Origin of the sequence: Rathayibacter sp. YIM 133350, from assembly GCF_037404875.1 — a bacterium.
GTDB lineage: Bacteria > Actinomycetota > Actinomycetes > Actinomycetales > Microbacteriaceae > Orlajensenia.
In genome coordinates, this window is record NZ_JBBELO010000035.1 from 1 (window position 1) to 57,671 (window position 57,671).

A 57,671-nucleotide genomic window follows, 5' to 3' on the forward strand; every position below is an offset into this window, starting at 1 on the left:
CACAGCGCCCTCGGCGGCAAACCACCCATCAGTCGACTGTCACCAACCTGATGGCCGAGTACATCTAGGCGAGCGATCGCCTGCGGAAAATGTGAGATGGTGGCGCGCAGTCGAGCATTGCGCGACACTTTATGCACCCGTGCTCTAGGTGTGGTGACTCCCGTTTCAGTGAATGAAACGGGTTCAGATATCACGTCGGAGAGTTTGGGCGAGCTTCGGCGCTCATCGTCGCGACAGTGGTGGAAGGCCGGGAGATGGCGGACGATCGCAGCATGGTTGCGCGGGTTGTATTGACCCTGGACTGCTGCTTGGAGTCGTCCGATCCGGTCTCATTGGCTGCCCTATCCGCAGCTACCGGACTTCCCAAATCGACAGTGTGGCGTATCGCCGAGAACCTGACAAGCAAGGGTCTCTTGGCCAGGACTGCTGCGGGATACCAAGGCGGGGTGGGTCTGGTTGCTCGAGGTGATCAAGCCGCACGGCAATGGTCGCTCCGGGCGAACACAGTTCCTGAGCTCGTCGAACTGCACAAGCTGTCCGGAGCTGCGGTATGGGCTGTCGACGTGCGGAACTTCCCGGACTGGACCGTCGTTGGGTCCATTTACGACACATCCGCTGTTCGGAATAGGTACTCGGATGACTGGCGACACGATCCCACGGACGCCTCGATCATGGCATCAGCCCTCGGCCACGTGGGTCTAGCCGATCATCCCGACCGAGTCGAGAATCTGCTCCGTCGCGGAATACCTCGACTAACGCCGAACACCGAGACCAATCCGCAGCGCGTTCTCACCATCCTTCACCGGGCACGCCAGGACCGCGAGCTCATCGAACACGGTGGCGTGTGGCGTGGATGGTCCTGCATCGCCGTCCCGATAACAGATCATCGGCATGCGACGGTTGGTGTGTTGGGTGTCGTCGACCGGACGACGCGATTCGCCCCGAAGAGGCTTTCCCTTCTGGCGCATGCTTCTGCCGGTCGCCTCAGGGGGCAGTGGTCGCGAAGCGGAACGTAGCCCGACCGCGTCCGGAATCAAACTCGCGCCCGCCTGGGGGGCTTCTCCGGGCTGCGAACTGAACGCTGAAGAGATGCGTGACTCGGGCATGCTCCCGGCCTACCGGAATCGACGCGAGACCGGGCTAGTGCCGGCCGGTGGCGTAGACGTCGACGCAGATGACCCCCTGATTACCATCCTGGTCGGCGATCACGGTAAGCGCCGGAGCGTCGCTCTCATCGGCAATACTTTCGCCCGCAGCCACGGCGGCGCTGATGCGCGCCTCGGCTGCTTCGCGCGCCACGTAGACCTCGATGTGAAAGCGCTGCCCTGCCGGCACCGGTTCAGCGGCATCGCCGAACCAGAGATTCGGCACCCGGCCCGAGGCGTCCCTGATCTCATCACTCGGCGAGCCGCGTCCCTGACTCTCAGCGTTCCCGGTCAGGAGCGCCGCCCAGACGGGGGCGATGCTCGCCGACCGCGCCGTGTCGAGGCCGAGCTCGATGTGGCTCACGGAGGACGGATCGGCGACGAGTCGGAACTCGGCGGCGATCTCGGTGATGCGCCGGGCCAGGCCGATGTCCTGTAGCGTCGGGAACATCTCTCTCAGCCCCTGTGCCTGCGTGGAATGCTCATCGTGAAGCAGGTGCCCTCGCCCTCGGTGCTCTCAACGTCGAGCGTGCCGCCGTGTGCGATCACGATGGCCTTAGTGATGCTGAGCCCGAGTCCGACTCCCTGCACCGCCTGACGGGTCGCCGTCGACGACCGGAAGAACCGCGTGAACAGGCGGTCGACCTCGGCGGCCGGGATGCCCATGCCGGTGTCGTCGAAACGGATGCGCGCCCGCTCCCCCGACTCATCGAGACTCACCCGCACGGTTCCGCCCGACGGGGTGAACTTCACCGCGTTCGACAGGAGGTTGTCGCAGGCCTGGCCGAGCCGCATCGCATCGCCATACACCACGAGTTCCGACGGCGGGAGGTCGGCGGCGAGGGTGACCCCCCGGCCTTTAGCGCCCGGCGTGGCCGACTCCAACGAGGCCTCGACGATGGCACGCAGGTCGACCTCACGTCGTTCGAGGGGGAACTTGCCCGATTCGACCTGCGCCGTGAACAGCAGGTCGCCGACGAGCGAGAGGAGGCGGTTCGCATTGCGCTCCGCGACACCGAGGTATTGCAGTTGCTCCGCCGTCAACGGCGCTTCATCGTCGTCGCGGATGAGCTCGAGGTATCCGAGGATCGAACTGAGCGGCGTGCGCAGCTCGTGCGAGATCATGCCGACGAACTCGTCCTTCAGGCGTGCCACCTCGTGCGCCTGGGTGACGTCGGTTCCGACGAAGATGAAGCCGACGTGCTCGCCGGTCTCGTCGAGCCGTTCCGAGCCCGAGAGCTGAACCGGCACTCGATCTCCATCCGCGCGAACGAGCGACCACTCCGCGTTCGAGCCCCACGTGCGCTGGGCGGCTGCGACGAGCCCGGCGAACTCCTCGTGATCGGTGACCGGATCCACGCCCGCCTTGAAGCTGGCGGCACGGCTGCGCAGCATCTCGGAATCGAGGAAGTCGGTGATGTACTTCTTGTCCTCCGCGTCGGCTGCTGAGACGCCCAGCATACGCTCGGCTCCCGGGTTCCACGCGATGATGAGGCCGCGCAGATCGGTGACGATCACGGCCTCGAAGACGACGGCATCCCACACGCTGCGGTTGAACGCCTCGGCCTGGCGCAGCGTCACTGCGGCCTCTTCGAGGAGCGCTCCATTGCGTTCGGCCTCGAGCAACCGCTCGGCACGCTCCTCGGAGAGCTCGTGTGCGGCCGCCAGTTGCACCCGTGCCCGGTGTGCCAGATCGTTCACGATGCCCGCGACCGCCAGGTAGACCAGGGGCGCGAAGAAGCCGCGCAAAACCTGGCCGTCGTCCCACGCGGCCGTACCGCAGAGATACGGGAAGAACAGCACGACGCTCGTCGCGATTGCCGCGATAGCGATGTGGCGTCGACCCTCGAGCGAGGCGATCCAGATGACCGGAAGGATGATGAGCGCGCCGAACATCGAGGCGGCGCCGCCGGTTCCCACGCGGAAGAAGCCGAAGCCCACCAGGGTGAGCAGGGGCAGCAGGAAGACCCACTCCGACGGAACCCGCGTCTGGGGCAGCAACGAGAGGGCCGTGGTCGCGGCCACGCACGCGATTCCGATGCCGGCCCAGAGCGCATCCGTGATCTGGAGGTTCGGGATGAGGGTGATGGCGAGCAGTGCCGCGAGAAGGCCGATGAACGAGGGCAACTCCCGTAGGAAGTAGTTGCGCGAGCTGACCGACAGGCTCTGCAACCAGGTCACGGCGCTCACGGTGCGTCCTGACGGGCCCAGCCATCGGCGAGTTCGGCGAGTCGCTGGCCGAGTTGTCTCGGGCTGAACGGCTTCACGATGTACTCGTCGGCCCCGGCCGCGATGCCGGCGTCGAGCGCCGCCGCGTCCACGCTGGCCGACACGATCACGACGCGCGGATGCTGCCCCGCGGCGCGGGCCTGCTTCATCACTTCGAGCCCGGTCAGCTCCGGCATCGAGACGTCGAGCAGTGCGACCTCGATCTCCCCGGTGAGGATGGCATCGAGGGCCTGCCGACCATTCGAAACGGATGCCGCGACCTCGAAGCCCGCGCGCCGCGCCGCGATCTCGAGCAGCACGCGGAGGTCGGCGTCGTCGTCGGCGATCAGGGCGCGCAGCGGGGCCACGGTCATCGAGCTCCTTGAGTACTCAGGTCTGCGACGATCCGGCGTACCTGTTCCCCCGTGAAGGGCTTCGGCAGAACCGCGTCGGCCTGCGGGTAGTCGTGCGTGTCGAGCACCGAGGTGATCACGAGGGCGGCCTCTGGGGCACGCAGTCGCATCCGCTCGGCGACTGCCCAGCCGTCGGGCGGCGGCATGAGCAGGTCGATCACGATGATCTGCGGCGAGCGCCCCGCAAGCGCGTCCTCGGCGGCCGCTCCACTCTCTGCGGCGATCACCTCGCAGCCGGCGCGCTCGAACTGCGTGCGGAGCAGCGCGCGCTGATCGTCGCTGTCGTCGATGACGAGCACCAACGCACGGGATACCTGGGTCACAGGAAGAACACCTGCCTCACGATGACGAGCACGACGACGATCGCCAATGCGAGCAGCGCCTGCGGCACCAGCCGCCACTCCGACCTCCGATTATCGTCGATCTCCGCCTGCAGGCTGTCACGATTCAACTCGCTCATCCCATCACCCGTCCGGTCTTCTCGGTCTTGTCCCAGACCATCGCGGCCCCGCGGGCCTCCTTGATGTACGAGTCCACCGTGATCGCGCACAGCAGCGGCCCGTAGCCCACGAGGTAGACCAGGAGCGGGCTCAGGAAGCGACCGGCCTTCGTGTCGTCGATGCGCTTGGCCGCCCAGGCGGCGAGCATGGAGACCGAGATCCAGCCGTAGGTCGCCAGCGTGAACGCGACCAGGCCCTGCTCGGTGAACTTGAGTCCGAACCAACTCGGGATGACGCGCTCGACGAGGCCCGGGAACAACGCGGTGAACATCACGAAGATCGACAGCAGCCCCGGAAAGAGGACGGCCTCACGCCAACTCGATCGGCCGGTGGCTGGATCCAACTGCACCGCGAGCAGGATCGTATACACGTAGGTGCAGGTGGCGGTGATCCAGAGCACCCGGAACACCAGCAGCGAGAGCGGCGAGTTCAGCAGGAACAAACCGATCAGGCCGGCCGTGGACACGACCATGATGACGGGCAGCAGAAAGGTGCTGAACCAGAACAAGCCGAACGAGGTGCTGCCGAGACGGTGCTCCTTGGACGGTCGGAACCAGAGGTGCCGATACCGGGCGGTCAGCTGCACGTTGCCGCGGGCCCAGCGCAGGCGTTGCTTCCAGAGCGCGCCGATCTTGTGGGGTTCCTCGGCCAGCACGACGGCGTAGGGCTCGAAGACGACGCGACGCCCGGCGAGCTGGGTCTTGAAGGTGGTGACCGTGTCTTCGGCGAGCGAGCTCGTGTCGATGGCTCCGCCGATCGCCTCGAGGTTCGTGCGCGAGTGCAGCTGCGCACCGCCGGCCAGGCAGGCCAGCGCCCCGAGCACGTTCTGCGCACGCCGGCTGCCCATCTGGGAGAGCACGTACTCGAAGGCGACGAACCGGCTGAGGTAGTTCTTGTCACGGCTTCCCTCGGCGATGTACGCCGTCACCGCGCCGACCCGTTCGTCCGCGAGGTGCCGCGTCATGCGGCGCAGCGAGTCGGGCAGGTAGATCACGTCGGCATCCATGATGAGCAGGGCCTGCATCCAGTCGTCCTGCAGCACGTGACGGATGCCGTGGTTCAGGGTGTGCGCCTTGCCCTCGCCCCCGCGCTCCCTTCTCAGGTGGAAGACAGCTCCGGGGTACTGCACGGCCTTGGCTCGCACGACGTCGGGGGTGTCATCGGTCGAGGCGTCGTCGACGACGTAGATGCGCAACGCACCATCGGGGTACTCCAGGCCCATGAGGCGATCGATGGAGGCTCCGATGACCGCGCCCTCGTTCCACGCGGGCACGATCACGGCCACGTTCGGCAGATACGGTGCGGCGTCGCGGTAGTGGTTGCGCACCGCATGGAACGGCACGAGCAGGAACTGGTACGCCATCGTCAGCACGGGAACGATCCCCAGGAGCACCAGGAAGACCAGTACCCCGGCCACACCCCACTGCACGCCGCCCCACGCCTCGGCGCTCACGGTGAACCTCGGCCCTCGGCCGCAGCATCGAGGATCTCGACGACGCGCCGGTAGCGGCCGACGTCGGTCGAGACGTGGCTGTCGGTGGACGCGACGACCCGTGCGCCGGCGGCCCGGGCTGCGAGAACGACGCGCGCACCGGGGCACGCCCACTTCTCGTTCACCTCGATGAGGGTGCCGGTGCTCGCGGCCTCCCCCGCCCAGCGGGCGAGCAGGTCGTCGCTGAGGTCGTCTTCGTGCAGCCCCATCTTCGGCAGGATGGAGAAGGGATGCGCCAGTTGTGCCGCCGGCGCTCGATGCATCGCGCCGATCATGGCCTCCACGAGCATCTCGGCCGCGGCGGAAGGCGTCAGCCCGGCCGCGAGCTCGGCCCGCGCGCGGTCCGGCGTCCACGGCCCGTCCGGCCCCGGGAACTGGTGGTCGGCGATCACGATCGCCTCCACGCCGCCCGGCCCCACGACGAGGTCCTCGGGCACGTCGAGGGTTCCCGCAGCATCCAGGATCTTCGCCTCGACCCCCGTGTGGATGACGAGGCCGTCGGGCACCCGCTCCGCCGCGACGGCAGCGACGAACTCCGGCACCCAGCGCGTGGCTACCCGCACGTGGTCGATCAGGCGCAGTTCATGCAGGCCGGCATCATGGGCTGCACGGATGTTCTCGGCCAGCGTGCTCACGGCATCGTCCGAGAACTGCGAGTGCACGTGCCAGTCGCCGCGCAGCTCAGCGTGCCCGCCCGGCAGGGCCTCCCCCGCCCGCTCCCGCTCGGTGTTCACGGCGTCTCCAACACCTCGTCGACGGGCAGGAAGACGTCTTCGAGGTAGCGCACGTTGGCCACCTCGGCGAAGGGCACCTCGCGGGGAATCTCACGGCCGAGCGCCACGTCGACCGCGAGGGAGGGCATGTCGACGCCTGACGCGATGGTCAACGGCATCGCCCCCGAGAATCGCGGGTTGATCTCGAGCAGGGCGGGCTCGCCGTCGATGCTGTAGCGCAGCTGCACGTTGGCCACGCCCACGATGCCCGCCGCGCGAGCGCAGGCGGCCGCCGCGGCTTCGAGTTCCTCGCGGTGCACCGTGCGACCGGCAACGGCGACCCCCGAGTCGACGCGGGCGCGCAGCCGCGGTACGGCGGCGACCACGTGCCCATCGGATGCCACGATCACGTCGACCGAGAACTCCTCGCCGGGCAGGTTCTCCTGGATGATCTGCGTCTCGTCGGGCGCCGCGGCTTCCAGTTCGGCACGCGTGTGCACGAGGTGCACCCCGCGCGAGCCGGCGCCACTGCGCGGCTTGACGATGACGGGGAAGGTCCAGTCGTGCGCGATTCCGCCCGGCGTCAGCAGTTCCGTGTGGGGAACCCGGGCGTGCGGAGCGCAGGCCTGCACGAGGCGCCACTTGTCGAGGGCGGTCTCGAGCGCTTCCCCGCTGGCCGCGGCGAGCACCGCTCCGAGCTCGTCCCGTCGTCGCGCGAGCGGCGGCAGCTCGGCATCCACCGTCGAGACGACGACGTCGATGCCATCGGTCGCGACCAGGTCGATGACCGCGTCGACGAACTCGGGCGCACGCCCGGCCGGGATGATGCGTCGCCGTTCGGCTGCGACGAGATAGAGGCCGCTCGCCCAGCCGTCCATGTCGGCGGCGAACACGTCGAGATCCTCTCGGCGCAGCAACGAGCGGATGACCGCCACCCCCGCCGGGCCTCCGGCTCCGGTCACCAGTACCTTGTGCGTGTCAGCCACCCTGTCGTCTCCCGTCACTGGTTCGATCTCTCCCGGCCTCGATCCGCCGGCCGCGCGCCCGCTGCGCGTTCACAGTTCCTGCCCGACGCTCGTGATGCGGGACTGGCCCACGGCATCCGAAACCGGCGCCCCCACACCCGAACTGTCGCGCACGATCTCGAGCGGCTCGCTGAGGGTGCCGGTGCCGAAGCGCGACCAGTATCGCGCGGTGGCGAGCACGAAATCGGGTTCGAGGTAGTTCCGGATGCCCCACTGCGAGGCGAAGCACTTCAGCAGGGCCAGCTTGGTGTCGGTGAAGCCCTCGATGCTCACGAACCGGCTCGGACGGAAGTCGACGGTCGACGAGGGGCTCTGGTAGCACGCGACGGTCGCGACGTTGCGGGTCGCTATGAGCGAGGCCTCGTGCACCGCTCGATGATCCTGATGGCGGTCGTTGCGGCTGTGGGTGTAGACGATGGCCGGCGAGACCTCAGCGACCACCCGCTCGATGATGCCGACCGTCGGGTCGGCGTTCGGGATGCGGGTGTCCTCGAGGTCTTCGAGGAAGAGGCGCGCGCCGATGAGTTCCGCCGCCGCGAGCGACTCCCCTTGGCGGTCATCGACCGCCCCGCCCCGCGCACCACGCGAGAGCGTCAGGATGACCACGGGGTCGCCCGCTGCCGCATGCGCAGCGAGACTGCCGCCCACACCGATCTCGACGTCGTCGGGATGGGCACCGATCGCGAGTACGGTTCGCCTCTGTCTCCGGGCCACGGCGGCTCGGAACTCGGCAGCGAGCCGGTGCACGGTGTCTACGAGGACGGCCGACGGCACCGGCTTGGTGAGGAATTCGTTGGCGCGCTCGCGGAGCGCCCGCACCGCATAGTCGACGGATGCGTGCGCCGTCATGACGATCACCGGCAGCGCGCCATCCCTGCGCCGGGCCCAGTCGAGGATGTCGAGCCCGCTGGCACCCGGCAGCTCGACGTCGGTGACGATGACATCCGGCGCGAACTGAACGATCGCCTCCATCGCACCGACGCCGCTCGGCAGCACGCGAACCTCGCACGCGCCACGCCTGGTCAGGATGGTCTGCGTGTACAGGGCAACATCGTCGTCATCTTCGATGACGAGAACTCGGTAGGGCGACTCAGCCATGGCACCACATCACCACCACTCTATGCAGAGTGCCGCCGCGCCACAGACGTAATCCGCCGCGCCGCGCGGGGTGGCATTCCGCGGCGCGCCACCCGGATCCCTCAAGGTGGCGGACGAGTGAGCTCAGCCGCCGGTCAGCACGCCGGTCCGGCGAGCCGCCGCGACCGCGCGTCCCCGCGTCGGTGCATCGAGCTTGCGCAGCACCGCGGCGATGTGGTGCTCGACCGTGCGCGGGGAGAGCACAAGACGGTCGGCGATGTCGGCCGTCGAAAGGCCCTCGGCCAGAAGCCCGAGCACGTCGAGTTCCCGCGCGGTGAGCTGGGCCGGGTTGGTGCGGCTGGCGCCACGAGGCCGCCGCGGAAGCGGCAGCCCGCGATCGCGACGCGTGCGCAGCATGGCCTCGACGGCGGCCGTCGCCCCGAGCGCTTCGAGCGCCCGGACGGCGGACTGCGCGACCTCGACGTCGGCGTCGAACGCACAGGCGTAGGCAGCCCACAGGGGCGCGCCGACCGCATCCCACGCCTCGGCGGCCTGCTTCCAGGAGCCGCCGACCATGAGCGCGAACGGCTTCGCGCATCCATCAGCCTGCACGGTCGAGTCACCGCCGATCGTGCGCCACCAGGCCAACTCCCCCACCGCCCACGGATCATCGTGTCGGAGGGCGGATGCCCACGCCTCATCCGTGAGGGAACCGATGTCGCCGTCGCGACCGGCGAGCCAGGCGATTTCAGCGGCGGCGCAGGCGGCGGGTGCGATGCGCTGCAGCTCGCCCGTGCGCTCTGCCAGCGACAGGGCGATCGTGAGGTGATCGGACGCGTCCAGCCCACGGCGCGCCTCGATGCGCGCGACGGATGCGGCGGCCGGGATCGCCGAGATGGGCGCGAGGTCACGAGTCGCGAGAACGGCGCGACCTGTGGCGGTCGCCTCCTCCCACCGCCCGAGCTGCTGCAGCGCATCGGCCTGCCACGCCATCATGTAGCGCGACCACGAATCCAGGTCGCGCTCGGTGCAGTAGGCGACGCCCTCTTCGAGAATCCGCAGCGCCTCGTGCAGCCGTCGCTGCTCGACCGACATCGTTCCGAGGTTCGTATAGGCCCGCGCCGCATGCTCGTGCAGGTCGGAGTCGAGCGAGAGCCGCAGGCTCCGCCCGAGATTGCCCGCGCCCTCTTCCTCACGACCGCTGCTGAGCTGCGCCGTACCGATGTTGTTGAGCGCGTGGGCTTCCACCTCCGCATCGCCCAGGCGGTGGGCCAGCGCCAATGCTCGCTCGCCCCACGCGATCGCCTCGTCATCGTCCTTCGCGAGCATGCGGACCTGCGCCATGTTGCTCAGGGCCATCGCGAGCTCGTGACTGTCGCCGAGCGGTTCGAGCGTTGCGACGGCGCGGGCGGCGTACCGTTCGGCGTCATCGCCCCTGCCCAGGAACCACGAGAGCCGCGAGAGCCAGCGTTCGGCGTCGCCGGTCTCGCGCATCCGCTGCGCAACCTGGTGCGCCTCGAGCGCCTGGCGCCGGGCCGCGATCGCCTCGGGAAGCTGGTCGGTGAGATAGCACTCGTACGAGAGCGCCTCGAACAGCGCGGCGCGGTCGGGGCCACTCCCGCCGAAGTGGAGGGCGACACGCAATTGCGCGGCCGCCTCCCGATGGGCGCCGAGGCGTGCCGCCTGCCGGGCGGCGAGAGTCGCCTGGGCGAGGGCGGCCGCCTCGTCGCCGCACCCGGCCGCGTGGTGCGCGAGCCGGCGATGATCTTCGGGCATGCGTCGCGACAACTCGTGCAGCGCCCGCCGGTGCAACTGGCGGCGGCGGATGGCGGAGAGCCCCAGCTCGATCGACTCCCGGCCGAGCTCGTGGCGGAATCCGACGGACCCGTCACCGTGCTCCACCAGGATCCCGACGTCGAGCGGTTCCTGCACCGCGGTCACCGCCTGCCCGGCGACGGCCGCGAGCAGGTCGAGGCTCCCCTCCGTGCCCAGGATTGCGGCCGCGGCCACCACGTCCGACGCCGGCGACGAGAGCCGGGAGGCCCGTGCGAGCACGGCATCCCGAACGGTGGCCGGCAGCTCGTTGCGGCCGCCTGCCAGCACCTCGGTGACGAAGAACGCGTTGCCCGCCGTTCGTCCGTGCAGCGAAAGCGGGTCGAGTGGCACCTGCGCCTGCTCGATCAACGCGGCGACGCCTGCGACGCTCAAGGGCGGCACGAGAATGCGACGCACGCCCGGCTGCCCCGCCAGATCGCCCATGACGGCGGCGAGCGGATGGCGCGGGCTCACCTCGTCGTCGCGATAGGTGACGACGAGGAGGGTAGGCGTGCCCCCGAGTCGCCGGCCGAGGAAGCGCAGCGCGTCCAGCGTGGCCTCGTCCGCCCAGTGCAGGTCTTCGAGCACGAGCAGGGTGGGTTCCTCCGCGAGCTGTGAGCGCAGCCAGCGGAAGACGCCCACGCGATCGCCGTGCACCGACAGGTGCGCATCCAGTTCGGGAAGCGCGTCGCGGAAGGCGGAGAGCGCATCCGCGGTCGTCACGTTGTCGACGCCTCCCGTGCGCACCCGCACGCGATCGGTGACGGCGGATGCGAGGGCGCGCACGAGGGCGGACTTGCCCACGCCGGCCTCTCCTCCGACGAAGACGAGCCCGCCCGTCCCGGTGAGAGCCTCGTCGACGAGACCGACGAGATCACCGAGCACAGCGTCGCGCTCGACCAGCATGCGACTATTCAACCGCGCGGTGGCCGGTTCAGTCGCCCTCGATCACCGGGTAGACGGCATCGGCGACGAGACCGTGCGCCTCCCGGTGAACCCGGTTGGCGGCATCCGCGTCGGGTGCGTCGACCAGGCAGAAGATCTTGCCCTGTTCCTCGGCCACCCAGTAGCGCAGGTAGTGCACGCCGTGGTCTTCCTGCACGGCGAGGTCGGCGGCGTGTGCCGCCGCGACGTCGCCGACGGTGACGGAACCGTCGAGGTTGTGAACATCCATGTAGAGCGTCATGTCATCTCTCCTTGAGTCGGTGTCGCCGGCCGATTCAGCCGGCATGACAAGTACACCTCCGGAGCCGGGTGCCCGGAATCGGTCGGATCACCCATATTCGCGGTGCGCCGAGGCACCGGGATGCGGCCGCGTCGGCGAGAGGAACCTCGGCGCTGGATGGCCAAGAATGGGGAGATGAACGTCGACCCCGGGGATGAGCCGCGCTTCCGGAGCCCCGACCCGTGCCCACAGTGCGGAGACGTGCTCGACGGCGGCGTCATCGTGGGCGACGACGGCATCATGGTCATCACCGTCCGCTGCCTCACCTGCGGCTACAGCGCGTTGATCGACCCGTTCTCGTAGGGTGCCCAGTGGAGGGCGCCTCTCAGGCCGGAGGCTCCCAGAGCTCGATCGGGAGCCCCTCTGGATCGTGGATGCGGGCGAACCGCCCGTATTCCGCCGTCTCCCATTCCGGTCGGCGTTCGACCGCGATGCCCGCGACCTGCAGCGTCTCGGCCAGCGCATCCAGCTCACTCACGCGCAGGTTGAGCATGAACGGCTGGTCGGCCGGAAAGTAGTCGCTGTCGTCGGGGAACGGGGCGAAGACCGTCATGCCGGCCTGTTGCTCCCAGATGCCGTCGTGCCCCGCTTCGATGCCGAGGTGCTGCCGGTACCAGGCTGCGCGGGCCTCGGGATCGCGGCTGCGGAAGAAGATGCCGCCGATGCCTGTGACTGCCATGATCCGCCTCCCGATACACCGGATGTTCTCGATCACCCCGGCGTGATGCCGAGACGAGCTCAGCATACCGACGACCCGTTCGAGCGGGCGGCGCCGGCTGGCTCCGGCGAGCTGATCCGAGCGGGCTCGCTCGGATCAGGAGCCTTTTCGAATCGCCGTCCGAGATCAGGAGAGGCAACCTGAGCGCTGATCCGGTTACGCCTACTTCCCGTTGGCTCGCGCCCGCTTCTGTGCTCTGTACTCGTTCAGGAGCAGGAGCTCTAAGGCTGCGCCAAAAAGGACGGCAATCCACACTCCGGCCGATACGAATGTCAGGCCAAAGGCTCCCAACACGAAGACAGCGTTCACCACGATCATCGCTGCAAGCACGCCCTCGAGCGGAGGCGAACTCAGCCTGCGCCTCGCCGATCTATACGTCACGTGAACCCCCGTTCGGATCCAACGCGAACCGATCAAGCTCATCTAATGAATGCATGTCAACGAGGACCAATCCATGCGACCAAACGTGAGTAATGAGGCCTTGGCACGGGAGCGTCAAGCCGCTGGATAGCCCTTCCCTGCCACTTCTTGCCCCAGTGCGATCGACGGTCACGTTAGCGCATAAGTTTCTTCCTCGACCCACGACCGCGACTACCAACCCCAGAAACAACGAAATCCCCTCCCGAAGGAGAGGATTTCGTGAACCATGTCCCGACACATCCAGAAAGGATGTCTCGACACATCAAATTGGTTGCGGGGGCAGGATTTGAACCTACGACCTCTGGGAGGCTTAAGCTCACCTTCGGTCCGCACCGGTTGTCTCGGGAACTCGCGGGTTCCCTCTTATTTACAGGGAACCAGACGGTTCGCTGTCTCCGATTCTATCCGGTCGGTTCTGGGTACTTCCGGGTAAATGTGGTGAGTAAATGATGACGCCCGCGACGGGGATTACTCGATGTCGATTGGCGTTGGTACTCGGATCTCGTTGGCCACCGGAGTGTACAGATCAATATTGGTGCGGCGCGTGCGCAACGACACCAGCAGGGCGTACCTCACGGGCAACGAAGTACGGTCGGCTCGACCATTGTTTTTCCACCAGCCGCCGACGGGATAGACGGCCAGCGCGCCGGTCGCGGCTAACTCGTGGCCGCTTCCGATCCACTCGTCTTGGTGCAGGGAGCCGACATTGCGCTGATTGGGCCCAATAAGCCAGCGGTCGGATGCCAAAGTACTGCTGCCAGTGCCTTCCTCCACGCGCTGGGCGTCACGATTGACGCGCTGGACGAACTGGCGCTGGGTCTCCAAGGACCCTTGAAGATCGAACCGCAGAGCGTGCGACGAATACGAATAGCGTTGGCGCCAACCGCGGCGCGATGCCGATGGTTCGATGAAGTATGAGAGCGTCACTCGCAGTCGGACGTCGTCGTCTCCAACCTCCTCGAGCGCTTCTCTCGGCCATGGCAGGCTATGGAGGCGGAAGTGTCGCATCCGATACTCGCTGCCGTCGAACGGCACGAACTCGTCTTGGCTGACGAGCGTCACCGCTTGCAACGATGAGTTGAGTACGGAATCCTCAGTCGGCACTCCCCACCCGTACCGGCGTAGTAGCGAGAGCCGCGCCGTCTTGCCGTCCTCCGCCTCGATCTCGTTCCGCATCGTCGTGGTCCACTCCGCCGAATGCGTGAGAAGACCGCGGACAGTCTCCGGCCAATAACCGGGGTATCGGGCCATTGTCCGCGCCGCAAGACGCGACGCTTGAGCCGCTGCGGCGCTCGTCGCGTTCGCTGAGGTCAGAGCTCGGTCATTCGCGGTTCCCGTCGATCGCAGTGACAGCAACGGGTGCTTGTCTTCGAAACCGTCGGCACCATCGCTCAGGACGTTGCCGCCCTCCATGCAGATATCTGGCTTGATCGGCCAACGCCTGGTCGAGAACATCACGGAGGTGCGGCTGTGGGGGGAGAGCTCACCTGAACTCGCCATCGGCGACCAGCCGCGGTAGGCCGGATCTGATGGAGCTTCGGCGAGTTCCGTGTGTGCTGACACAGTGAGGGCGTTCCACGCCTGCCCTGGGTCCTCGATGGCCGAGGTGTCCGACTCGGTCCGATGGTCGAGTTGGTAACTGTTGACGTTCCCGGACGCCACGACGATGAGTCGCGACGAGGCTGGGTCGGGTGTGGAGAGCAATCTCAGGTCGTTTCCATCCCGAACGATGTCGGTTCCGGCCGCGAGGGCGTCGACAGTTGCGGACCACAGGGTGGGTTCACCGGGACGGTCGGGGGTGGCGCTCAGGGGCAGGCAGAATACGCGGTGCCGGTTTGTCGTGATCTCCGGGAGGGCAATGGCGTCGGCGGTGGCTGTGCCGAAGTCCAGAGGGTCGATAAGTGGCTCGCCGCGTGCGGGCTTCATACGTACGGATTCGAGCCGGTGTTCCAAGCGGACAGGGTCTTGGGACACGAGCAGCGGATCGAGATTCCCGTAGAGGGCCAGACCGGCCATCGAGGTCCCGTGCCCCGCGACGTCAGCACCAGACGTGCCGATAACGGTGTGCACGTCACGAGGATCGAGGGAGTCGCGCAGCAGCAGGTGCCCTTGGAAGACTCCAGTGTCGAGGTGTGTGACCGCCGGTGCATCGTCGCCAGCTGCGACGACCCGATCGACCAGATCGTCCACGTACTCATCTTGTCCTTGGGTGGGGAGATCCTCGACGGAGTCAATGAACTCGGGCCTTCTCACTTCTGCAATAGGCACGCGCGTGAAGGGCAAGACCTGCAGTTGGTCCCAGCTAGCCTCGACCCACACGACGACACGATCTCGGAGCGAGATCGAGCGTTGCACGGTCCGCAGATTGTGCGTGGCGACAAAGGCGTCGAAGATCTCGTGATTCGCCTGGACGGCGTCCAGCCACAGTTCCCACCAGTGCAGTCCGAGGGTGGGCGGTTCACCTTCAGAGGTCCAAAGGTCGCGCAGAACCGCTTGACGGATCCGCGCGATGTTGGCGATCAGGGCCTGGTTCGCGGGGTTGCCTCCCGGTGTGCTCCACTTTTCCTGAGCGGCCCTGGTCGACAACTTTGCCAGATAGTCCTCGAAAAGTTGTAGAAATTTAGTTCGGTAAGCATCAGCAACCCAGACTGTAGCGCGCTCAGGTTCTTCGTCAGTTGCTGGTCGGACGGACAGAAGGAGCCACATCGGGAGCTTCGGCGTGGTGCGGTGGCTACTCAAGCGGTCCAGCGACTCGATTTTGAGGGGAAAAGTAGCATCACCGCCTTCGAGGACGATCACCGTGCCCAGCGCATGCAGCTCCTCTTCACTAACGCTGACCTCACGGCGTTCCTGGTCGACCTCCGAGAACGCCTTTTGGAGCTGGCCGCGCATGAGGAGCCCGTGGGCTCGATGTTCTACGGGGCGCACTTTGGCGTTGCCCTGACCTCCGCGGGAGAACTCTTCGTTGGCGGCCCGCTCGACGATGTAGAGATGGTCGAGTTGCCGCAACTCATCAGCCAATACTCGCCTGTCGGCGGGCCGACAGCGCAGCGATCAAGTCGGCTCGGTTGACGACACTCTTCCCGCGCATCAAGGCACCCTTCGCTGCACTCTCCGCGGCCTTCACCAAGTCAGCGTGGCTCAGCCCGGTCGTGTGCTCACCTAGCTTCGCCAAGCTCAGTCCAGTGCCCAGCGATCCAAGCCGAGCACGGATCACCACGCTCGCCTGTCGCGCGTCGGGCAGTTGGTAGGTGAGTACGGCATCGAAACGACGAAAGAGTGCTCGATCGAGAATCGAGCGATGATTTGTCGCCGCAATCACAATCGATTCGGGGCTGGCTTCTTCGAGGAAGACCAAGAATGAGTTAAGGATCCGGCGAGCTTCACCGACATCATTACCGCTGCGGTCGCCGCCCAGGGCGTCGAATTCATCGAAGAGATACACGCCCCGCCGCTCCGCGACCGCCTCGAACACAATTCGAAGCTTGCCCGCGGTCTCACCCATGAATTTGCTGAGCAGGCTGTCCAGCCTGATCGTGAACATCGGCAGCGACAGCTCAGATGCGAGCACACTCGCTGTCATTGTCTTGCCCGTCCCCGGCGGCCCTTCCAAGAGCAGCCGATGCGCGGGCGCGAAGCCATGATCAAGCAGCGTTCGTCGCTGGCGCTGTTCGGCGATAATGTGCTTGATCTGAGCGGTCAGCTCAGGCGGAGCGACAAGCTCGCGTAGGGTGACGGCAGGGTGGGTGGCCTCCACAAGCTCCGCGATATCCCCGCGCGGCTTCGCAAGCTTTGTGACATTGCTCCGCGGAGTGGTCTTTCGGGAGCTGTCCACAGATTTCTTGATGTCCTCAGCCACAGCATGGTGACCGCTGCGGGCCTCACGCGCCGCGACCTGAAGCGCCACTGAGTAGAACGCGGCGTCATCACCCGCAGCGTGGCTACGCACCAGCGCGGTGATGTGCTCTCCGAGCGCAGCCATGATCGTCCTCTCGCCACCTAGCGGGTAATCCCTAGCCCACCTTCATATCGTATGGGTCTGACGTCGTCATGCTCGGGTAGGTACCCAGCGCGCCGCCCGCTGCGACCTGGGCAAGAGACATTGAACTACGACGGAGGTTTGTCGATGCCTTCGCGCTCAAACTAGTACGTCTCGACGTGTGAACGCTGCCGGTGTGTATTTGGTGACTGCACCCACTCGACTCGGACTTGGATCGCGTAGGGCTTTCCGTTGTCGATGACCTTGGCTCCTTTCCACGCACACTCACCGCGGCGCATGATGCGTCCGTAGTCCCAGTCCGCGAAAGCCTCCACGTGCATGACCGACTTCCGGCCCGGAAGGGGCTCGGGTCCGTGCGGCGACCGGTACGGTACCCAGCCTTCCCAAACGCTCCCGGGCTAATCCTTCACGCGCGAGTAGATCGAGACACGTTCTGCGTCGCCTGGGCCGATTTGACGAACTTCGGCCCGCCAGAACACCGAACCGGGATATTGATCTGCCGTGTGCAGTCATACCGCACGTTTGACTTCAACTGCGGTCGAACACGACATGAGCGGCGAGTTTCATGAGTCATGTCGCTGGTGGCGACTTGAATATTGGATGTGGCAGCGACCCGCGCTGCGTGGGTCGCAATCGTCGATGCCTGCACAGAGAGGCTTAGCCGTGCCCCTGAGTTACTGTCGCCACCTCTTCGAGCGCGCAAGGTGCCCGCATCCGGCGCGACGCTCTGACGGGTGGAGGTGGGCGTGACGACATTCACCCCCCTGCATCGCGCTCTCGGCGTCGCTCCTGGACCGATTACGCCGGAGATGCTCGACACCGCCGTGGCGCAACATCTGCGGGAATCGCGTGACCTTGATTGGAAGCGGCAGCCCGCCCAAGGTGTCGGGTGGAAGGACGAAGTCGCAAAAGACATTGCCGCGATGGCGAACAGCGGCGGCGGGCTCATCGTCTACGGCATCCACGAAGATGGCGACGCCGGAGCGGCGTGTCGATTCGCAGTGCTTGAGTTCCCAACCGAGCAGCAGGTACGACAGCTCGCCTGGTCCGCAGTCCAGCCGCCAGTCGCCGGGGTCGTCGTCCACGAGATTGCGGCTCACATGCCTGCGTTCGCGATCGAAGTCCCTGCCAGCCTGACCTCGCCGCACTTCGTTACCCGTGAGGTAGCCAAAGGCAACTTCTACCTCGGCGCACCGACGCGCAACGGTTCACACACGTTCTGGCTGGACGAACGCCAGATCGAAAGCGCATACCGCGCCCGGCTCGAAGAGCGGCAGCAATCTCAAGAGTCACTGCGACTGATGTTCGAGGACCTCGCTATGGGATACCCGGACGATTGCGCGCGCTTCATCGCCGTCGCTCGTCCGGTGATCCCAACCACTAACGGAAGACTGGACAAACGGGACGCTGAGGCGCTTCGCGAAGAGGCCTGGACGGAGATGGGACGCCATCTTGATGAGCACGTGGCTCCGCATGACCGGTTTCCCACTGTGGGTTTCGCGAGTCACTGGGACCTGAACCCCTTCAACGTCCCGTGGGGCAGCAACTACAACGGTGCCCAGCGAGGACTGCGGCGGTGGTTCCTCTCCCGGGAGCTCGGCGCGAAACGACTCAAATCGGACTACACACCCTTCCCCGGCAACCGCGCGCCTACCATCGAGGCGCACGACAACGGCTCCGTAAGCCTCGCCGTAGCAGTGGGGGGCGAGGGCGTGCGTGTCGACACAGGCGACACCGGACAGCTAGGCGCGATGCAGATGTCCGCTGGCACCATCGAGATGCTGACCCTCGCCTTCGCGAGCCTCATTCGGGTAGCTGGCCGGCAACGTGGAACCGGCGAGTACCAGCTTATGGTTGCCATCGAGTGGGCCGTCGAGAAGAACACCAAACAACTGACTGTTCTCCCGCTCGACGTACGGACGGGTTTTCCGCGGCCCGAGGTAGAGGCGGCAACCCAACTGCGTGTCTACCCACCGATCCTCTCGTCCCTCGACGCACTCGCGCCTGACGATGCCTTTCATGCCGGCCTTTACACGCTGGTAATGGATTGTCTCAACCAAGCTGGCGTCCACACCCCAGTAATCGTCGGCACCCAATACCGACCAGATCGAGGCGCCGCCTAAGAATCCGTCGACTCAGGCTCCCCCATCCCCGAGTCAGGCCGGAAGTCAGTAGAGCAGATGCAACGTCGGCGGCACGCAACTTAGGCCCTTACGGTTGATTCCGGATGCTTCCTAGGCGATGGCTGTGAGAACCATGACCAAACGAAAGAAGCCGTTTCCGGATGTTCAGGAAACGGCTTCTCATCTGCGTTTTCACGACTTGGTTGCGGGGACAGGATTTGAATCTGCGACCTCTGGGAGGCGTAACGCCCTTTCGGGTCACCTCTGGTTGTCTCGGGAACTCGCGGATTCCCTTGTGTTGACAGGGAACCGGACAGTTCGCTTCTCCCGATTGTATCCGGTCGCTGTCCATCCGTTCTGGATGAAAGGGGTGAGTAAATGATGACCCGTGAGCTCCGGGCGCATCGATCAAGCACCGCGTTCGCAGGACAATCTTGTGTCCTCGAGCGCTCAGCCGACGAGGCGGTGTTCGTAGGCGTAGATGACGGCGTGGATGCGGTCGCGGAGGCCGAGTTTGGCGAGCACGCGTCCGACGTGGCTCTTGACGGTGGCTTCGCTGAGGAAGAGTTCGGCTGCGATCTCGGGGTTGCTCTTGCCTTGGGCGATGGCGATCAGGACTTCTCGTTCGCGGGCGCTGAGGGCTGCGGTCGGATCGTTTTGGGCGTTGTCCGTGGGGATCTGGGTTCCGAAGAGGTCGAGCATCCTGCGCGTGATTCGGGGTGAGATGACTGCTTCTCCGGCGGCGACGGCGCGGATGGCGTCGACGAGTTGGTCGGCTTTGGAGTCTTTGAGCATGAACCCGCTCGCTCCGGCGCGGAGCCCGGCGAAGGCGTATTCGTCGAGGTCGAAGGTCGTCAGGATCAGCACTCGTGTGTTGGGAAGTGCTTTCGTGATGGCGGCGGTTGCGGCGATGCCGTCGACGTGGGGCATCCGTACGTCCATCAGGATGATGTCGGGTCGGGTGCGGCGGGCTTCCTCGACTGCTTGGGCGCCGTCACTGGCTTCTGCGACGACTTCGATGTCGGGCTGTGCGGTGAGTGCCATCCGGAAGCCGAGGCGGATCAGTTCCTGGTCGTCGGCGATTAGGATTCTGATCATCGGGCGGGTGTGTCCGTTTCTTCGTTCAGGGGCAGTCGTGCTTCCACTCGCCAGCCGTGGCCGTTTTCGATAGGGCCGGCGGCGAGGGTTCCTCCGAGGGCGGTGACGCGTTCTCGCAGGCCCAGGAGTCCTCGTCCGGTGCCTGCGGGTTTGGTGGGGAAGCCCGCCATGCCGTTGTCGGTGACGGCGACGATCAGGGACCCGTGGTCCACGCCGATGCGCACGGTCACCTGCGAAGGCCCGTGGGCGTAACGCAACGTGTTCGTGAGGGCTTCTTGCACGACGCGGTGGACGGCCAGTTGCACGATCGGATCCGGGGTCTCGACATCGTCGAGTCGGTAGGTGACGGGGATGCCGAGGGCTCGGAACTGCTCGATGAGTTCTGGCAAGTCGGCGAAGCCGGGTTGCGGGGCGATTTGAGCGTCGGTGTCGCCGCCGAGGACTCCCAGCATGCGGCGCATGTCGGTCATCGCGTCACGTCCGGTATCGGCCGCTCTGCGCATCGCGGCTGCAGCTTCCGGGGCAGCCGGTTCAGCGGCGGCAGCCGACCCTTCGGAGAGAGCGATCATCACGGTCAGGCTGTGGGACACGATGTCGTGCATCTCCCGGGCGATACGAGCCCGTTCCGCCGCCGCGGCAAGCTGCCCCCGCTGGTCACGTTCCACGGCCAGCTGACGAGCCCTGTCGACCAGTGCCGATAGGTACCGCCGACGGTTGCCGACGTTGATGCCGATCGCGAGAGCTAGCGCCAGGATCACGCCGAACTGGATGGAGAACGCGAGCACGGACGAGAACACCGACAGGCCGGCTCCCTCGGCGGGGTTGAACGGGTTGATGCCGCTGCTCGAGCGCGGCAGATACTCGCCGATGAGGGAAGCCACGATGGCTGCCGCTTCGACGCCTGCTGCCGCGATCCATCCCGCCCTGGCGGAACGGTGGATCGGAACCGAATACACGGCGAACACGGCAGGTGCGAGCACCACGTCATCCGGCGACCAGATAGAGGCGAGGATCACCGCCCCGCTCAACGCGACCGTCAACAACGGCCGGGTGCGCCGGACGTAGAACCCAGCCACACTGACCGCAATCAGAAAGAGAGTGGCGATGGTGGCCCACACGGAGACCGAAGTTTCGCGTTCGAGGCTAGCGGCCCCGGTTGCGGCCAGGAGTCCCCAGAAGAGTGCGATGAGGGTGTCGGACAGCCGGGGATGCCGGGCCCAAGAGCTTCGGATCACACCGGGTTCGCGCGGAAGCCGCAGCTCTGCCCCGTCGAAAGGATCGACGGCGGAGAGCTGCGGCTTCTGCGGTTCGGTCACGCGTCGCGGCGCTTCACCAGAATCAGGGCGAAGCCCAGCACGACGGCATCCCACGCGGCGAGGACACCGAATCCGCCCCAACCGTTCAGGTCGAGTCCGTCCGAGGTTACCGGGGCGGGGATTCCGCTGCCCTGACCGTCGAACGTGTAGAGCTCGCTGCCCGCGTTCTGCGGGAGCAGCGCGCTGACGGTGTTGACCCAGTCCGCGTGCGTGAGCCCGCCGAGCAACTGCAGGATGATCGGGGCGACCATGATCAGGCCGAGCACCGTGGCCAGTGCTCCCGCGGTGCTGCGAAGGATCGTGCCGAACCCGAAGGCGAGCAGTGCGATCATCGTCACGTACACGGCCCCGCCCAGCATCGGCATGAACACGGCCGGGTCGCCCAACGGGACCTCGACGCCCTTGCCCGACAGGATGGGCCACGTCACCAGGGCGGTCAGCCAGATGCCGACTGACGTTGCCACAAAGGTACTGACCGCCAGCACGATGGCTTTGGCCGCCAGCGCACCGGTCCGAAGCGGGACGGCTGCGAAGGTCGAGCGGATCATGCCGGTCGCGTACTCACCGGTGATGATCAGCGCACCAAGAACAGCCACGATCAGCACGGCGACGTTCAAACCGGCAGTCGTGATCGAGACCACGATCGACCCGGCGGCCTCGCCCGTGATAGACCCGCCGCCGAAATCGGTGAGAACAGCGATCAGGGTGCCGATCCCGACCACGAGGAGCACGAGCAGTCCGTAGCACCACAGGGTGGAGCGGATGGTGCGCAGCTTGATCCATTCGGACCGGACGACGCCGGCTGCGCTGAGGGGGTTCTTGTTGGTCGTGGGCGCGGAATACACGGTTGCCGTCGTCATCACGCTGCCACCTCCGCTCGGTACTCGACTTCATCTTGGGTCAGTTCCAGGTACGCCTGTTCCAGGCTCGCCCGCACCGGCGACAGCTCATACAGCTGCACGCCGGCGAGGAACGCAGCCTCGCCGATCCGTTGAGCGTCGATCCCCTCGACCGAGAGGGCGCCGTCGGGCAGCTGCGTGACCGTGACGTCGGGTCCCGCGATCGCCGCAGCGAGAGCATCTGGGGAGGGGGTGCGCACGGTGACCCGGTTGGTTCCGGCACGCCCGATGAGGTCCGCCATGGGGGCATCCGCGAGTACCCGGCCACGGCCCAGAACGATGACGTGGTCGGCCGTGAGTGCCATCTCGCTCATCAGGTGGCTGGAGAGGAAGACCGTCCGGCCTTGCGAGGCGAGGTAGCGGGTCAGCTGCCGCACCCACAGCACGCCGTCGGGGTCGAGACCGTTCACGGGCTCGTCGAGGATCAGGGTCTTCGGGTCGCCGAGCAGGGCTGCTGCGATCCCGAGGCGCTGCCCCATGCCGAGGGAAAAGCCTCCGACACGCTTGCCGGCGACCTTCTCGAGGCCGGTCATCTCGATGACCTCGTGCACCCGGGACTTCGGAATCGAGTGGGTCGCGGCGAGAGCCAGCAGGTGGTTGTAGGCGCTGCGGCCGGTGTGGACGGCCTTGGCCTCCAACAACGACCCCACCTGGTGCAGCGGGTCGTGATGCTCCGCATAGCGCTTGCCGTTGACGGTGACCCCGCCGGACGTGGGCCGGTCAAGCCCGACGATCATGCGCATCGTCGTTGACTTGCCTGCGCCGTTCGGGCCGAGGAAGCCCGTCACGATACCCGGCTCGACGGTGAACGAGATGTCGTTCACCGCCAACTTCTCGCCGTAGCGCTTACTCAAGTTCTGGATTTCGATCATGCATCTCACGCTAGAGATCACCCGGCCTCGCCACATCAACCCGGGGTCTAGTTTGGAAGGCTGTTTCGCCCGACCCTGGTATGAAATCCGGACGTTTGGTCCTGGCTATGGGGCAATCGGTCTATCCAGGAGCTCCGGGTGCTCGGCGATCCATTCGGACGAGACGATTCCGGGGAGGATGAGTATGCGTGAGGAGCGCCAACGTCCGGCGCGCCTCTCACGCTCTGGTGGAGACGTGATCACGTCAGCGCACATCTCGATCGCCAGCATGACGTCTGCCAGGTCCAGTCCGCCTCGCGCACATCCCGATCGTCTGGCCGCGGGAAGAGTCTCCTGAATAGCTGCCGCGAGGCGACTTGCTATCTGATCGAGGTCTCCGTGCTGGAGCTGATTCGGCGTCGGACGAATCGATCGCCGATCCACCTGCCGACCGACCACGGCGTCGAAGAGGCGGATGAGGCCGTCGGGCAGTTCTTTGACTGATTCGGCCGTTGATTCGAGAGCGATGACGTCGGCCTCCCACAGTGCCGCGATGAGGTCTTCGCGACTTGGGAAATGTCGAGCGAGACTTGCGCGGCTCAGACCGGCCGCAGTCGCGATGTCCTCCAAAGGTGCACCGATTCCGTCGCGCTCGAAGATCTCGCCAGCGGCGGCGAGCAATGCGGCTCTGTTCCGCGCTGCGTCCTTTCTGCGATGCGGCGGTCCCGAGGATGACATGCCCCCAAGTATGGCGCGATCAGGCACAGGTGAAACGCACATCGATGTACGCTTCTCTCCAACGTCCCATCAATGGCGCGAACGATGTCGAAGGAGACAGCAGATGCCAAGAATCAACGTGGTTACCGGTGCAGCATCCGGGATCGGGTTGGCAACCAAGCAACTCTTGGAAAGCCGCGGCGAAGTCGTCATCGGGGTTGACCTCCACGACGCTGAGGTCCAGGTCGACCTGACGTCACCGGCAGACCGGAAACGCATGATCGAGGAGGTTCGGGCAAGGGCAGGCGGGTCCATCGACTCGATCATCGCTGTGGCCGGACTGGCGGCCCCCATCCCGGCGACGGCGTCCGTGAACTACTTCGGCATGGTATCCACCCTCGAAGGACTGCGGCCACTCCTTGCGGGATCAGCTTCCCCTCGCGCGGTGGGTGTGGCCTCGTTCGCGAGCATCACCCCCGGCGACGAAGCGCTGATCGATAGCTTCATCGCCGGCGATGAGACGGCCGCCCTCGAGCGTGCCGCCGAACTGGCCACCGATCCCATGGCGACGGGGATGCTGATCTACCCCTCGAGCAAGGCGGCATTCGCCCGGTGGATCCGCCGTTCCTCCATCACCGCCGACTGGGCGGGCGCGGGAATTCCTCTCAACGCGATCGCGCCGGGTGTCGTGTCCACCCCGATGATGAGCGAGGCGCTGTCGTCTGAGCATGGGCGGGACATGGTCGCCCGCGCCGTTCCGATGCCATTGAACGGATTCGCAGACGCGCTCGTGCCCGCACGCCTTCTCGTTTGGCTGGCCAGCGAGGAGAACAGCCATCTCTGCGGGCAGGTCGTCTTCATCGACGGCGGCAGTGATGCCGCCATCCGTGGCGACCGGGTCTGGTAGAGGAACTGATGATGACGAAGACGACCCCTTACGACCCCGAGCTCGCCCGCGCTCGGTTTATCCCCCGATTCTCCTTCGGCCCGCGGCTCGCACCGCTCATGCGCCGTCAGAAACCCAAGACCACGAATCCCGGTCCGGGGGTTCGCATCGACGAGATCGGGATCTCCTCGAGCGTGTCCCTGCACCTGATCAGACCAACTAGTCCTGCCGGGCCGGTTCCCGTCCTGCTGTGGATACATGGCGGAGGTCACCTTTTCGGCACCCCTGAGCAGGACGACCGCTCCAACATCGCCTTCGTCCGTGAACTCGGCATCGCCGTCGCGGCCGTCCGCTACAGGCTCGGCGCAGACGCCCCAGCACCAGCCTCGGTCCAAGACTGTTACACGGCACTCGAGGCTGTCATCGAACGGGCCAGCGAGTTCGGGATCGATGCCGGTCGGCTGGCGATCGGCGGCGCCAGCGCCGGAGGCGGAATCGCGGCCGCGCTCGTCCTCTACGCGCACGACCGCGGCATGTCCCCAGCCGCCCTTCAGCTGCTCGTCTATCCGATGCTCGATGACCGCACCGCCGCACGCACCGACCACGACACCCGCAATGCACGGGGCTGGACTGCCAAAAGCAACCATTACGGATGGGCAACCTATCTCGGTGTCCCCCCAGGCAGCGACGAAGTGTCCGACTACGCCGCGCCAGCCCGCCGAGCGGATCTGACCGGATTGCCGCCCGCGTGGATCGGTGTCGGAACAGTGGACATCTTCCACGACGAAGACGTGGAATACGCACGCCGCCTTATCGAGACCGGAGCGGAGTGCGAACTCCATGTCATCCCCGGCGCATTCCACGGATTCGATCAGATGTTCCCCACCACACGGGTCGCGCAAGACTTTTGGCGATCACAAGCCGACGCCTTACGACGGGCCGGAGTCGCGTCCACGCTCAGGTAGCCCGAACTCCCCCCTCCCTACTCGTGCGAGGAGGCGCACCTGTTCGAGCTGCGCCTGGTTGACGCGGGTGATGTCGCCGAGTTTCCAGCTGCGGTCGAAGTAGGGCTCCGGCGGCCCGTAGAACCGGAAGTAGGAGAATCAGTGCTTTCCGGGAATGGTCTGCGCCCAGTTGGTCTCCCCCGCTTCCGGGGCGGTAGGTCCGAAGTACAGGTCGACTGAGCCGTCGTCGTTGTAGACGAGTTCCGTGTCCCGGATCCGCGGTCACCGCGCTGCTGCTCGTTGTCAATGAGGCAGCGGCTAGCGAGGTCGTAGACGGTGGCGGACCAGAACAGTTTCGCTGGAACGCTGGCGGGCACATGAAGTCCCAGGCCCGGTCGGGCGGCAGCGCGCGATCGTGCGGCCGCCCGTCGAGGTGGCGAAGCTGATCTCACCGAAGGTGCCGATCGTCTGGCGTGGACGACTTATCGGTTCGCCTCCCTTGCGCTGGGGACGACGAGTGCGCGGGTTCGCGCATCTGCTCCATCCAGATCCGCACGTCGGAGACGGCGAACTTGAGGTGCTTGCCGAACCGGTAGGCCCGTGGCCCATGGCCATGGGTGCGCCAGTCGTACACAGTCGAGACCGGCACGTGCAGGTACGCGGCCAGCTCGTTGACGTCGAGCAGCGGCTCGAGTTCCCACAGCCCGGCGGGTGCGGCATCCGAAGTGTTCATGCCGGGTAGGTGCGCACCCTCGGCCTGAACGTCCGGGCCCATCCGGAACGGACAGCGCTATAACGGAGTCGCTTCGCGCCGAGGCGGCGTGGTGGAGGGGTTTGTGATGAGTTTTCGATGACTGGATCAAGTTGTGCCTACAAAAAAAGTCCCGGAAACCCTTGAGTTTCCGGGACTTTATGGTTGCGGGGGCAGGATTTGAACCTACGACCTCTGGGTTATGAGCCCAGCGAGCTACCGAACTGCTCCACCCCGCGTCACTGGTATTAGCTTAACACGGCCTTAAGCCGCCTCCAAATCGAGGCGGCGGAACACGATTCCCGGGCGTTTCAGTACCTGCCGACTTGCCACTTTTCGTGGCTTCGCGGCGCCGCGAACCCGCAAAGAGTGGCAAGTCGGGGAGATCGATCAGGGCTGGGGGGTCGCGACGAGCGAGTACGCGAGCGGCAGCCACTGCTGCTGCGGCCAGCCCCACATGCCGGGGCGCTTCTCTTCGAGCACCGGGAACATGCGGAACGGCACCTCGTAGTGCTCGTGCAGCGAGCGGATGCCGAGGCCGGCATCCGTCAGGGCGCCGTAGACCTCGGAGAGCGGATGCGCCCACTCCCACGTGCGCGCGTTCGCGAGCACGACGTTCGCGTCCGCGTAGTCGCCCGGTTCCTCGATGACGTCGGGCCCCTCCGACAGGTAGGGATACGCGAACTGCGGCAGGCGGTCGGGGCCGCCCTCGCCGTCGAACACCCACGCCGCCGGATGGCCGTCGGCGAAGTAGAAACGGCCATCCGGCTTCAGGAACCAGGAGATGATGCGCGCCCACTCGCGCACGTCAGGCAGCCAGCCGATGGTGCCCCAGGTCGTGAAGACGAGGTCGAACGATTCCGGCTCGGGAAGCATGTGGCGAGCGTCGTAGACATTGGCCTCGATGAATCGAGCCCGATCCGCCAGGCCGATCTCGGCCGCCATGCGCCGCGCCTCCTGCACCGCGGGCCGGGAGAAGTCCAGGCCGACGACGGTGGCGCCCTGCAGCGCGAGGGAGAGCGTGTCCGAGCCGAAGTGGCACTGCAGGTGCAGCACCCGCAGGCCCGCGAGTCCGTCCGGATACAGCTGCGCGATCTCAGCGGCGACGACGGGATCGAGCACTCCCCTGCCGTTGCGCAGCGGCTCCTGGTCGTAGTGCTCGAAACCGCTGGCGAGGTGCACGGGAACGCGCTCGTCCCAGTTGGCCCGATTGTTCTCGAGCCATTCGCCGCCGCTGAGGTCGGTGCTCACGTTCATCCGTTCAGCAGGGAGACCATCTTCGAGACGATGTCGGCGAGCTTCGCGTCTGCGACGCCGTATGCCGCCCAGTCGCCCGCGGTGAGGGCATCCTGCTTGTCCTTCAGGGCCTGCCGGGCCTGGTTGCCGAGCTCCTTCAGCTGTGCGTCGGTCGCGGCGTCGCCGGTCGTCGGCGTGCCGGTTCCGGTGTCCGTTCCCGTAGCCGGCGGTGTCGTCGAGCCATCGGCCGGCGGAGTGCCGGTGTCAGCGCCCTGGTCGCCCGCATCCGCACCGGAGTCGCCACCGAAGATCACGTCGAGCGCCTGGTCGAGGGTGTCCTGGAAGGCGATCTGGTCGCCGAACGACACCAGCACCTTCTGCAGCAGTGGGTAGCTCGCGTTGCCCTTCGACTGCACGTAGACCGGCTGCACGTAGAGGAGGCCGCCTCCGACGGGGAGCGTCAGCAGGTTTCCGTTGATGACCTTCGACGAGCCCTGTCGCAGCAGGTTCAGTTGAGACGAGACGCTGGGGTCGGCGTTGAAGTTGGCCTGAACGAGACCAGGGCTCGGCACCGTGTCGTCCTTCGGAAGCGTGAGCAGCCTCAGCTTGCCGAAGTCGGCAGACTTCTTGCCCGCTTCGCTGCCGGCATCGGCATCCGCGGCCAGGTAGCCGGTCAGCACGTTACGCGACTTCGTTCCCTTCGACTCGGGGATGAAGGTGGAGTACAGCGAGAAGGTCGGCGCGTTCTGGCCGGGCATCTGCATCGTCAGGAAGTACGGCGGCTGCAGGGTGTCGGCCTGCTCGCCCGTCGGGTCGTCGGGCGAGACCCAGGCGTCGTTGCGCGAGTAGAAGGATGCCGCATCGGTCACGTGGTAGCGCCCGAGAACCGCGCGCTGAACCTTGAACATGTCGGCCGGGTAGCGCACGTGGCTCATCAGCTGCCCCGACATGGCCGAGAGCGGCTTGACCGTGGACGGATAGATCTTCTGCCAGGTCTTCAGCAGCGGATCCTTGTCGTCCCAGGCGTACAGCGTGACCTTGCCGTCGTACGCGTCGACCGTTGCCTTAACCGAGTTGCGGATGTAGTTGATGCTGTCGATCGCGAAGGTGGGCGCTGGCGTCTCGGTGTCGGCGATGGCCTTGCCCATGCTGAGCTTGTTCGAGTACGGGTAGTTGTCGCTCGTCGTGTAGCCGTCGACGATCCAGACGATACGTCCGTCGACGACGGAGGGGTAGGGGTCGGCGTCGAGCGTGAGGTATGGGGCGACCTTCTGCACGCGCGTCTTCGGGTCGCGGTCGTAGAGAATCTGCGACTTGTCGTTCACGGAGTCCGAGAGGAAGATCTGCTCGGACTGGAACTTGAGCGCGTACACGAGCTTCTTGAAGACGTTGTCGAGCTTGGGGCCGCCGTCGCCGTCGAAGGTCGTGTACTTCTGGTCGGCACCCTGGTCGCCCGACGGGTAGTCCAGTTCGACGGGGGTCGCGCCCTTCGGCGCTCCGACGATCGAGTACGCCGGCGAGTTCTCGCCGAAGTAGACGCGCGGCTCGAACTTGCCCAGGGCACCCGTCGACGGGATGCCCGACTCCAGGAACACCGGCTGGCCGTCGGGAGAGCGCTGGTTGCCGTAGGCGGCCACCATGCCGTAGCCGTGCGTGTAGACCACCGAGCTGTTGACCCACGTGTTGGCGTCGCCGAGGCCGTCGAGGTCGAGGTCGCGCACCGCGACCACGGCATCCTGGCTCTTGCCGTCGATCGTGTAGCGGTCCACGTCGAGGTACTGCGGGAACTGGTAGTACTGGCGGAACTGCTCGAGTTGCTTGTAACTGTCGGTCACGATCGCCGGGTCGAGGATGCGGATGCTCGCCGTGGTGTCGGCGTCGGCGCGCAGGGCGCCGGGCTCGGCATCCGTCTTCGCGTTGTAGGGCGTCTCTTCGACGGTGTCGACGCCGAACGCCGTTCTGGTCTCGTCGATGTTGCGCTGGATGTAGGGCGCCTCGAGCGTCTTCTCACTGGGGTCCACCTGGAAGCGCTGCATGACCCAGGGGTAGAGCGAGCCGAGGATGAGCGCGGCGACGATGAGCAGCGCCGTGCCGACGAGGGGAAAGCGCCAGCGGCCGATGAACGCCGTCACGAAGAACAGGATGGCCACGACGAGCGCGATGCCGGCCAGGATGGCGCGGCCGGGGATGGTGGCGTGCACGTCGGTGTACGCGGCTCCGGTGCCGTTGGCGTTCTGGGCGGTCAGCGTGGAGTACTGGTCGAGCCACACGCTCACGGCCTGCAGCAGCAGGTAGATGCCCGCCGTGACGGCGATCTGGATGCGGGCCGACTTCGAGATGAGCACCTCGCGTCCACTGACCCGCACCGCGCCGTAGAGGTAGCTCGTCGCCGCTCCGAGAATGAGCGCGAGCAGCACGACGGCCGACGCGAACCCGAGCACCGCGTGGTAGAAGGGCAGGTCGAACAGGTAGAACGAGATGTCGAGGTGGAACTGGGGGTCGCTCGTTCCCGTCGGCGTTCCGTTCAGCCACATCGCCGTGGTCTGCCAGCGCGATGCGGTTGAGACACCGGCGAAGAGGCCGAGGAGGGCGGGGATGCCCCACATCGCGAGCCGGCGCAGCGGCTCGATCACCTGCTGGTAGCGGTCCAGCTGCGAGTTGAGCTTCGCGTAGACCGGCCTCGAGCGATAGGCGATCTGGATGGCGAGCCACGTCGGCACCGCCATGCCGAGGAAGCCGATGACGAACATGGCGGCACCGGCGAACCACTGCGTGGTGAGAACCGAGAGGAATCCGAGCTGGTCGTACCAGAGCACGTCGGCGTAGATGCCGGCGAAGACGAAGAACCCCACCACCAACGCGGCCACGACGACGATCGTGATGATGAGAGGCGCGCGGCGGCGCCTGACGGATCGATCGGCGGCGGCTGTTGTCACTGTGCCCTCTTGCTCGTCGTTGGGTGTGGCGGTCTTCTCATCCTAGGCAACCGGCATGAACGTCTGCGGCGAGCACCGGCGCATCAGCGAATCTGCAGCGAATACTCAGCGGATGCTGCTCAGCGGCAGGTGGGCAGGGCATCCGTCGGTGCGCCCGTCGAGATGGCATCGAGCGCGGCAAGCGAGTCGTCGAGGGTCTTGACGGCGAACACCGTCAGGCCGCTCGGAACGTGGCCGACGACCTCGTCGCAGTTGGACTCCGGCGCCAGGAAGTACCGCGCGCCGGCATCCTTCGCGCCGAACATCTTCTGGCGGATGCCGCCGATGGCGCCGACGTCGCCGGCGGAGTCGATCGTGCCGGTTCCGGCGATGTGCTTGCCGCCCGTGAGGGCGCCCGGGGTGAGGGTGTCGATGATGCCGAGGGCGAACATCTGCCCGGCGCTCGGACCGCCCACGTTGTCGAGCTGGATGTCGACCTCGAACGGGAAGGTGTAGTCCATGCCGACCCCCACGCCGAGCACCACCTGCTTGCCGACGGTCGTCGGCGTCACCTCGACGACGGATGCCGCACCGGCGCGTTCGATGCCCACCTGCGCCGGCTTGTCGGTTCCGTTGTCGGCGACGGCGGCCCGCAGCGCGTCGATGTCGTGCACCGGAGTGCCGTTGAGCGACGTGATCACGTCGTCCTTCTTCAGCACCCCATCGGCGGGCGAACCCTTCGAGACCCCGCCCACCGTGACGTCGCGGGGGAAGTCATAGCCGAGGTGGAGCAGGGCTGCGGCGATGGCATCCTGCTGCGAGTCCACCATCTGCGCCTGGCTCTGCTGGTTCACCTCGTCGGTGGAGACGTTCGGCGGGAAGGCCACGTCGATGGGGATGACGGCCTTGCTCGGGTCGAACCAGGCACTGGCGACCTGGAACCAGTCGGGCCGCTGCTCGGGGTTGCCGACCTGAGAGACCGTGAGAAGGTCGAGCGCCCCCTTCGTCGGGTAGGTCTGCTGGTCGGGAACGCTGATGAGCGGCACCTTCTTGCCGTCGTGCGTGACCGAACCCAGCGTGTCGTAGACCGGTCCGGGCTGATCGATCACATAGGGGGAGGGAGCCACGCCGAGCACGATGAGAATGACCACGGCGACACCGATGAGCACCCAGCCCACCCGCGAGGCACGCGAGCGTCGTGGGGGCAGCGGCGTCGCGTCGTACGACTCCTCCGCACTGAACAGTGACACGGACATCCTTTCCACAGACCCGGACGAACGCGTCCTGTTCGCGACCAGCGGAGCGCATTCACGCTCCGACCCGGCCGTTTCCGTCAAGCTACCAAGCTTCTCGCATTAACGTAGAGTCACGCGACTGAGAGGTGCCTGAAGTGGCCGACAACGCCGATCGCAACGACGACGACAACCCCCGCGACGATGAACTGCGCGACATGCTGCGCCAGTTCCTGTCGGGCCAGGGAGGCATAGACCCCAGCCAGCTCGCGGGCGCCGCCGGGCTGCCGAACGACCCGGCGACGATCGCCGCCCTCATGGGCCAGCTGCAGAGCGCCCTGCGCAACAGCGGCGAGGGCATCAACTGGTCCATCGCGACGCAGCAGGGCGAACAGCGCGCAGCCGAGACGCAGACGCAGGTCAGCGCGGAGCAACGGGCAGCCCTCGAACAGGCCTTCCACGTCGCCGCCCTCTGGCTCGACGAGGTCATCGACGTCTCGGAGCTGCCCGGCGAACCGAAGCTCATCACCCGCAAGCAGTGGGTCAGCACCACCATGCCCGTGTGGACGCAGCTTGCCGAACCGGTCGCCACGAGCATCGCGGATGCGCTCACGAGCGCCTTGCAGGAACAGGCGCCAGAAGAGATGCGCGGCATGGTGCAGGGCGCCGGCCAGCTCATGCGCTCCGTCGGCGGAACCCTGTTCGCGATGCAGCTCGGCCAGGTGGTGGGCCAGCTCTCGAGCGAGGTCGTCTCGGGCGGCGACGTCGGCATCCCGCTGCTCGGCGACGGCGAGGCCGCCCTGCTCCCCCAGAACGTCGACGAGTTCGGCGAGGGCCTGGAGGTTCCCGCCGACCAGGTGCAGATCTACCTCGCCGTGCGCGAGCTCGCCCACGCCCGCCTGTTCCGGCACGCCCGCTGGCTGCGCCTGCACCTGATCACCTCCATCACCGAGTTCTCGCGCGGACTGCGCATTCCCATGGAGGGCCTGGAAGACCTGGCCGCCCAGTTCGACCCGAGCAACCCCGAGCAGTTGCGCGAAGCGCTGACCAACGGTTCGCTCATCCCGCCCAAGACCGAGCCGCAGCTGGCCGCCCTGGCGCGCCTGGAGACGATGCTCGCTCTCGTGGAGGGCTGGGTCGACGTCGTGACCGCCGAGGCGACCAGCCGGCTTCCCGGCTCCGTCGCCATCGCCGAGATGGTCCGTCGGCGCCGCGCGGCCGGCGGCCCCGCGGAATCCGCCTTCGCGACGCTTGTCGGCCTCGAACTGCGCCCGCGTCGCCTGCGCGAGGCCGCGGCCATGTGGCAGGCGGTGACGGATGCCGTGGGGCGCGACGCGCGCGACGAGCTCTGGGCGCATCCCGACCTGCTGCCCACAGCATCCGACCTCGATGACCCGCTGGCACTCGTGGCACGCCTCGCCCACGCCGCATCGGGGGCGGAGCCGGAACTCGACGACGTCGACCAGGCGCTGGAAGACCTGCTGCGCGGAGATGGGCCGGAGCGCCCCGCCGAACCGGAGCGCTGAGCCGCCGGGGTCGGTGCGGTCGGGCGATCGGTGGATAACTTCGGCGGTCGCGTCGCCCACTGGGTGATGCTCGGAGCATGCCTCGAATCGACCCCCGGGTGCCGCTCGTCTGGCGGAATCCCGACACGCTGCAACTCGGCGGCGAGCGGGCCGTGGCCGTCTTCCCCTCCGTCACGGCGGCGGAGGAGCGCATCATCGGTGCGCTGCGCGTCGGGTTCTCGGCGGCGTCGCTCGAACTGATCGCCGCAGGGGCCGGGGCATCGCCGGGCACGCTCGAGCGCGTGCTCGCGGCGGTCGCCCCTGTGCTCGCCGACGGGCCCGAGCCCCCGCGTGCGCCCGCGCCGAGGGTCGTGATCGACGGCACGGGACCGACGGCCACCCGGATCGGGTCCCACCTGCGAGAACTCGGCCTGCACGTGGCCGCCGGGAGTGCCGACCCCGACTGCGCGGTGATCGTCGCCGCCCACGCCCTTCCGCCGGCCCGCTATGCGCCGTGGCTGAACCGCGATGTCGCGCACCTGCCCGTGGTCTTCGGCTGGGAGAGCGTGGCGGTCGGCCCGTTCGTCGAACCGGGGGCCGGCCCCTGTCTCTACTGCCTCGACCTGGCCCGAACGGATGCCGACGCCTCCTGGCCGGTCATCGCCACTCAGCTGGTGCGGTCGCCGGCGGCCGCGGAGACGACCCTTGCGAGCCAGCGGGCCGCTGCCCTGGTCGCGGCGCTGGTCTGGCAGCGGGTCACGACCGGCGCAAACGAGCTGAGCCGCGCATCCGTTCTCATCGACCCGTCTTCTGGACGCTCCGAGCGGCGCCGGCACGAGCCGCACCCCCGGTGTGGATGCCGAGCTCTTCCAGGAAACGCGAACGCGCCCGCGTTCCCCGCTGCTGGGCACTCACCTGCGACCAGCTGAGCTGCAGCGAACGGCGCGCGCGGGTGATGCCGACGTAGAGCAGCCGGCGCTCCTCGTCGATCTGCTCGAAGCTGCGCGCGTAGCTGATGGGCACGAGCCCCTCGCTCAGCCCGATGATGAAGACGTCATCCCACTCCAGCCCCTTCGCGGAGTGCAGTGTGGCGAAGGTGACGGCGGCGAGCGTCGGCTCGTGCTGGCTGGCCTGACGCTCGAGCAGTTCGTCGGTGAAGGCGCGGAAGGTCGTGCCGGGTGCGGCAGCATCGACGAGTCCCATGAGGGCGTTGAGCGATTCCCAGCGATCGCGCACGGCGCCGCGGGTGTCGGGCGGACTCTGGCTCCACCCCATCGAGCGCAGCACGTCGCTGACCGACTTGAACAGCGGCTCCCCGCTGATCGAGACGGATGCGGCCCGCAGCGCCATCACGGCCTGCTTGACCTCGGGCAGGTCGAAGAAGCGCTTCGCCCCGCGGATCTGGTAGCTCACACCCGCCTCCACGAAGGCCTGCTCGAGCGCGGCCGCCTGGACATTGACGCGGTAGAGCACGGCGATCTGCTCCGCCTTGTGCCCGGCATCCAGCAGCTCGCGCACGCGCTGGGCGACTCCGCGCGCCTCGCCCATGTCGGTCTGGAACGAGCGCTCGAGCACCTCCGGCCCCTCGGACCGGGTGACCGGATGCAGCGTGAGCGCGCCCGGGCGGCCGCGCATCAGCCGGTTGGCCACCTCGATGACCGGCTGGGCGGAGCGGTAGTTCTGCTCGAGCCGCACGACGGTCGCATCGGGGAAGCGGGCGGGGAAATCGAGCAGGTAGTCGGCGCGCGCCCCGGCGAAGGAGTAGATGGTCTGGCTGGCATCGCCGACGACGCAGAGTTCCCGGCGATCGCCGAGCCACAGGTTGAGCAGCTGGTACTGCAACGGCGAGACGTCTTGGAACTCGTCGACGACGAAGAAGCGGTACTGCTCGCGCACCTGCATCGCCATGGCGGGCTCCTGCTCGATCATGCCCGCCACGGTGACGAGCACGTCTTCGAAGTCGAGCTGCCGCCGCTCGTCCTTGAGGCTCTCATAGGCCTGCTGCAGTGCGAGCATCCGTTCGACGTCGAGCGAGGCGGGAAGGGGGCGGCTCGCGCGCTCGTACGCCTCGAACGAGAGCGCACTCACCTTGCGCCACTCGATCTCGGCCGCCACATCGCGCAGCGTGGCCGTGTCGACCTTCATGCCGATGCGCTCCGCCGCGTGTGCGAGCAGCCGGGCCTTCGAGTCGAGCAGGGCCGGGGCTGAGCCCCCGACCACCTGCGGCCAGAAGAAACCCAGCTGCGACAGCGCGGCGGAGTGGAAGGTGCGGGCCGAGACCCCTCCCGCCCCGAGCTGGCGCAGACGACCGCGCAGTTCGGCCGCGGCGCGGTTGGTGAAGGTGAGCGCCATCACCCGGTTCGGCGGGAACGAACCCGTCGCAACGCCGTAGGCGATGCGGTGCGTGATCGCCCGGGTCTTCCCGGTTCCCGCGCCGGCGAGCATGCAGACGGGGCCGACGAGGGCCTCGGCCGCCACCCGCTGGTCGGCGTCGAGGCCCTCGAGCAGCTCCTCCGGGCTCACCAGCGTTCCTCGTCGCCGAGGGGCCCGCCGAACCACTCCTCGAGCAGGGCCCGAGCGATGGATGCGGCGCCCGGCAGAACAACGTCGTCGTGGGCCGCGCGCAGGTCCTCGCGCGAGAACCAGCGCAACTCGAGAATCTCCTGGCCGTCGGGAGCGATGTCCTCGGGCTTCTGGTGCGGGGCCAGTGCTGCGGTGAAGCCGAGCATGATCGACGCCGGAAAGGGCCAGGGCTGGGAGCCGCGGTAGGCCGGCTCGACGACGTCGAGGCCGGTCTCCTCCTTCAGCTCGCGGATGACGGCGTGCTCGAGCGATTCCCCGGGTTCCACGAAACCGGCCAGCAGCGAGTAGCGGTTGCCCTGCCACGAGGCATTGGAGCCGAGCAGCACGCGGTCATCGGCATCCGTGACGAGCACGATGACGGCCGGGTCGGTGCGTGGGAAGACCTCGAGCTTGTCGACCGGGCAGAACCGCACCCAGCCGCCGGTGCGCACCTGCGTGGCAGCCCCGCAGCGCGGGCAGTGGCGGTGCGAGTCGTGCCAGTTGAACACGGCGATCGCCTCGACGACGAGAGCCGCCTCGGCATCGCTCAGCACGGCGGCCGCGGCGCGCAACGGCTGCCAGCGCTCCGCATCCGGCTCGATCCCCTGCGCGGCCTCGTCGTCGATGACGGTGCCGAGCAGGGGGACGACCTCTCCCCCGCCCACATGGAGCCGCCCGAGGTAGACGAAGAGCCCTTCGGGGTCGACAGCATCGGTCCCGACCAATTCGAGCGTCGGCGCCCTGCCCTCGACCTTCTGCGTGAGCAGCACGCGACCCTTCCACAGGCTGAGCACGCGGGTGGCGGGATCGGCCAGCAGCCCGGCCACGAGTCCCTCTCGGGTGCGCGCATCGGCATCCCGATCGAGCAGGTGACGGGCGAGGGGAACGCTGAAGCCCACCGAGTGCCTTTCTCGAGAGCGCCACGCCCGAACCGGCTCACCAGGCGTGGCGGTGGCTGCGGCGCGAAGCGGAGGACATACCCTGAAGGCATGGCGCGTAACCACCTCACTCTAGCCGCGCTCGCCACCGCCGCCGTGCCGGGACTGGATGTGCAGCGCACCCGTCCGCACGGGGGAACCGGGCACGGCGACTACGATTCCGCACTCGTCGAGAGCCGCGACGGGCGACAGGTGCTCGTGCGGATGCCGCGCACGCCTCTCGCCGAGAACGAGCAGGCCGCCGACCTCGTGGCCTTGCGCGCCCTGACGACCGGCGTGCGCAGTCGGCTGCCCTTCGACGTTCCGTCCTACCTCGGACAGGCACCGATCGGCTCGACCCGTGCGCTCGCTTACGAGTTCCTCCCCGGCACCGCCCTCGACCTCGATCGGCTCACCGACAGCTCGGGCCTCGCCGCCTCCGTCGGGCGAGCCATCGCCGCCATCCATGCCCTTCCCACCGCCTTCATCGGCGACGCCGGCCTGCCGCAGCAGAATGCCATCGAAGGGCGCTCGGCCACCATCGAGCTGATCGGCCGCGCGGCCGACACCGGTCACCTTCCCGCCGCGCTGCTCCGACGCTGGGAGGAGGCGACCGACAACGACGCCCTCTGGCAGTTCGCTCCTACCGTCGTGAACGGTTCCCTCGCTGCCTCCTCTCTGCTCGTGTCCGACGACGCGGTCAGCGCCGTCATCGGCTGGGCGGGGCTGCGTGTCGGCGACCCGGCGCGCGACCTGCACTGGCTTCTTGCGGCCCGTGGCGAGGCCGCCGAGACCGCCATCGCGGCCTACTCGGCTGCCCGGGGGTCGGCATCCGATCGCCTGATCACCCAGCGCGCGATGCTCTACGCCGAGCTCGAACTCGCCCGCTGGCTGCTGCACGGGGTCGACACCCACGACCAGACGGTGATCGACGATGCGGTCGGCATGCTCGACGGCCTGGTCGAGAGCGTGCACGCCGATGTGATGAACCCGATCTCACCGGCGACGGGCCCCGTGCTCGCCGTCTCCGAGGTCGAGGCGCTGCTCGGCGACACTCCGCGTTCCGGTTCCCCACGGGATGCCGTGGGCGAGATGCAGACCGACAGCTACGACCCCGCGAGCTTCGACCTCAGCGGGTTCGGCGACACCGGGCCGAACCTCGCCCCCGTCTGGGCGAGCTCCGGCTCGAGCAACGTGTTCTCCGCCGACGACACGGCGACCGGACCGATCGGGCTGTTCGAGCTTCCCGCCGACGAGGGTGCCGCCTCCGATGAAGCGGACGAGACCGAGGACCACAGCTCGACGAGCTCCGCTTCGTCGTAGATGCGCTCCGGCCGGATGACGGTGTCATCGGCGACGAAGTAGAAGACCGCGTCGACGGTGTCGGGATCCACGCCCTTCCAACGCGCGTAGGCAAGTCGGTAGAGCGCGAGCTGGGTCTGCTTCAGCTCGAGGTCGCGGGCATCCTTGGGCGCCTTGCCCGTCTTCCAGTCGACCACCTGGTAGCCCTCGGCCGTGCGGTAGACGGCGTCGAGCTTGCAGATGAACACCTGGCCCGCGAGGGCGAGGTGGATCTCGATCTCGACGTCTTCGGGTCGCAGGCTCGCCCACGCGCTGCGCTCGAAGGTCGCCTGCAGTTCGGCGAGCCGTTCATGCTCGGGGGTGTACGCCTCGGAGATGTCGAGGTCGGCATCCCGCTCCGAGGGCACGGCATCGACGAGGTCGAGTGAGCCGACGCCGCCCGAGCGCTGCTCGACCCAGCTGTGGAAGAGGGTGCCCAGCCGGGTCGCCCGGTAAGGCCGCTGCGGCAGCGGCCGGCGCAGCGCCTCAGCGCTCTCCTCGGGCCGGTCGACGTAGTCCTTGAAACGGGAGGCCGGGATGCGGGCGGGCAGCGCGATGCGCTGAGGTCGTGCACGTGCCGCGCGCTCGGCGAGCAGCAGGTCGATGTCGCGGCTCCACGGCGTCGCGATGTCGTCCGTGGAGCCGGCGGCGACCGCGGCAGCCGCCTGCTCGACCGCGTCGCGACGCGAGCCGAGGGGATCGAGAGGCCACGCGAGCGTGTGGGCCGCGTGGTCGCGCGGATTCTCGTCGTTCTCGGGGGCGACGGGCAGTTCGGGGATGAGCCCGGCATCGGCGAGTTCGGTGAGATAGCGGCTCGGCGGTTTGGGCCGCTTCCCGTCGAACCAGAACGCACCGGTGAGCAGCAGCGCAACACGCGCACGGGTGATCGCGACGTAGGCGAGACGTCGCTCCTCGCGGTGGGCGCGTTCCTTGAGTTCGTCCTTGAAGACGGCGAGGCCGTCCACGAACGCCTTCTGCGTCTGTGCCGCCCGCCACGCCAGCACGGGCAGCTCGCGGGCATCCCCCCGGAAGTCGTAGGGAAGCTGGCCGAAGCCCACCCAGCCACCGCCCTCGCGCGGCTCGCTCGGAAGGCCGGCCTCGGTCATGCAGGGCACGCTCACGAGATCCCACTCGAGCCCCTTGGCGGCGTGGATGGTCACGAGCTGCACGACACCGTGCTCCGCGGCATCCCCGCGGGGCCCGAGGTCGTCGTTCTTCTCGGCCCGAGCCAGCCAACCGAGGAAGCTGCCGAGGGTTCCCCGTTCATCCGCGGCGACGAAGGCCGCGACCTCGTCGTGGAAGGCGCCGAGGTTGGCCCGGCCGCGCTCGTTGCGCTCGTTGGCCGCCACCTCGATGTCGAGCAGCAGCTCCTGCTCGACCAGCCGAACGAGATCGGGCAGCGCGAGGGAGGCGCGTGAGCGAAGGAAGGCCAGCTGGCGGCCGGCTCGCCGCATCCGTTCCAGTCCCTCGGCGCTGAAGCCCTCGAGCTGTGTGTGGGCGGCAGGGGCCGTGGCCACGAAGTCCAGTGCGTCGACGATGGATGCGGCGTCATCCGCCGCAACCGACTCCCGTAGCGCTCGGGTGACGTCGGCATCCAGGGCGCGCTGCTGCCAGTCGCGCGCCTGCAGCCAGCGCGCGACGCTCGCCAGGTGGGCCAGGTCGCGCGTGCCCACCCTGTGCCGCGCGCCCGAGAGCAAGCGGATGAGCGCGGACCCGGCGGACGGGTCGTGCATCACGCGCAGGGTGCTGACGAGGTCGACGATCTCGGGAGTGGAGAGCAGACCGCCGATGCCGAGCACGTGGCACGGGATGCCGCGCTCGCGCAGGGCCTCGGCATAGAAGTCCATGTGCTTGCGGGTACGGAACAGCATCGCGGCCGAGGGCGGCGTCTCCCCGGGACCGCGCAGGCTTGCCTCGAGCCACTCCGCGATCGCCGCCGCCTCCTCGTCCATGGTCTCGAAGAACGCGGTGGCCATCGCGCCGCTCGGTGCCGCAGGGCGCGCCTCGAGCTGCTTCACGCCCACGCGGGTCACGGCGTTCAGCGGCCCGACGACGCGATTGGCCGCATCGAGCACGGTCACGGGATTGCGCCAGCTCGTCGAGAGGGTCAGTTCCGAGGCGGGCGCCGTGGGGGTGCCGAAGTCCGTCGTGAACCGGCTGAGGTTGTCGGCGCTCGCCCCGCGCCAGCCGTAGATCGACTGGTGCGGGTCTCCGACGGCCATGACCCCGCTGCCTGCGAACAACGTCGAGAGCAGCCGGGTCTGGCCGACCGACGTGTCCTGGTACTCGTCGAGGAGCACGACGCTGTAGCGCTCGCGATAGCCCTCGGCGACGGCACCGCTGCGCTCGATGGCGGCGCGTGCGAGCGCCACCTGGTCGGAGAACTCCACGAGGCCCAGCCGACGCTTCTCGGCCTCGAACCGCTCGACGAGGTCGAGCAGCACGGGCAGGGCGCCGATGTGCCCGAGGGCCGCCGTGACATCGGCGTACTGCCCGGCAGCGCGCCGGTCGCTGTAGGGCAGGTTCCCCAGTCGCTCGAAGTCGGCGGCGAAGGCGTGCACGTCGTCAGCGCCGGCCTCGTTCTCGGCGAGCGCTCGGGCCAGGCGCAGCACCGCATCCGTCACGTCGTCGACGCGTCGGGCAAGGGCGATCAGGCGCTCGTCGCCGTGTTCGAGAACCACACGACGGGCGAGCAGCCAGGCCGATGAGTCGCTCAACAGTTGCGACTCGGGCTCGCGGCCGAGCAGCACGGCGTTGTCGTGGAAGATGCCGTTCGCGAACGCGTTGTACGTCGAGACGGTCGGTCGGTCGAACAGTCCCTGGGCATCGTCGGCGTCCCCGCCGGGCAGCAGTCCGGCGGCCCGCAACCGGGCGATGCGACGCTCGATGCGGTCGGAGAGCTCCGTCGCCGCCTTGCGGGTGAAGGTGAGGCCGAGCACGTTCTCGGGGCGGGCGCGGCCCGTGGCGAGCAGCCAGGTGACCCGGCCCGCCATCGTCTCGGTCTTGCCGCTTCCGGCTCCCGCAATGACGAGGGTCGGCCGCAGGTCGGCCCGGATGACGGCCGACTGCTCGGGGGTGGGTGCGAAGGCGTCGCCGATCGCGACGGCGAGCTCTTCGGGACTGACGTCCTGACCGGCGGTGACGGCGTGCTCCGGTCTCATGCGCTCACCTGGCCGATGACGTGGATGCGGCAGTTGCCGAAGCCGAAGGGGTCGAAGCAGTGCGCCCCGATCTGGGCGATGAACGTGGTTCCGCCCATGCGCCGTGCGTCCTCCTCCACACGGGCCCGGAAGGCCGCGAGCTGCTCGTCGTCGAAGGGCTGCTGGGTGGGCTGCTTCCACGGGGTACGGGCGCTCCCGGCAGACACGATCACCAGCCGCGCCCCGCCGAGGGCCGCGTCGGGCATGCCCTCGATGGCGCGGTCGGCGAAGGCGAGCTGGTAGGCGCCGAGCTGGGCGTGATCGCTCACGGCGGCGTCGGTCGCCGGGTCGTTCTTGCCCGTCTTGAGGTCGACGATGAATACCTGGCCATCGCGCAGCTCGACACGGTCGATGCTTCCACGCAGGACAGCGTTTCCCACCGGCAGCTCGAACGCCTCCTCGGTGCGCAGCAACTCCCCTCCCGATGCCCGGAAGTCGTGCAGGTAGGCGGAGAGGCGTCGGGTGAGGTCTTCCGCCTTTGCATGCTCGACGCCGGACTGCCAGTCCGCCTCGAAGGGCAGCTCACCCCAACGCTCCTGCACGGCGTCGAGCAGCGCCTGCGAGCCGATGTCGTCTCCGGCCTCCTCCGCCACGGCGTGGATGATGCTGCCGAGGCTCGACGCCGTGTTCTTCGTCGAACCGCCGAGGGAGTCGATGAGCCAGTGCAGTTCGCAGGTCTCGAACGCCTCGATGCGCGACGGCGAGACGTGCACGGGCTGCTCGCCCTCGTCGTGCAGCGGTCGCGTCGTGCTCGGAGCCGCCAGCCCGTACCACTGTGCGGGATCGGCGCCGGGAACGCCCTCTTCGGCGAGCCGGGCGAGGGCGGCCGCGGCCTGCCTCCTGCGTAGGGGGTCGCTCTCGGTCGTGAGCACCCGGCGCAGGCGTGCAGCCAGGCCGCGCAGCGAGAGCGGATGGCGGTCTGCGCCGTCCTGGTCGGGTTCCGGCAGCACGGCGAGGAAGGCGCTCGGCGCCTGGTCTTCGTCGCGCACCGCCGTGACGATCACCTCGTCGCGGGAACGGGAGAGCGCCTGCGCGAACATGCGCAACTCGTCGTGCAGCACGGCCGTCCGCGCATCGGCCGCGGCTTCGGCCGAGCCGGTGGCGAGGGCGGCCACGTCGCCCGCCGACAGCAGGGACCCGCGCACGCGCATGTCGGGCCAGACGTTCTCCTGCACTCCGGCGACCACGACGAGGGCGAACTCCCGCCCGATGAGGCCGGCCGGGGTCGAGACGGTGACCGATTCTGCGACGGCACGGGGGGCCAGGGTGTCCTCCGCCACGTCACGCGCCATGAGTTCGTCGAGGAACAGGCCCGGCGGCGCCTCGGGAGTGCGCTCGACGAAGCGCTGGGCGGCGGCGAAGAGGGCGACGACGGCGTCGAGGTGCCGGTTGGCCTCGTCGGCGGCGATGCCGTTCTCGCGTGCCTGCGCCGGCCAGGTGCGCGTGAGGCCGCTGCGCTCCCAGATTCCCCAGAGCAGTTCCTCGATGCTCGCACCGGCGGCCGCCTCGGCGGATGCGGTGCGCATGCTGTCGGCGATGCGGGAGGCCCGGCGCGCGGTGGCGTTGTCGATGGCGGCGAACCCGGCGATCATCGTGAGCGCTTCCACGAGCAGCTCGTCGCCGCCCCGGGTTCCGCCCGCCGCGAGTTCTTCCCGGCGCAGCGCCCCGCGCAGCCGGCGCAGGGCGATGGGATCGAGCCCTCCGAGGGGACCGGTGACGAGCTGCACGGCGAGAGCCGCATCCAGTCGCCGTCGACCCATGGCGACGTCGAGGGCGAGGGCGAACGCCTGCACCACCGGCTCGTCGCGCAGCGCGGAGGCCGCGGTCGTGACACGGGTGGGCACCTCGAGCGCGGCCAGGCCGCGCGAGAGCGGCTCGATCAGCCCTCCGCTGCGCACGAGCACGGCCATGTCGTTCCAGGGGATGCCGTCGAACAGGTGGCGCTCGCGCAGGGCGCGGGCGATGGCCTCCGTCTGATGCGCAGGACCGTCGAGGACGAGCGTGCGCACCACGCCGCCGGAGCCGGCCGACGTGGCCGCTCGCTGCCGACCGGCCGCGGCAGCGCCGATGCGCCCGGTGATGGCGCCGACCGCCGTGCGGATGGCGTCGCCGTGCCGGTGCACCTCGGTGAGGGTGAGGGTCTCCACGGGCACGTCGAGGAATGCGCCCAACCGGCCCAAGGCGTCGGGATGCGCGCCGCGGAACGAACCGGTGCTGATGTCGGGATCGCCTGCCGCGATCACGGCCACGCCGCGCCGCGCGAACTCCCTCGCCAGGGTGAGAGTGGAGCGCGTCGCCTCCTGGGCATCGTCGATGACGAGCAGCCGCAGCGCGGCGAGGGCTCCGAGGGTGCTCGCGCCCGCATCCCCGAGCTGCGCCTCGCGCACGAGGGCTGCGGCCTCGAGCACGAGCTCGGCGGAGTCGTAGGCCTGCGCACGGAAGGCGTCTTTCACGTCGCCGTACTCCTGCACGAACTCGGCGGCGGCGACCCACGCCGGCGTGTCGTGCTCGCGCCCCCACCGGGCCAGGCGGCTGGGCGAGACCCCGTATTCCACCATTCGCGCCATGAGGTCGCGCATCTCGGTGCGGAAGGCGCGCAACCGCCGTACGTCAGGCGAGAGCGGGTCGGGCCATTCCGGCCCGGTGCCGTCGTCGAGGTGCCCCTGCAAGAGGTCGGCGATGATCTGGTCCTGCTCGGCGCCGGTGAGCAGCACGGGCGGGTGAGCGGATGCGGCGCGCACGACCTGGAAGGCGAGCGAGTTCGCCGTGCGGGCGAGCGGTCCGTTGGTCGGCACGCCGACGCGAAGGGCGAGGCGGTCGCGCAACCGGGTGGCCGACTCTCGGGTGGCGGCGAGCACGAGCACCTCGCCCGGGGCGTAGCCGCGCCCGATGATGCGTTCGCGCACCATCTCGACGACGGCGGTGGTCTTGCCGGAGCCCGGCGCACCGATGATGGCGGCCGAGACGCCGTCCGCGATTGCGAGCACCGCGCGCTGCGAGGAATCGAGCGGGATGGCCTCGGGCGACGGGGTCGACGCGACGCTCGGGGATCTCAGCACGCTCACAACGCTAATCGGTTCCGCCGACAGTGAACCGGCACGGGAGGCGCGTGCCGGTGTCGTAACCTGAGCGGGCAGGCCAACGAAAGGCGCACAGTGGAAATCCGTATCGGCATCCAGAACACCCCGCGTGAGATCAGCTTCGAGACCCGCCAGGGAGCTGACGAGATCGAGAAGGCCGTCGGCGCCGCGCTCAGCGGTGAGACCGCATTCCTCAAGCTCGTCGACGAGAAGGGCGATGCCTACATCGTTCCGACCTCGACCCTCGCCTACGTCGAGATCGGGTCGGCCGAGACCCGTCGCGTGGGATTCGTCGCCTGATGGAACTCCTGTTCGTCGTGCTCGGCGGCGCCATCATCGGCGCCGCCGCGCGCTACGCGCTTCCCCATCGCGATGAGCACGGCTCCGTGCTGCTGCCGGCGGTGGGCGCGGTCGTCGCCGCGATCGTCTGGGTCGCCCTGACCTGGCTGGGCTGGGCATGGGACGGCGGCTGGATCTGGTGGGCCACCCTCGGCGCCACCGTCATCGTCTCGGTGCTCGTCGACATCGTCATCGGTCGTCGCCGCGTCGCCTCCGATTCGCGGCTGCTCGAGCGCCTCAGCCGGCCGAGCGCGACGGCCTGATCCCCGCGCCGGAGGCGGCCGACGCGCTAACCGGTCCTCTCAGGCGGTGAGCCCGAGCGCGTCCATCCGGCGCGTGTGCGCGGCGATGAGCTCGGTGAAGACGGGCTCGATCCGTTCTGCTGATGCGCCGTGGGCGTTCGAGTCGCGCAGAGCCGACCGCGCCACGAGGAGCGTGTCGCCGACGAGCCGCCTGCCCCACATCGCCAGGCGCGAGCCCAGTGCGGGGTCGGCGGTGATCGCGTCGCGCAGCAGCGCAGCCACGGCATCCGTCTCGGGCTTGCGCGAGAGGATGCTGGCCGCCCGGGCGCCGACGTCGCCGGGGAGTGCGCTCGAGAGCGTGACGAAGAAGTCGTCGAGCATGCCCGCTGTGATGTGTCCCGTCAGCAGCAGCTCGTACCAGTCGGCCCCGCCGGTCGCCACGCGGAACGCGTCGATCGCGGGTGCGAACGGCGCCATCACGTCGTCGGGCGAGTGGCCGAGGGCCCGGATCTGGGCGATGAGCTTGTGGTGCTTGCGCAGTACCGCGCGGGCGGCGACCGAGACGTCCTCCTTGGCGGCGAGCGTGGGCGCCAGCGAGACGGCGCGGGCCAGGTTCTCGAAGAACTCGAGCTGGATGTAGGCCGCCTGCCCGAGGAAGGGCAGCGTGTCGGGGGTCAGTTCCGCGAACTCGACCCGGGTGCGGGGAGCGCCGGAGCGCGACCGGAGCCGGCTGAAGTCCGGTCGCCGCCTCGTCAGGTCCGTCCACTGTGCCACGGCATCTACCTTAGGCGGCCCGCGCTGTGGCGACCTCGCACGTTCAGGGCCGGCTCAGGGGCTGACGGTAGACTGTCATCGCTGCGCGCAACGGATGCGCGGCCGTGCGCCTGGTGACAAGAAGGGGCGCATACCTCTCTTTCCATCGCAACGACAGGCACACGTGACTTTCGCAGACCTCCAGATCGACCAGGACATGGTCGACGCTCTCGCAACCAAGGGCATCATCGAGCCCTTCCCCATCCAGGAACAGACCATCCCCCTCGGCCTCAGCGGCCAGGACATCATCGGCCAGGCGAAGACCGGAACGGGCAAGACCCTCGGCTTCGGTCTGCCGATCATCCAGCGCATCGGCCTGAACCCCGCCCCCGGCGTGCAGGTGCTCGTCGTGGTGCCCACCCGTGAACTGTGCGTGCAGGTCGCCGAAGACCTCGAGCTCGCCACGAGCAACCGCGCGACCGAGGTCGTCGCCATCTACGGCGGCAAGGCCTACGAGGGCCAGGTGGAGCAGCTCAAGGCCGGCGCGCAGATCGTCGTCGGAACTCCGGGACGCCTGCTCGACCTCGCCCAGCAGCGCCTGCTCAACCTCGGCAACGTGACCGAGATGGTGCTCGACGAGGCCGACAAGATGCTCGACCTCGGCTTCCTCGCCGACATCGAGAAGCTCTTCGCGAAGACGCCGCCGACCCGCCACACGATGCTGTTCTCGGCCACCATGCCCGGACCGATCGTTGCGCTCGCGCGCCGATTCATGTCGAAGCCCATCCACATCCGTGCAACCGATCCCGACGAGGGCCTCACCCAGGCCAACATCAAGCACGTCGTCTACCGGGCGCACTCGCTCGACAAAGACGAGGTCGTCTCGCGCATCCTGCAGGCCGAGGGCCGCGGCAAGACCGTCATCTTCACGCGCACCAAGCGCGCGGCGGCCAAGCTCGTCGAGGAACTCAACGACAGGGGCTTCAACGCTGCCGCCGTTCACGGCGACCTCAACCAGGACCAGCGCGAGCGCGCCATGGCCGCGTTCAAGGCCGGCAAGAAAGACGTGCTGATCGCCACGGATGTCGCCGCGCGCGGCATCGACGTCAACGACGTCACGCACGTGATCAACCACACCGTGCCCGATGACCACGACACCTACCTGCACCGCGCGGGCCGCACGGGACGTGCCGGCAAGACCGGCATCGCCGTCACGTTCGTGGACTGGGACGACATGCACAAGTGGGCGCTCATCAACCGTGCCCTCGAGATGAACCAGCCCGAGCCGGTCGAGACCTACTCGTCGTCGCCGCACCTGTACACCGACCTCGACATTCCCGCGGGCTCCAAGGGGCGGCTGAAGGCCACCCCCATCAAGGAGACGGCCCCGCGCTCGGAGGGCCGCTCCGGCCAGGGCGAGGCGGGCGGGCGTACCCGCAACCGCACGCGTTCGGGTGGTTCGGCATCGCGTTCCGGCGCCGCTGCCTCTCCGGCACCGACCGCAGGCACCGACGCTGCGATCGCCGACGCTCACGTCGCCTCCGGCACCCACGACGGCCAGGGACCCCAGCACCACGACGGCAACAGCGCCCCTCGCCGACGCAACCGCAGCCGTCGTCGCGGACCCCGTCCCGCCAGCGGAACCACCCCTCAGGCGTAGCGGCTCGCGGCGGCCGGGAGCTCAGGCCGGGTAGACCGGTCGGGTTCCCGTTCCCTCCGCGATGATCGCGGCGAGCGCGTCGGGAGCGGTGGTGTTCTCGCCGAGCCGATTCGGCTTGCCCTCGCCGTGGTAGTCGCTGGAGCCCGTGACCACGAGGCCGAAGCGCGTCGCGAGCTCGTGCAGCCGCTTCTTGGCATCGGGCTTGTTCTCGCGGTGATCGATCTCCAGTCCGAACAGCCCGGCGTCCACGAGCGCCTTCAGGCGTTCGGGCGGGATGACGGAATCGGCGCCCCGCGTTCCCGGATGGGCGAGCACCGGCACTCCCCCGGCGCCGCGCACGAGGCGCACGCCGGTGAGCGGATCAGGGGCGTAGTGCGGCTGGTAGTAGCCGTTGCGCCAGTGCAGGATGCCGGCGAACGCGGCCGAGCGGTCGGGAGCGTGACCCCGCGCCACCAGCGCGTCGGCGATGTGCGGCCGTCCGACCGTCGCGTCAGGCATGGTCTGGTCGAGAACGTCGTCCCAGGTGAGCGCATAGTCCTTCGAGATGCGCTGCACGATCTCCTCGGCCCGCCGCAACCGGGCGGTGCGGATGCGCGCCGTCTCCTCGGCGAGGGCCTCATCGTCGGGGTCGATGAGGTAGGCGAGCATGTGCACGCTCGCGAACTGGATGCGGGTGGAGAGTTCCATTCCCGGAATGAGCGTGATGCCCGATTCGCGCGCCTGGATCGCCGCCTCGTCCCAGCCGGCGGTGGAGTCGTGATCGGTGATGGCCACGGTGCCGAGCCCGGCGGCCGCCGCAGACCGCACCAGTTCCGCGGGCGTCTCGGTGCCATCGCTCACGCTCGAGTGGGCGTGAAGGTCGATGGGCTCCCGGAACCGCGGCATGTTCCCATCGTAGGGCGAGGGCTCCCGCCGGCTTCTGCGCCGTCGAGCGCGTCGGTACCCGACACGCCGGGCATTCTCGTACTCTTGCGGTATTCGAAGCAGTGGCGCGGCATCCGCCCAGCAATCCTGAATATGCTGTCAGAGCCATGGTCAGCCGCCTTCTCGCCTTCCTCGTCGCGGCGGCCGCGGCGTTGGCCGCACTCCTTCTCGCCTGGCCGCAGGCCTTCGGCCTGCAGGACCAGCTCGGTTTCGCCCAGGTCGTCGCCTTTCGGGCTGTGCTGATCGGGGCGGCGATCGTGGCGATCGCGCTCTTCGGGCTGCTCTGCCTCATCCGCCCCGCCCGGAAGCTCATGGCGGCGCTGACCGTGATCGCGCTCCTCTTCGGCGTGGCGAACGCGGTCATCCTCGCCACGCGCGGCTTCGGTCAGACGGATACGCCGGCCACCGCGTCGACGAGCAAGAACAGCGTCACCGTCGTCAGCTGGAACACGCTCGGCGGGCATCCGGGAGCCGCGGCGGTGGCCAAGCTCGCCCTGGACCAGAAGGCCGACATCGTCTCGCTGCCCGAGACCACCGACGACTTCGCCACCGAGGTCGCCGAGCGCATGCGCGCGGGAGGCCGTCCGATGTGGGCGCTCGGACTCTCGTTCAGCGACGTGTACAAGGCGCGCTCGACGGCGCTTCTCATCAGTCCCGACCTCGGCGACTACACGGTGGAATCCGCGGGCGGAACGGGGCCGCCCGGAAACACCAACGTCTCGCCGACGGTCGTGGCGAGACCCGACGACGGCGACGGTCCGACCATCATCGCCGTGCATGCCGTCTCGCCCCTGCGCGGTGAGATGACGAACTGGCGCAGCGACCTGAACTGGCTCGCGAGCCAGTGCCAGTCGGGCGACGTGATCATGGCCGGCGACTTCAACGCGACGCTCGACCACATGTGGCGGCACGGAGACAAGGGCGGCCAGCTCGGCTCGTGCAAGGACGCCGCACTGCAGACCGGCGCGGCTGCCGTGGGCACCTGGCCGAGCGACCTGCCCACCCTCCTCGGATCCCCCATCGACCACGTGCTCGCGACGTCCGCCTGGGTGCCGACGCGCTTCCAGGTGATCACCTCGCTCGACGATCTCGGCAGCGATCACCGCCCCATCGTCGCCACCCTCGAGCGTCGCTGAACGGAGCGACCCCGCGCACCGCGGAGCGCTGCAGACTGCTCTGAGAGCCGTCGGGGCATCCGGTGCGAGAATGGGAGCATGGCTGCAAGCACCGACACCTCCCTCTCCACCCGCGCCGGCACCGCCGCATCGACCGGGGCGGATGCTGCCGCCCCTGAGGCGACAGAGGCGTCGCGGGCGACCGAGGCACCGCGGGCGACGTCGAACCGCTCCACCACCCCGGGGTCCGAGGGCTTCAAGGCCTATATCGGCAGCAACTGGGCGCCGCGTGAGGATGCCGTTCCCGCCGCCCGGGAGCAGGCCGCCTTCGCCGCAGAGCGTCGGGCCCGCCTGTCGGCGCGGTTCCGGGGCCAGAGGCTCATCGTGCCGGCCGGCAGCCCGAAGCAGCGCTCGAACGACACCGACTACGCCTTCCGGGCGCATTCGGCCTTCTCCTACCTCACCGGCTGGGGGTCCGACAGCGAACCCGGAAGCGTGCTCGTGCTCGAGCCCACCGCCACGGGCCACAACGCCACGGTCTACTTCCGCGAGCGGGCCGGGCGGGACTCCGACGAGTTCTACGCCAATCCCGAGATCGGCGAATTCTGGATCGGCCCGCGGCCCTCGCTCGGCCAGGTCGCCGGCGACCTCGCCATCGCGACGCGCGGCATCGCCGACCTCTCCCGCGTGATCGACGCCACCAACTCCGAGACGCTCGTGGTGCGCGAGGCAGATCCCGAGATCTGCGAGCGCGTCGACGCGGCACGCATCCGCTACGCCGCCGATGCCGCCCTGACGACCAACGCGAGCGACAGCGTGTTCAGCCTCGAGTTCGGCACCGATCACGAACCCGACGGCGTCCTCGCCCGGGTGCTGAGCGAGATGCGGCTCGTGAAGGACGACTACGAGGTGGGCCAGATGCGCGCCGCCGTCGCCGCCACCCGCCGCGGCTTCGACGACGTGATCGCACGACTGCCCGAGGCCACGGCGGTGGCTCGCGGTGAGCGGGTTGTCGAGGGCGTGTTCAACACGCGTGCGCGTGTGGACGGCAACACCGTGGGCTACGACACCATCGCCGCCTCGGGTGCGCACGCGACCATCCTGCACTGGACCCGCAACGACGGTCCGGTGCGCGAGGGCGACCTCATCCTGCTCGACGCGGGCGTGGAACTCGACAGCCTCTACACGGCCGACATCACCCGCACCCTCCCGATCAGCGGCCGGTTCAGCGACGTGCAGCGCCTCGTCTACGAGGCGGTGCGCGAGGCCGCCGACGCGGCGTTCGCCATCGTGCGTCCCGGCATCATCTTCCGCGAGGTGCACGCCACGGCGATGGAGGTCATCGCACGGCGCACCGCCGAGTGGGGCTTCCTGCCCGTCAGCGCCGAGGAGGCCCTGCAGGCCGACAACCAGCACCACCGCCGCTACATGGTGCACGGAACGAGTCACCACCTCGGCATCGACGTGCACGACTGCGCCCAGGCCCGCCGCGAGATGTACCTGGACGGCGTCGTACAGGAGGGCATGGTGTTCACGATCGAGCCGGGGCTCTACTTCCAGCCCGACGACCTGAGCGTTCCCGAGGAGTTCCGGGGCATCGGCGTGCGCATCGAGGACGACATCCTCGTGACCGCGACGGGCGCCGAGAACCTCTCGGCCGACATCCCTCGCACGGCGGACGACGTCGAAGAGTGGATGCGCGCCGTTCGCGGCTGAGAATCAGGCGGCGTCGGCGTTCGACCCCGCGGCGGCATCCGCTCGCCGCGCGCGACGGGCGTTCCACCACGCCCAGAAGCGGCTCAGCTGGCGCTTGATGAACGCCGATTGCCGGCGCGCCCATGCGAATTCGGTGCCGAGGATCGCCAGCCCGATGAACACGATCAGCCAGCCGGGGCCGGGCAGCGGAACGAGCACCAGACCCGCGAGTGCGACCACGACGCCGACGACCGCAACGCCCGCACGATACGCGGTGCGCAGCCGGGGATGGGAGTGGATCCAGCGGTGAGCCCGGCGCAGCATCCGGCGCACGGGACGCTGCGGGTTCTCGCCCGCGGCGATCTCCCGCTCGATCTCCTGCTCGCTCGCCATCGCGTCAGAGTAGGGTCGGCGGCTGGGATTACGCCGAGGAGCGCGGTCTACGTTTCGTCGGGGTGGCGCACCGGGGCGGGCGCCGGGTCGCCCGGCCGCACCGGGGACGCATCGGCCTCGACGACCCGCGCGCCATCCGTGCTCGGGGCATTGAGGATGTTGCGGGCGCGGTTCCCGAATTCAGGATCGACGATGACCGAGTAGCTCGTGGCGAGAACCTGCATCGTCGAGGTGAAGTCCTTGCGCCGGCGGTTCACGCTGTAGGTCACGATGCCGAACAGCATGCCGAAGCCGGCGCCGATCAGCACCGCTGCGAGTACGAAGCCGATGCTTCCGCCGGTAGGCAGGAAGATGAACATCAGCAGTCCGAAGAACGTGCCGAGCCAGGCACCGGATGCCGCGCCGGCCAGTGCCGCCCGGCCGTAGCTCATCTTGCCCGTCACCCGTTCGACGGTCTTCAGGTCGCTGCCGATGATGGAGAGCTGCTTGACCGGGAAATCCGCGTGCGCGAGCCGGTCGACGGCCTGCTGTGCCTCGGCGTAGGTCTCGTAGCTGGCCACGACCTCGCCCCGCGGCAGCGTCGGATAGCCCTGCCGGCCGTCCGCCTGGAACGGATTCTGCGTGCTCATGAGGTCATTCTTCCACGGCCGCGCAACGCGGCCGCCGTCTGCTGGGCGAGCTCACAGGGCATACCATTTGACACGTGAGTGCCACCAGAGTCTTCGTCGCGCGCCTTGCGGGGTGCGCCGTCTTCGACCCCGCGGGCGACCGCGTGGGCAAGGTGCGCGATGTGCTGGTGGTCTACCGTAAATCGGAGCCGCCGCGAGTGGTCGGGTTGATCGTGGAGATACCCGGCAAGAAGCGCGTCTTCCTCTCCATCGGCCGGGTGACGAGCATCAGTGCCGGCCAGATCATCACCACCGGCCTGATCAACCTGCGCCGCTTCGAGCAGCGCGGCGGAGAGGTGCGCGTGATCGCCGAGATGCTGGGGCGGCGGGTGGTCTTCGCCGACGCCTCGGGCGAGGCGATCGTCGAAGACGTGGCCATCGAGCAGGATTCCTCGGGCGAGTGGCAGGTCAGCCAGCTGTTCGTGCGCCGGCCGAAGACCTCAGCATCGCCCTTCGCGAAGGGCGCGACGGCATTCGTGACCTGGCGGGAGGTGCGCGAGAAGGCGGCTGCCGGCGAGGCCCAGTCGGCCGAGCAGCTCATCGCCACCTACTCCGAGATGAAGCCGGCCGACCTCGCGAACACGCTGCTCGACCTGCCGCAGCAGCGCCGGCATGAAGTGGCCGAAGAGCTCTCCGACGACCGGCTCGCCGACGTTCTCGAGGAGATGCCCGAGAGCGACCAGGTCGACATCATCGCCCGTCTGGACGATGACCGGGCCGCCGACGTGCTCGACCAGATGCAGCCCGACGACGCTGCCGACCTCATCGCCCAGCTGCCCGAGGAGCGCGGCGAGCACCTGCTCGAGCTCATGGAGCCCGAGGAGGCCGACGACGTGCGCATGCTGCTCAGCTACGCCCCCGACACGGCCGGCGGACTCATGACGACCGAGCCGATCATCCTCTCGGCCGACGCCACGGTGGCGGAGGGGCTCGCCCTCATCCGCCGCCACGAGCTCGCGCCCGCCATCGGCGCCGCGGTCTGCGTGACGCTGCCGCCCTATGAGCCGCCGACGGGTCGCTTCCTCGGCATGGTGCACTTCCAGCGGATGCTGCGCTATCCGCCGCACGAGCGCCTGGGCACCCTGCTCGACCAGGGGCTGGAGCCTGTGCGCACCGACGCCTCGGCGGCCGAGGTCTCCCGCATCCTCGCGAGCTACAACCTCGTCTCCGTTCCGGTCGTCGATGACAACCACAGACTCGTCGGGGTGGTGACCATTGACGACATCCTCGACTACCTGCTGCCCGACGACTGGCGTTCCCATTCCGACGACGACCAGGTCAAACGCCGCGCTGCGGCACGAGCGCAATTGAAGACGGGAAGCATCCCGGTGGCGCGAGCGGCGGGCACAGCACCGCAACTCGGAAGGAGGGGCGCCAATGGCACGCGTACGCAGGGCTGACGACCGGCTCGACGCTCCCAAGGGACTGCGGAGCTCCGTCAAGCGCACCCGGAGCGACTCCGACCGCTTCGGCCGCTTCACCGAGTGGATCGCCCGCGCCATGGGAACCCCGTGGTTCCTGCTCGGGCTCTCGCTCTTCGTCGTGGTCTGGATGCTGTGGAACACCCTCGCCCCCGAGGCCTGGCGGTTCGACTCGATCTCGCTCGGCTTCATCGCCCTGACCCTGGTACTCAGCCTGCAGGCCTCGTACGCCGCACCCCTGATCCTGCTCGCCCAGAACCGTCAGGACGACCGCGACCGGGTGCAGATCGAGCAGGACCGCCAGCGAGCGGAGCGCAACCTCGCCGACACCGAGTACCTCGCCCGGGAGGTCGTTGCGTTGCGCATCGCGATGCGCGACATGGCGTCGAGGGACTTCATCCGGGCCGAGTTGCGTGCCCTCCTCGAGCAGCTCGAGGAGAACGCGCACCTCGAGTCGCGGGGTGAAGAAGAGACGAGCGATGCCCGGATCTGACCTCGCCGATCGCGTACGGGCGGCCGTCGGCCGCGTGCTCGACCCCGAGATCCGCCGGCCGATCGCCGAGCTCGACATGGTCGACGCCGTCACGGCCGCTGAGGATGGCACGGTCGACGTCGCCATCAAGCTCACGATCGTCGGCTGCCCGGCCGCCGACCGCATCGAGCGCGAGGTGCGCGCGGCGGCGGAGTCCGTGTCGGGAGACGGCCGGGCCCGTGTGAACGTCGGCGTCATGTCGGTGGCCGAGCGTCGCGCACTCACCGAGAAGCTGCGCGCGGGCAAGGCCGCGCGCACCATCCCCTTCACGCCAGAGTCGCTCACGAAGGTGTACGCGGTCACGAGCGGCAAGGGCGGCGTGGGCAAGTCGACCGTCACCGCGAACCTCGCGGTCGCGCTCTCTTCTGCGGGCTTGCGGGTCGGCATCCTCGATGCCGACGTCTACGGCTTCTCGATTCCAGGCATCCTCGGCCTCGTCGAGACGGATGCCGCCACCGGCATACAGCGCGCGGTGCGCCCCACGCAGGTGGGCGACCTCATCCTTCCTCCGGTCGCCTACGGGGTCAAGGTCATCTCGATCGGCATGTTCGTGGAGCCCGCGGCCGATGGCACCGGCGTCGCCGTGGCATGGCGTGGACCGATGCTGCACCGTACGATCACGCAGTTCCTCACCGACGTCTACTTCGGTGACCTCGACGTGCTGCTGCTCGACCTGCCGCCGGGCACCGGCGACGTGGCCATCTCGATCGGCCAGCTTCTTCCCCACGCCGAGGTGATCGTCGTCACCACGCCGCAGCCCGCCGCCGCCGATGTTGCTGAGCGCAGCGCGCTGGTCGCGCGGCAGACGGGTCAGAGCGTTCTCGGTGTCATCGAGAACATGGCCGGCCTGCCGCAGCCCGATGGCACCGTGCTCGAGCTGTTCGGCTCCGGCGGAGGCGACGACCTGGCTCGTCGCCTCTCGAGCGACGACGCCCCGGTGCCCCTGCTCGCCCGCGTTCCCCTGAGCATCGCCCTGCGCAGCGGCGGCGACCTCGGGGTGCCCGTCGTCGTGGCCGCCCCCGACGACCCTGCCGCGCAGGCCATCCGTGCGCTCGCCGCAGAGTTGGCGACCCGGGGTCGCCGCCTCGCGGGCCGCCCCCTCCCCGTCTCCCCGAGGTAGCAGTGGCCGCCGGTACGCGCGATTACCACCGCCCGGCGGGCCGGGCCGTGAGGCGGGCAGCGCTTCTGGGCTGCGCCGTGCTCGGGCTCGGGCTGCTCTGCGCGTGTACGGGAGCACCTGCAGCCACGCCGACCACGGCTGCCCGCGTCACCGCGACGGCGGCGATCTACCAGGGGCGCACCGACTACACGCGCGGCGCGTTCTCGCTCGCGGTGACGAACACCGGCGACACGCCGCTGACGGTGAAGGGGGCCACCCTCACCTCGCCGAGCTTCGCCTCCCCCGCCGCCTACGCGGGCGCGCCCGTGAACCTCGACCCCGGCCAGCGCGTGGACCTGAGCGTGGCGATCCCGCCCCTGTCCTGCACCGGTGCCGCAGATCTGGGCACGGTCGATCTGCAGACATCCGCCGGTGAGACGACGACGAGGCCGACGGACGAGAACGACGTCATCGATCGGCTGGTGCGCGAGGGCTGCCTCGTGCACGATGTCGACGCCGTCGTGTCCGTCACCCCACCCCAGGCCCTCCGGGTCGACGGCGTCGGCGCCGACGCCGTGGCGCATATCGACCTGGGCTTCACCCCGACCGGCGCGGCCGGATCGGCGAGCTTCGACGGCATCCGTTCAACCACCCTGCTCTCCCCCACGAGCGGCGAGAACTGGACGCTGGGGTTCACCGTGGACGCCTCGAGCGCCGCGCGGGTCGTCACCCTCGACGTGCGGCCGACCCGATGCGATCCGCACGCCCTCGCCGACGACAAGGTCGGCACGGTGCTGCAGCTGGACGCTCGCACGGCGACGGGTCGCTCCGGTCGCTACCAACTGCCGATGCCTCCCACGGTCAAGGCGGCGCTCTACGACTACATCAGCGCGGTCTGCGGAAACTGAGCCGGCGCGCGCCACCCGCCAAGTGGGACGATCGACTCACTCGTGCCCCTAGACTGGCCGCGTGCCCGCAACGACGCTGGATCGCATGATCCTCACCGACCTCGACAACGACGTGCTCTCGACCACGGGAGAGACGCGTGCCATCGTCGCGCCCCTCACCGGCGAGGTGCTGCACTCCCTGCCGGTCAGCTCGCCCGCCGACGTGAAGGATGCCTTTGCCCGGGGTCGGCTCGCCCAGCTCGCGTGGGCGCGCGCGGGTTTCGCCGCACGAGGCGACGTACTGCTTCGGGCGCACGACCTACTCATCGAGCGCAGGGAGGAACTGCTCGACATCCTCCAGTCCGAGACGGGCAAGACCCGTGGGCAGGCCTTCGAGGAGCTCTTCCAGTGCACGAGCGTGACCCGCTACAACGCGCTCTCGGCACAGAGAGTGCTGCGCGGGGGCCGTCGGCGCTCGGCTCTCCCCCTCATCGTCGACACGACGGTGCGCTACCGCCCCAAGGGCGTCGTCGGAGTGATCACTCCCTGGAACTTCCCGCTCAGCCTTGCGGCGATGGATGTCGTTCCCGCCCTCGCCGCCGGGTGCGCCGTCGTGCAGAAGGCCGACGACCAGGGTGCCCTCAGCGTCCTCGCGCTGCGACGCGCCTTTCTCGACGCCGGCCTGCCGCCGGAGGCCTGGAACGTCGTCGCGGGTGATGGCGCCGAGATCGGTGGAGCCGTCACCGGCGCCGCGGACTACATCTGCTTCACCGGCTCGACTGCGACCGGGCGCACGGTGGCCGTTGCCGCCGCCGAGCGACTCGTCGGCGCATCCCTCGAACTCGGGGGCAAGAACGCGATGATCGTGCTCGACGATGCCGATCCCGTCAAGGCCGCTGCCGACGCAGCCTACGGCTGCTTCTCGTCGGCCGGCCAGCTGTGCGTCTCGGTCGAGCGCATCTACGTGCAGCGCGGGGTCGCTGCGGCATTCACCGATGCCCTTGTCGAGCGGGTGCGCTCACTGCGCCTGGGCTCATCCTTCGACTACGGCACCGACGTCGGTTCCCTCGCCACGGCCAACCAGCTCGCGCGGGTGCAGGCGCATGTCGACGACGCGGTGAGCAAGGGCGCGACGGTTCTCGCCGGCGGGTCCGCTCGTCCCGACCTCGGACCGTTCTTCTACGAGCCGACCGTGCTCGCCGGTGTGACGGCCGACATGGCGTGCGCACGCGAGGAGACGTTCGGCCCCGTCGTCTCCCTCTACACGGTCGACACCGACGAAGAGGCGGTGCTCGCGGTGAACGACAGCGACTACGGCCTGAACGCCTCCGTGCTCGCGACGTCGACCCCGCGCGCTCGGCGCGTGGCGGATGCGATCGATGCGGGCAGCATCAACATCAACGAGGGCTACCGTGGATCGTTCTCGACCGTCGACGCCCCTATGGGCGGCATGAAGAGCTCCGGGGTGGGCAGACGCAACGGGCCGGAGGGCCTGCTGAGGTTCGTGGAACCGGTCACGGTGTCGCGGGCGACGGGACTGCTGCAACTGCCCCGCACCGGCGCTGAGTTCAGCACGATGGCCGCGCCGATGCTGCTGCTCGCCCGAGTTCTCAAGGGCG

At 68.4% G+C, this 57,671-nt stretch carries 48 protein-coding genes, 1 tRNA gene and 3 pseudogenes (1 of these 52 running past the window's edge); 18 read left to right on the top strand and 34 right to left on the bottom strand.

Going from position 1 to position 57,671, the window contains the following annotated elements:
- Positions 1-194 (bottom strand): hypothetical protein (locus tag WDJ51_RS13930; protein WP_337853077.1); only part of this gene is annotated, 194 nt, incomplete at its 3' end.
- Positions 195-272: 78 nt separating this feature from the next.
- Here WDJ51_RS13930 and WDJ51_RS15530 point away from each other — a divergent pair.
- Complete coding sequence (locus tag WDJ51_RS15530) at positions 273-1,016, top strand: IclR family transcriptional regulator domain-containing protein (RefSeq protein WP_443218503.1); 744 nt, start codon at positions 273-275, stop codon at positions 1,014-1,016.
- A 124-nt stretch (positions 1,017-1,140) separates the two neighbouring features.
- Here WDJ51_RS15530 and WDJ51_RS13935 read toward each other — a convergent pair whose 3' ends face one another.
- From WDJ51_RS13935 to WDJ51_RS13985, 11 genes are all read right to left on the bottom strand, one after another.
- Complete coding sequence (locus WDJ51_RS13935; protein ID WP_337853078.1) at positions 1,141-1,596, bottom strand: VOC family protein; 456 nt, start codon at positions 1,594-1,596, stop codon at positions 1,141-1,143.
- Between the two features lie 5 nt (positions 1,597-1,601).
- Positions 1,602-3,326 (bottom strand): ATP-binding protein, encoded by a 1,725-nt coding sequence (locus tag WDJ51_RS13940; protein ID WP_337853079.1) that lies wholly within the window; start codon positions 3,324-3,326, stop codon positions 1,602-1,604.
- Between the two features lie 5 nt (positions 3,327-3,331).
- The gene (locus WDJ51_RS13945; RefSeq protein ID WP_337853080.1) at positions 3,332-3,727 is read right to left on the bottom strand and encodes a response regulator; all 396 of its coding nucleotides are present in this window, start codon (positions 3,725-3,727) and stop codon (positions 3,332-3,334) included.
- Complete coding sequence (locus tag WDJ51_RS13950; RefSeq protein ID WP_337853081.1) at positions 3,724-4,089, bottom strand: response regulator; 366 nt, start codon at positions 4,087-4,089, stop codon at positions 3,724-3,726. The genes WDJ51_RS13945 and WDJ51_RS13950 overlap by 4 nt, the downstream gene beginning before the upstream one ends.
- The gene (locus WDJ51_RS13955) at positions 4,086-4,226 is read right to left on the bottom strand and encodes a hypothetical protein (protein WP_337853082.1); all 141 of its coding nucleotides are present in this window, start codon (positions 4,224-4,226) and stop codon (positions 4,086-4,088) included. Before WDJ51_RS13955 ends, WDJ51_RS13950 begins: the two co-directional genes overlap by 4 nt.
- Positions 4,223-5,719, bottom strand: coding sequence for a glycosyltransferase (locus WDJ51_RS13960; RefSeq protein WP_337853083.1), 1,497 nt, complete (start codon positions 5,717-5,719; stop codon positions 4,223-4,225). The genes WDJ51_RS13955 and WDJ51_RS13960 overlap by 4 nt, the downstream gene beginning before the upstream one ends.
- The gene (locus WDJ51_RS13965; protein WP_337853084.1) at positions 5,716-6,492 is read right to left on the bottom strand and encodes a PHP domain-containing protein; all 777 of its coding nucleotides are present in this window, start codon (positions 6,490-6,492) and stop codon (positions 5,716-5,718) included. The genes WDJ51_RS13960 and WDJ51_RS13965 overlap by 4 nt, the downstream gene beginning before the upstream one ends.
- Positions 6,489-7,457: an ATP-grasp domain-containing protein gene (locus WDJ51_RS13970; protein WP_337853085.1), complete on the bottom strand. Its 969-nt coding sequence runs from the start codon at positions 7,455-7,457 to the stop codon at positions 6,489-6,491. The genes WDJ51_RS13965 and WDJ51_RS13970 overlap by 4 nt, the downstream gene beginning before the upstream one ends.
- A gap of 69 nt (positions 7,458-7,526) precedes the next feature.
- The gene (locus WDJ51_RS13975; protein ID WP_337853086.1) at positions 7,527-8,594 is read right to left on the bottom strand and encodes a response regulator; all 1,068 of its coding nucleotides are present in this window, start codon (positions 8,592-8,594) and stop codon (positions 7,527-7,529) included.
- A 123-nt stretch (positions 8,595-8,717) separates the two neighbouring features.
- Positions 8,718-11,294, bottom strand: a complete 2,577-nt coding sequence (locus WDJ51_RS13980; protein WP_337853087.1) for an ATP-binding protein — start codon at positions 11,292-11,294, stop codon at positions 8,718-8,720.
- A gap of 28 nt (positions 11,295-11,322) precedes the next feature.
- The gene (locus WDJ51_RS13985) at positions 11,323-11,574 is read right to left on the bottom strand and encodes a DUF4242 domain-containing protein (protein WP_337853088.1); all 252 of its coding nucleotides are present in this window, start codon (positions 11,572-11,574) and stop codon (positions 11,323-11,325) included.
- A 174-nt stretch (positions 11,575-11,748) separates the two neighbouring features.
- Here WDJ51_RS13985 and WDJ51_RS13990 point away from each other — a divergent pair, with 174 nt between their 5' ends.
- On the top strand, positions 11,749-11,916 hold the full coding sequence (locus tag WDJ51_RS13990; protein WP_337853089.1) for a hypothetical protein: 168 nt from the start codon (positions 11,749-11,751) through the stop codon (positions 11,914-11,916).
- A 22-nt stretch (positions 11,917-11,938) separates the two neighbouring features.
- Here WDJ51_RS13990 and WDJ51_RS13995 read toward each other — a convergent pair whose 3' ends face one another.
- The 3 genes from WDJ51_RS13995 to WDJ51_RS14005 all read right to left on the bottom strand — a co-directional run bounded on the left by WDJ51_RS13995 (position 11,939) and on the right by WDJ51_RS14005 (position 16,733).
- Positions 11,939-12,292 carry a VOC family protein gene (locus tag WDJ51_RS13995; protein ID WP_337853090.1) on the bottom strand — a complete coding sequence of 118 codons (354 nt, stop codon included), beginning with the start codon at positions 12,290-12,292 and terminating at the stop codon, positions 11,939-11,941.
- A 927-nt stretch (positions 12,293-13,219) separates the two neighbouring features.
- Positions 13,220-15,772, bottom strand: coding sequence for a S8 family peptidase (locus WDJ51_RS14000; protein WP_337853091.1), 2,553 nt, complete (start codon positions 15,770-15,772; stop codon positions 13,220-13,222).
- The gene (locus WDJ51_RS14005) at positions 15,765-16,733 is read right to left on the bottom strand and encodes an AAA family ATPase (RefSeq protein WP_337853092.1); all 969 of its coding nucleotides are present in this window, start codon (positions 16,731-16,733) and stop codon (positions 15,765-15,767) included. Before WDJ51_RS14005 ends, WDJ51_RS14000 begins: the two co-directional genes overlap by 8 nt.
- 764 nt (positions 16,734-17,497) lie before the next feature.
- Here WDJ51_RS14005 and WDJ51_RS14010 point away from each other — a divergent pair.
- Entirely contained in the window at positions 17,498-18,874 is a 1,377-nt protein-coding gene (locus WDJ51_RS14010) for an AlbA family DNA-binding domain-containing protein (RefSeq protein WP_337853093.1), read from the top strand.
- A 450-nt stretch (positions 18,875-19,324) separates the two neighbouring features.
- Here WDJ51_RS14010 and WDJ51_RS14015 read toward each other — a convergent pair whose 3' ends face one another.
- From WDJ51_RS14015 to WDJ51_RS14035, 5 genes are all read right to left on the bottom strand, one after another.
- Complete coding sequence (locus WDJ51_RS14015) at positions 19,325-19,972, bottom strand: response regulator transcription factor (RefSeq protein WP_337853094.1); 648 nt, start codon at positions 19,970-19,972, stop codon at positions 19,325-19,327.
- On the bottom strand, positions 19,969-21,288 hold the full coding sequence (locus WDJ51_RS14020; RefSeq protein ID WP_337853095.1) for a sensor histidine kinase: 1,320 nt from the start codon (positions 21,286-21,288) through the stop codon (positions 19,969-19,971). Before WDJ51_RS14020 ends, WDJ51_RS14015 begins: the two co-directional genes overlap by 4 nt.
- Positions 21,285-22,148: an ABC transporter permease subunit gene (locus WDJ51_RS14025; protein ID WP_337853096.1), complete on the bottom strand. Its 864-nt coding sequence runs from the start codon at positions 22,146-22,148 to the stop codon at positions 21,285-21,287. Before WDJ51_RS14025 ends, WDJ51_RS14020 begins: the two co-directional genes overlap by 4 nt.
- Positions 22,148-23,059 carry an ABC transporter ATP-binding protein gene (locus WDJ51_RS14030; RefSeq protein ID WP_337853097.1) on the bottom strand — a complete coding sequence of 304 codons (912 nt, stop codon included), beginning with the start codon at positions 23,057-23,059 and terminating at the stop codon, positions 22,148-22,150. The genes WDJ51_RS14025 and WDJ51_RS14030 overlap by 1 nt, the downstream gene beginning before the upstream one ends.
- Before the next feature lie 105 nt (positions 23,060-23,164).
- Positions 23,165-23,776, bottom strand: coding sequence for a TetR/AcrR family transcriptional regulator (locus tag WDJ51_RS14035; RefSeq protein ID WP_337853098.1), 612 nt, complete (start codon positions 23,774-23,776; stop codon positions 23,165-23,167).
- Positions 23,777-23,879: 103 nt separating this feature from the next.
- On the opposite strand from WDJ51_RS14035, the gene WDJ51_RS14040 reads away from it, so the two are divergent.
- Both WDJ51_RS14040 and WDJ51_RS14045 read left to right on the top strand, forming a co-directional pair.
- Positions 23,880-24,662, top strand: coding sequence for an SDR family oxidoreductase (locus WDJ51_RS14040; protein WP_337853099.1), 783 nt, complete (start codon positions 23,880-23,882; stop codon positions 24,660-24,662).
- A gap of 11 nt (positions 24,663-24,673) precedes the next feature.
- Positions 24,674-25,606: an alpha/beta hydrolase gene (locus WDJ51_RS14045; RefSeq protein WP_337853100.1), complete on the top strand. Its 933-nt coding sequence runs from the start codon at positions 24,674-24,676 to the stop codon at positions 25,604-25,606.
- A 138-nt stretch (positions 25,607-25,744) separates the two neighbouring features.
- Here WDJ51_RS14045 and WDJ51_RS15535 read toward each other — a convergent pair.
- The 6 genes and pseudogenes from WDJ51_RS15535 to WDJ51_RS14080 form a co-directional block, all read right to left on the bottom strand.
- Positions 25,745-26,037: pseudogene (locus tag WDJ51_RS15535) on the bottom strand (DUF1214 domain-containing protein).
- Positions 26,034-26,318, bottom strand: coding sequence for a helix-turn-helix domain-containing protein (locus WDJ51_RS14060; RefSeq protein WP_337853101.1), 285 nt, complete (start codon positions 26,316-26,318; stop codon positions 26,034-26,036). The pseudogene WDJ51_RS15535 and the gene WDJ51_RS14060 overlap by 4 nt, the downstream one beginning before the upstream one ends.
- A 180-nt stretch (positions 26,319-26,498) precedes the next feature.
- Positions 26,499-26,575, bottom strand: a tRNA-Met gene (locus WDJ51_RS14065).
- Between the two features lie 151 nt (positions 26,576-26,726).
- Positions 26,727-27,587 carry a class I SAM-dependent methyltransferase gene (locus WDJ51_RS14070; protein ID WP_337853102.1) on the bottom strand — a complete coding sequence of 287 codons (861 nt, stop codon included), beginning with the start codon at positions 27,585-27,587 and terminating at the stop codon, positions 26,727-26,729.
- Positions 27,588-27,589: 2 nt separating this feature from the next.
- Positions 27,590-30,508, bottom strand: coding sequence for a UPF0182 family membrane protein (locus WDJ51_RS14075; RefSeq protein WP_337853103.1), 2,919 nt, complete (start codon positions 30,506-30,508; stop codon positions 27,590-27,592).
- 119 nt (positions 30,509-30,627) lie between these two features.
- Entirely contained in the window at positions 30,628-31,737 is a 1,110-nt protein-coding gene (locus tag WDJ51_RS14080; protein WP_443218504.1) for a YlbL family protein, read from the bottom strand.
- A 200-nt stretch (positions 31,738-31,937) separates the two neighbouring features.
- On the opposite strand from WDJ51_RS14080, the gene WDJ51_RS14085 reads away from it, so the two are divergent.
- Positions 31,938-33,245, top strand: coding sequence for a zinc-dependent metalloprotease (locus tag WDJ51_RS14085; RefSeq protein WP_443218505.1), 1,308 nt, complete (start codon positions 31,938-31,940; stop codon positions 33,243-33,245).
- Positions 33,246-33,322: 77 nt separating this feature from the next.
- Positions 33,323-34,087 (top strand): annotated as a pseudogene (locus WDJ51_RS14090) (TOMM precursor leader peptide-binding protein); the annotation flags it as partial.
- Here WDJ51_RS14090 and WDJ51_RS14095 read toward each other — a convergent pair.
- Positions 34,020-35,747, bottom strand: coding sequence for an ATP-dependent helicase (locus WDJ51_RS14095; RefSeq protein ID WP_337853106.1), 1,728 nt, complete (start codon positions 35,745-35,747; stop codon positions 34,020-34,022). The pseudogene WDJ51_RS14090 and the gene WDJ51_RS14095 sit on opposite strands and share 68 nt — an antisense overlap.
- Positions 35,744-36,685 (bottom strand): NAD(+) diphosphatase, encoded by a 942-nt coding sequence (nudC, locus tag WDJ51_RS14100; protein WP_337853107.1) that lies wholly within the window; start codon positions 36,683-36,685, stop codon positions 35,744-35,746. Before nudC ends, WDJ51_RS14095 begins: the two co-directional genes overlap by 4 nt.
- A gap of 90 nt (positions 36,686-36,775) precedes the next feature.
- On the opposite strand from nudC, the pseudogene WDJ51_RS14105 reads away from it, so the two are divergent.
- Positions 36,776-37,519, top strand: a pseudogene (locus WDJ51_RS14105) (phosphotransferase); the annotation flags it as partial.
- Positions 37,520-37,809: 290 nt separating this feature from the next.
- Here WDJ51_RS14105 and WDJ51_RS14110 read toward each other — a convergent pair.
- Entirely contained in the window at positions 37,810-41,205 is a 3,396-nt protein-coding gene (locus WDJ51_RS14110) for an ATP-dependent DNA helicase (RefSeq protein WP_337853108.1), read from the bottom strand.
- On the bottom strand, positions 41,202-44,303 hold the full coding sequence (locus WDJ51_RS14115) for an ATP-dependent helicase (RefSeq protein WP_337853109.1): 3,102 nt from the start codon (positions 44,301-44,303) through the stop codon (positions 41,202-41,204). Before WDJ51_RS14115 ends, WDJ51_RS14110 begins: the two co-directional genes overlap by 4 nt.
- A 96-nt stretch (positions 44,304-44,399) precedes the next feature.
- On the opposite strand from WDJ51_RS14115, the gene WDJ51_RS14120 reads away from it, so the two are divergent.
- Together WDJ51_RS14120 and WDJ51_RS14125 are read left to right on the top strand one after the other, a co-directional pair.
- Positions 44,400-44,624 carry a DUF3107 domain-containing protein gene (locus tag WDJ51_RS14120; RefSeq protein WP_337853110.1) on the top strand — a complete coding sequence of 75 codons (225 nt, stop codon included), beginning with the start codon at positions 44,400-44,402 and terminating at the stop codon, positions 44,622-44,624.
- On the top strand, positions 44,624-44,926 hold the full coding sequence (locus tag WDJ51_RS14125) for a hypothetical protein (protein ID WP_337853111.1): 303 nt from the start codon (positions 44,624-44,626) through the stop codon (positions 44,924-44,926). The genes WDJ51_RS14120 and WDJ51_RS14125 overlap by 1 nt, the downstream gene beginning before the upstream one ends.
- Positions 44,927-44,965: 39 nt before the next feature.
- On the opposite strand, the gene WDJ51_RS14130 is transcribed toward WDJ51_RS14125, so the two are convergent.
- Positions 44,966-45,679: a ferritin-like fold-containing protein gene (locus WDJ51_RS14130; RefSeq protein ID WP_337853112.1), complete on the bottom strand. Its 714-nt coding sequence runs from the start codon at positions 45,677-45,679 to the stop codon at positions 44,966-44,968.
- A 163-nt stretch (positions 45,680-45,842) separates the two neighbouring features.
- Between WDJ51_RS14130 and WDJ51_RS14135 the strand changes: the two genes are divergently transcribed.
- On the top strand, positions 45,843-47,318 hold the full coding sequence (locus tag WDJ51_RS14135) for a DEAD/DEAH box helicase (RefSeq protein ID WP_337853113.1): 1,476 nt from the start codon (positions 45,843-45,845) through the stop codon (positions 47,316-47,318).
- 21 nt (positions 47,319-47,339) lie between these two features.
- Here the strand turns inward: WDJ51_RS14135 and WDJ51_RS14140 are convergent, their stop codons facing one another.
- The gene (locus tag WDJ51_RS14140) at positions 47,340-48,203 is read right to left on the bottom strand and encodes a PHP domain-containing protein (RefSeq protein ID WP_337853114.1); all 864 of its coding nucleotides are present in this window, start codon (positions 48,201-48,203) and stop codon (positions 47,340-47,342) included.
- A gap of 146 nt (positions 48,204-48,349) precedes the next feature.
- Here WDJ51_RS14140 and WDJ51_RS14145 point away from each other — a divergent pair, with 146 nt between their 5' ends.
- Together WDJ51_RS14145 and WDJ51_RS14150 are read left to right on the top strand one after the other, a co-directional pair.
- Positions 48,350-49,378: an endonuclease/exonuclease/phosphatase family protein gene (locus WDJ51_RS14145; protein WP_337853115.1), complete on the top strand. Its 1,029-nt coding sequence runs from the start codon at positions 48,350-48,352 to the stop codon at positions 49,376-49,378.
- 78 nt (positions 49,379-49,456) lie between these two features.
- Positions 49,457-51,073, top strand: coding sequence for an aminopeptidase P family protein (locus tag WDJ51_RS14150; protein WP_337853116.1), 1,617 nt, complete (start codon positions 49,457-49,459; stop codon positions 51,071-51,073).
- Positions 51,074-51,076: 3 nt separating this feature from the next.
- Here WDJ51_RS14150 and WDJ51_RS14155 read toward each other — a convergent pair whose 3' ends face one another.
- Entirely contained in the window at positions 51,077-51,445 is a 369-nt protein-coding gene (locus WDJ51_RS14155; protein ID WP_337853117.1) for a TIGR02611 family protein, read from the bottom strand.
- A gap of 47 nt (positions 51,446-51,492) precedes the next feature.
- Entirely contained in the window at positions 51,493-52,074 is a 582-nt protein-coding gene (locus WDJ51_RS14160; protein WP_337853118.1) for a general stress protein, read from the bottom strand.
- Between the two features lie 74 nt (positions 52,075-52,148).
- On the opposite strand from WDJ51_RS14160, the gene WDJ51_RS14165 reads away from it, so the two are divergent.
- The 5 genes from WDJ51_RS14165 to WDJ51_RS14185 all read left to right on the top strand — a co-directional run.
- Positions 52,149-53,513, top strand: a complete 1,365-nt coding sequence (locus WDJ51_RS14165) for a magnesium transporter MgtE N-terminal domain-containing protein (protein WP_337853119.1) — start codon at positions 52,149-52,151, stop codon at positions 53,511-53,513.
- Positions 53,491-54,027, top strand: a complete 537-nt coding sequence (locus WDJ51_RS14170) for a DUF1003 domain-containing protein (RefSeq protein ID WP_337853120.1) — start codon at positions 53,491-53,493, stop codon at positions 54,025-54,027. The genes WDJ51_RS14165 and WDJ51_RS14170 overlap by 23 nt, the downstream gene beginning before the upstream one ends.
- The gene (locus tag WDJ51_RS14175) at positions 54,014-55,186 is read left to right on the top strand and encodes a P-loop NTPase (protein ID WP_337853121.1); all 1,173 of its coding nucleotides are present in this window, start codon (positions 54,014-54,016) and stop codon (positions 55,184-55,186) included. Before WDJ51_RS14170 ends, WDJ51_RS14175 begins: the two co-directional genes overlap by 14 nt.
- A 47-nt stretch (positions 55,187-55,233) precedes the next feature.
- Positions 55,234-56,073 carry a hypothetical protein gene (locus WDJ51_RS14180; RefSeq protein ID WP_337853122.1) on the top strand — a complete coding sequence of 280 codons (840 nt, stop codon included), beginning with the start codon at positions 55,234-55,236 and terminating at the stop codon, positions 56,071-56,073.
- A gap of 61 nt (positions 56,074-56,134) precedes the next feature.
- Positions 56,135-57,671: the 5' portion of a succinic semialdehyde dehydrogenase gene (locus tag WDJ51_RS14185; RefSeq protein ID WP_337853123.1), read on the top strand. 14 nt of this gene lie beyond the right edge of the window; 1,537 of the gene's 1,551 nt are visible here — the first part of the coding sequence; the start codon lies at positions 56,135-56,137; the stop codon falls past the right edge of the window.

What these genes read in the sequence shown, in the direction of transcription:
- WDJ51_RS14140 (WP_337853114.1), bottom strand. Translation starts at nt 48,203, where the DNA reads ATGCCGCGGTTCCGGGAGCCCATCGACCTTCACGCCCACTCGAGCGTG.
- WDJ51_RS14005 (WP_337853092.1), bottom strand. Translation starts at nt 16,733, where the DNA reads ATGGCTGCGCTCGGAGAGCACATCACCGCGCTGGTGCGTAGCCACGCT.
- WDJ51_RS13980 (WP_337853087.1), bottom strand. Translation starts at nt 11,294, where the DNA reads ATGCTGGTCGAGCGCGACGCTGTGCTCGGTGATCTCGTCGGTCTCGTC.
- WDJ51_RS14170 (WP_337853120.1), top strand. Translation starts at nt 53,491, where the DNA reads ATGGCACGCGTACGCAGGGCTGACGACCGGCTCGACGCTCCCAAGGGA.
- WDJ51_RS13990 (WP_337853089.1), top strand. Translation starts at nt 11,749, where the DNA reads ATGAACGTCGACCCCGGGGATGAGCCGCGCTTCCGGAGCCCCGACCCG.
- WDJ51_RS13935 (WP_337853078.1), bottom strand. Translation starts at nt 1,596, where the DNA reads ATGTTCCCGACGCTACAGGACATCGGCCTGGCCCGGCGCATCACCGAG.
- WDJ51_RS13945 (WP_337853080.1), bottom strand. Translation starts at nt 3,727, where the DNA reads ATGACCGTGGCCCCGCTGCGCGCCCTGATCGCCGACGACGACGCCGAC.
- WDJ51_RS14045 (WP_337853100.1), top strand. Translation starts at nt 24,674, where the DNA reads ATGACGAAGACGACCCCTTACGACCCCGAGCTCGCCCGCGCTCGGTTT.
- WDJ51_RS14125 (WP_337853111.1), top strand. Translation starts at nt 44,624, where the DNA reads ATGGAACTCCTGTTCGTCGTGCTCGGCGGCGCCATCATCGGCGCCGCC.
- WDJ51_RS14145 (WP_337853115.1), top strand. Translation starts at nt 48,350, where the DNA reads ATGGTCAGCCGCCTTCTCGCCTTCCTCGTCGCGGCGGCCGCGGCGTTG.
- WDJ51_RS14085 (WP_443218505.1), top strand. Translation starts at nt 31,938, where the DNA reads ATGCTGCGCCAGTTCCTGTCGGGCCAGGGAGGCATAGACCCCAGCCAG.
- WDJ51_RS14030 (WP_337853097.1), bottom strand. Translation starts at nt 23,059, where the DNA reads ATGATCGAAATCCAGAACTTGAGTAAGCGCTACGGCGAGAAGTTGGCG.
- WDJ51_RS13995 (WP_337853090.1), bottom strand. Translation starts at nt 12,292, where the DNA reads ATGGCAGTCACAGGCATCGGCGGCATCTTCTTCCGCAGCCGCGATCCC.
- WDJ51_RS14155 (WP_337853117.1), bottom strand. Translation starts at nt 51,445, where the DNA reads ATGGCGAGCGAGCAGGAGATCGAGCGGGAGATCGCCGCGGGCGAGAAC.
- WDJ51_RS14175 (WP_337853121.1), top strand. Translation starts at nt 54,014, where the DNA reads ATGCCCGGATCTGACCTCGCCGATCGCGTACGGGCGGCCGTCGGCCGC.
- WDJ51_RS14150 (WP_337853116.1), top strand. Translation starts at nt 49,457, where the DNA reads ATGGCTGCAAGCACCGACACCTCCCTCTCCACCCGCGCCGGCACCGCC.
- WDJ51_RS14040 (WP_337853099.1), top strand. Translation starts at nt 23,880, where the DNA reads ATGCCAAGAATCAACGTGGTTACCGGTGCAGCATCCGGGATCGGGTTG.
- WDJ51_RS14015 (WP_337853094.1), bottom strand. Translation starts at nt 19,972, where the DNA reads ATGATCAGAATCCTAATCGCCGACGACCAGGAACTGATCCGCCTCGGC.
- WDJ51_RS15530 (WP_443218503.1), top strand. Translation starts at nt 273, where the DNA reads ATGGTTGCGCGGGTTGTATTGACCCTGGACTGCTGCTTGGAGTCGTCC.
- WDJ51_RS14025 (WP_337853096.1), bottom strand. Translation starts at nt 22,148, where the DNA reads ATGACGACGGCAACCGTGTATTCCGCGCCCACGACCAACAAGAACCCC.
- WDJ51_RS14035 (WP_337853098.1), bottom strand. Translation starts at nt 23,776, where the DNA reads ATGTCATCCTCGGGACCGCCGCATCGCAGAAAGGACGCAGCGCGGAAC.
- WDJ51_RS13975 (WP_337853086.1), bottom strand. Translation starts at nt 8,594, where the DNA reads ATGGCTGAGTCGCCCTACCGAGTTCTCGTCATCGAAGATGACGACGAT.
- WDJ51_RS14110 (WP_337853108.1), bottom strand. Translation starts at nt 41,205, where the DNA reads ATGAGACCGGAGCACGCCGTCACCGCCGGTCAGGACGTCAGTCCCGAA.
- WDJ51_RS14160 (WP_337853118.1), bottom strand. Translation starts at nt 52,074, where the DNA reads ATGAGCACGCAGAATCCGTTCCAGGCGGACGGCCGGCAGGGCTATCCG.
- WDJ51_RS14060 (WP_337853101.1), bottom strand. Translation starts at nt 26,318, where the DNA reads ATGAACACTTCGGATGCCGCACCCGCCGGGCTGTGGGAACTCGAGCCG.
- WDJ51_RS13985 (WP_337853088.1), bottom strand. Translation starts at nt 11,574, where the DNA reads ATGACGCTCTACATGGATGTTCACAACCTCGACGGTTCCGTCACCGTC.
- WDJ51_RS13955 (WP_337853082.1), bottom strand. Translation starts at nt 4,226, where the DNA reads ATGAGCGAGTTGAATCGTGACAGCCTGCAGGCGGAGATCGACGATAAT.